The sequence below is a fragment of the Escherichia sp. MOD1-EC6842 genome (assembly GCF_002965705.1).
GTDB classification, from domain to species: domain Bacteria; phylum Pseudomonadota; class Gammaproteobacteria; order Enterobacterales; family Enterobacteriaceae; genus Escherichia; species Escherichia ruysiae.
In genome coordinates, this window is the sequence record NZ_PTRF01000021.1 from 1 (window position 1) to 52,673 (window position 52,673).

The following is a 52,673-nucleotide window of genomic DNA, read 5'->3' on the forward strand; positions in this document are numbered from 1 at the left end:
CAGTGACGAAATTGTCTATAAAATAAATGAAATTGTGGAAAGAAGACGTGCAGAAGGAGCTAAAAGTACAGATGTAAGTTTCTCAAGCATATCCACTATGCTTCTCGAATTAGGGCTTCGTGTATATGAGGCTCAGATGGAGCGTAAAGAGTCAGCGTTCAATCAGGCTGAGTTTAATAAGGTGCTTCTTGAATGTGCGGTAAAAATACAGTCAACAGTTGCTAAGATTTTAGGTATTGAGTCACTAAGCCCTCATGTTTCCGGGAATCCAAAGTTTGAATATGCGAATATGGTCGAAGATATCAGGGAGAAGGTGTCATCTGAGATGGAGAGGTTCTTTCCAGAAAATGATGAGGAATAAAAAAGAATTAAAAGTTGATTTGCTTCAAATAACAGGATTTTGATCTGGTTCAATTTGATGACAATTAACCACATAAAGAGTATATTAATTATGTGGTTAATGCCACGTTAAAAATTTAGATTAAATCGCCAATGCAGGGAGTAGCAGCTCCCTGCATTGACTGTCCATAGAATCCTTAACGGAGGCTCCTATGTGTGCACTGGATCGTAGAGAAAGGCCACGTAACAGTCAATCTGTAAATAAATATATTCTGAGTGTTCAGGATATCTATCGTAACTCACCTGTTCCTGTCTGTGTTCGAAATCAGAATCGTAAAATACTTTATGCCAATGGTGCATTTATTGAGTTATTTTCAAAAGAAGATCAGCCCCTTTCGGGGGAAAGCTATATTCGTTATCAGGTTGAGGTTTATTTATCCTCTCTGGAGTTGGAGTGTCAGTCTCTTGGGCATGGTTCAGCTTTTTGTCGTCGCTTTAATTTTCATGGCGAAATCTATCAGATAAGAATGGAAAATATTTCTTTTGACAGTAATGAGTCAGTTGTTTTGTGGCAAATAAATTTGTTTCCTGACTATCCTTTTTTTCTGCAAAATGATTGTCTGAAAAAATTTGCTGTTGCGCATGATAAATTTTGGTTGAATGAACTCTCTCCTGGCACCTTAATTGTGTTTTCGATGTATATGCTTGGTGTTGGTCATGTAACAATTGCCAGGGAGTTAGGTATTACCATTCGTGCATCAGAGGACAGAATTAAACCGATGAAACGTAAAGTTAAAACCAGATATGCTAAGTTTGATCTTTTTAGAATATCTGTAATAACAAGTAATGAATTCACAAAATTAATTGATGTGATACGTGAATATTATAGTGTTAAGTAAAAGTTAAATAAGACACGCCATTTTTGGCGTGTTTTTTTTCGTCGATTTCTGTGCAATCATCCTCTTATTAGCCATTAAGAATGAGGTGAGTCTGTGAGGAGGCGGAACGCTAAAGCCGGTACAAGCAGAACAATTTCAGTTTATCTCGATGAAGATACAAATAACCGGCTTATCAGAGCAAAAGATCGGAGCGGAAGAAGTAAAACTATCGAAGTTCAGATTCGCCTGAGAGATCATCTGAAGCGATATCCGGATTTTTATAACGAAGAGATTTTCAGGGAGGTGCACGAAGAATCTGAGTCCACATTTAAAGAGCTTTAGGTTTTATTAATCCATCTACAATAGAGGTAACTTATGAATGCTATTTTGAGTGTTCAGGGTGCTTCTGCGCCCGTCAAAAAGAAATCGTCTTTCTTCTCTAAACTTAACCTGCTTCGCCTGGTGCGTGCGGTTGTTCCTGCTGCGGTGCTGATGATGTTCTTTCCGCAACTGGCGATGGCTGCCCAGGGGGGCGGTCAGGACCTGATGGCCGGGGGTAACGCCACCGTCAAGGCCACCTTCGGTAAAGACTCCAGTGCGGTGAAATGGGTGATTCTGGCGGAAGTTCTCGTCGGGGCCATCATGTACATGATGACCAAAAACGTTAAGTTCCTCGCCGGTTTTGCCATTATCTCCGTGTTTATTACCGTGGGTATGGCCGTCGTCGGTCTCTGACAGGAAATAACGTCATGTCGGGAGACGAGAATAAACTTAAAAAATATCGTTTCCCGGAAACACTGACCAACCAGAGCCGCTGGTTTGGCCTGCCGCTGGATGAACTTGTCCCCGCCGGAATATGTCTGGGCTGGGGGCTGATGACCTCAAAACAGATTTTTGGTATTGCTGCAGCGGTTCTGGTTTATATCGGGATTAAAAAACTGAAAAAAGGGCGGGGCAGTTCCTGGTTACGTGACCTGATTTACTGGTATATGCCAACAGCCCTGTTGCGCGGTATTTTTCATAATGTTCCCGATTCGTGTTTCCGGCAGTGGATTAAATAGAACTGATACCAGGATTATTCTATGGAACACGGTGCCCGTTTAAGTACCAGTCGTGTAATGGCCATCGCTTTTATATTTATGTCGGTGCTTATTGTTCTCAGCCTCGCCGTTAACGTTATTCAGGGAATAAATAACTACCGTCTTCAGAATGAGCAACGCACCGCCGTAACCCCAATGGGATTTAATGTGCCCTTTGCCGTGTCACAGAACAGTGCCGATGCCTCTTATTTACAGCAGATGGCGCTGTCATTTATTGCCCTCCGTCTGAATGTTTCATCAGAAACCGTCGATGCCTCACATCAGGCGCTTTTGCAATATATTCGTCCGGGTGCACAGAACCAGATGAAAGTTATTCTGGCTGAGGAAGCGAAGCGTATTAAAAACGATAACGTGAACTCCGCATTTTTTCAGACCAGTGTCCGTGTCTGGCCCCAGTATGGCCGTGTGGAAATTCGTGGTGTGCTTAAAACCTGGATTGGTGATTCAAAACCTTTTACTGATATCAAACATTACATCCTTATTCTGAAGCGGGAAAACGGGGTGACCTGGCTGGATAATTTCGGGGAAACAGACGATGAGAAAAAATAATACAGCAATAATATTCGGCGGCCTGTTTTTTTCCTGCAGCGTGATGGCCGGAGCCGGTACGCTGGCCCCCACCGTGGTGCCAATGGTGAACGGTGGTCAGGCCAGTATTGCCATCAGCAATACCAGCCCGAATCTGTTTACTGTTCCCGGTGACCGGATTATCGCCGTGAACAGTCTGGATGGTGCCCTGACCAATAATGAGCAGACCGCCTCCGGCGGTGTGGTGGTGGCCACCGTCAACAAAAAGCCCTTTACGTTCATTCTGGAAACAGAACGTTGTCTGAACCTTTCCATTCAGGCCGTTCCCCGTGAAGGCGCGGGGCGTACCATTCAGCTGGTCAGTGACCTGCGCGGAACCGGAGAAGAAGCCGGTGCGTGGGAAACGTCCACGCCTTACGAATCCCTGCTTGTGGCCATCAGCCAGGCCGTCCGTGGCGGAAAATTACCTGCAGGCTGGTATCAGGTGCCTGTGACAAAAGAAACCCTGCAGGCTCCGGCGGGGTTGTCTTCAGTGGCAGATGCCGTATGGACGGGGAATCACCTGAAGATGGTCCGCTTTGCCGTGGAAAATAAAACGCTGTCTGCCCTGAATATCCGGGAAAGTGATTTCTGGCAGCCGGGAACCCGTGCCGTGATGTTCAGTCAGCCTGCCAGCCAGTTACTGGCAGGTGCGCGCATGGATGTGTATGTCATCCGTGACGGGGAGGGCAACTGATGGCCAGTATCAATACCATTGTGAAACGCAAGCAGTACCTGTGGCTGGGGATTGTGGTTGTCGGTGCAGCCTCCGCGATTGGTGGTGCACTGTATCTGTCTGATGTGGACATGACCGGTAACGGTGAAACCGTGGCTGAACAGGAGCCTGTGCCGGATATGACCGGTGTGGTGGATACGACCTTTGATGACAAGGTGCGTCAGCATGCCACCACGGAGATGCAGGTGACGGCAGCGCAGATGCAGAAGCAGTATGAGGAAATCCGTCGCGAGCTGGATGTCCTGAACAAACAGCGCGGTGATGACCAGCGTCGTATTGAAAAGCTGGGACAGGATAATGCCGCCCTGGCAGAGCAGGTAAAAGCCCTGGGTGCAAATCCCGTCACCGCGACCGGAGAGCCTGTACCGCAGGCACCAGCCTCACCGCCCGGCCCGGAAGGCGAACCTCAGCCGGGTAATGTTCCGGCGACGTTCCCGCCGCAGGGCAGCGTTGCTGTTCCACCGCCGACGGCGTTTTATCCCGGTAATGGCGTCACGCCACCACCGCAGGTGACGTACAAGTCTGTGCCGGTACCTAACCGGATACAGCGTAAAACGTTCAGCTATGACGCTGGCACAAAGAAAGGCCCCTCCCTGCCGTATATCCCATCCGGGAGCTTTGCAAAATCCGTCCTGATTGAGGGGGCAGATGCCAATGCTTCTGTCACCGGCAATGAATCCACGGTACCGATGCAGCTGCGTATCACCGGCCTGGTGGAAATGCCGAACAGCAAGACGTATGACGCAACGGGATGTTTTGTGGGGCTGGAAGCCTGGGGGGATGTGTCCAGTGAGCGTGCCATTGTACGCACCCGCAATATCAGTTGCCTGAAGAACGGCAAAACCATTGATATGCCGATTAAGGGGCATGTCAGCTTCCGGGGCAAGAACGGTATCAAGGGCGAAGTGGTGATGCGTAACGGCAAAATCCTCGGCTGGGCATGGGGCGCGGGATTTGTTGACGGTATCGGTCAGGGAATGGAGCGTGCCTCCCAGCCGGCTGTCGGACTGGGTGCCACTGCTGCTTACGGGGCCGGTGACGTCCTTAAAATGGGTATCGGTGGCGGCGCATCGAAAGCGGCACAGACGCTCAGTGACTACTACATCAAACGTGCCGAACAGTATCACCCGGTGATACCGATTGGTGCGGGCAACGAAGTGACGGTGGTGTTCCAGGACGGCTTCCAGCTGAAAACCGTGGAAGAGATGGCGCTGGAGCAGTCACAGAGTACAGCGGAAGAGGGTAACCCGGAAAGCCCGGTGCCGAATCCGCCCACGGCAGAAAGCCACCTGAACGGTTTTAACACCGACCAGATGCTGAAACAGCTGGGCAACCTGAATCCGCAGCAGTTTATGTCCAAAGACAAGAACCCGCAGGATGGAGAAGCCGGCAAGGAGGGAGGAAATGGTGGGTAATTCGCTGACATTCCGTGCTGCGTTTGTCGTTCGCTGGCTGCTGTGGGCCGTCAGGTTTGTGATTATCTGGCCGCTGGCGACAATGGCCCTGATGGCGTTATTTGTTTTATGGAAGGACAACACCACGCCGGGGAAATTACTGGTTCAGGAAATTGACTTCGCAAGACAAACAGCCCCTGCCGGGCAGTTTCCTGTAAGAGAATGTCTGCCTTCTCTGCATGATCTTCCAGGAGCAGAAGAGAAAATCTGCCGTTACCGTAATGTTGGGGGCGCAGAGTATGCCCGGGAAACTGACCGGTCACTGATGCAACTGTTCACCGCATTCTGGGCAACGCTGGCACTGATGTATATGTCGTTTGCGGCAGGCACTGGAAAATATCCGATGTGGCCCGGAAAAATGAAATGTGTCCGGGTGGCAACAGCAGATGAGCGTCTGAAGGATGTTCTTTCAGAAGACACTTCCCTGCCGGGAAAAATCAGGAAATGCCATGTTTATTTCCCTGATGACAGAACAATCAGAAATAACGGAGATAAAAATGAACATGCGTAATATTATTAAAAGCAGTCCTCAATCACTGCCGCACAATTTTAATATAGCCGCTGTCGGTGTGATGAAGAAGGGGATGTCGATGAGTTTATTTTCTTCTCCGGGGCATATTATGGTTGTCGGACAAACCTGTGCGGGGAAAGCAAATCTGACTGCAGAGTTAATTTCTGCTGTTGTAGGGAATAATAAAAAAGGAGAAGGGCAATGAAAAAGATTTCTTTATTTATTCCTCTGCTGGGGACGTTATTACTTTCCGGCTGCGCCGGAACGAACTCTGATTTTGAGTGTGATGCCACCACGTCAGATACCTGTATGACGATGGAGCAGGCCAACGAGAAGGCCAAAAAGCTGGAACAGCCTGCAGATGCAAAGCCGGCTGCGGCATCACTGCCGCGCCTGGCTGAAGGGAACTTCCGGACAACCACGGTGCGGGCCGCCAGCACGGCCAGTCCATCCGGCAGCGGGCCTGTAGTGACTGCACTTCCGGAGCAGAAACTGCTGGCACCACGCCCGCTGTTTACCGCTGCCCGGGAAGTGAAAACGGTTGTTCCGGTCAGTTCAGTTGCGCCGGTAACACCTCCCCGTCCGCTAAGAACGGGTGAGCAGACGGCAGCATTATGGATAGCGCCTTATATTGATAATCAGGATGTTTATCATCAACCATCCAGCGTGTTTTTTGTTATTAAACCGTCTGCGTGGGGAAAACCACGCATTAATTAACTGGCCCTGAAGTTGTATATCAGCCAGCAATGCCGGCGGGCTTTCTGTATTCAAAATCTGCCTGTAAAACGAGTGCCCTGTGCGTGAAAAGGGATGGGCGGTAGCGTGTCAGAACATGTCGGGAGGAATATTCCGTGAGTGATGAAGCCGATGAAGCATATTCAGTGACAGAACAACTGACCATGACAGGAATAAACCGGATACGCCAGAAAATAAATGTTCATGGTATTCCTGTTTATCTCTGTGAGGCATGCGGAAATCCTGTTCCGGAAGCCCGGCGGAAAATATTTCCCGGTGTGACGTTGTGCGTTGAATGTCAGGCGTATCAGGAAAGGCAGAGGAAACACTATGCATAAATCAGAAGCTGAAAAAATAGATTCTATTCTGGATGAACATCAACAGATATATCGCAGACAGAACCGAATATATAACATCCTGGCGTTTTGTGCGTATATTGCATGGATTCCCTGTATTATTGCTGCGTTCGGCGTTGATGGTATATATCTGAAAATCCTGTTTGCGGTCCTTGCCTGCTGTGGTGCGGTAGGGTGTTTTATTTGTTGTCTCACTCTCCTGCCGGAATCACTCATGGTTCTCAGCCGTCAGAGCCTGCTTCAGCTTATGCGTCTGACTGAAGAGGTACCGGATGCGAGACAGGAACTGCTTAACCGTCTGCTGTCCGGTAAAAAACTGACTGGTCGGGATGAAAAGGATATCCGGCGTCTCTGGCAGGAGAAAGTGGATGCAATGCAGGCGTCTGCCACCCGTCAGCGTGAACAGGATACCATCCGGAAGTTTACTAAAGAGAATAAATCCGAATGAGAATCTGCAGTGTTTTATGACCTCATAAGTTAACTGAAGGGATATTCAGTGATTAATATATAAGCGGAGGTAATAAAGAATGCATACCTTTATTTTTCTTGTGCTGATGAAAAATGTTGGCGGTGGTGGTATCTGGAATATTACACCCATGCCAAATACGGATGTATGTGTACAGATCCTTCGGAGAATAGAAGCGCGTGGAGGCAGGGGCTTAGGAAATACAGGGGAGTGTATTGAAGTTAAAACAAATGAACCTTTGAACAACGTGATGGAAACACTGAATGGTGGTGGGCAATGAGTGCTTACTACTTCGAAGGAAATAATATCGACTGGTTTATATGCTTGTGCCTCTTTCTTGTGGTTATCTGTGTTGTTAACGCACTGGCTATGTTTGTTATCCCTGAAAAATTCAGCCTGCAGGTTAGCAGAGGAAAAACATTAATTTGTAGTGTGCTTATTGGAGGTTTTTCTTTTATTACGCTTATTGTGTTCGCCAGTCAGTCATTCACGATGGATGAACTGGACGTAGGGAAATACTGGAAAAATGACTGTAAGCTTCTGGAGGTGAATATACCGACAGACACATTTACTGAACCGGTTAATAAACTGGAGTGTGCCGGAGTCATCGTTAATGTGCCAGTGGCTCAGTATGAGGAGTATATCCGACAGTGGGAATTATATAAGGCTAAAATGAAATGAAGTCGATATATTTAAAATCTGTTCTGGCTTTTATATTTGTTGGTGTTATGGCTATGTTGATATGTGGTCTTTTCTACAATGATTACCTTGAGCAACAACCTGCAACACCAGAACAACTGACAGAAATTGCTCAGGATACCCCCTGTGCAGCAGAAGCATTTAAGGAAGCTATTACGTCTGACACCTCTGATTATCAGCCTGAACCTTTAAGTCTTGGTAAGGCAAAAGAGCTTGCATCAGAATGTAGAAATGAAAACGAAATGGCAGAGGCGCGACGGGTAAGAAAAAATGAGCGCAATAAAATACGCGAAAAACAACTTCAGGCATTAAGTGATGCTGATTCAGTAAAGGAACGTTAATTGTAATCCTGGTTTCCTGTTAAAAGCCTCCATCTCTTATTTGTGCTGTGGTTTTAAGAATGGCACTGCGTGATATATCCACGGTCACAGACTGATATTTTCCTTTTTTAAACGCACTAAGGAATACTCATATGAGTAATAACCCACTTGAGGCCGTCACTCAGGCGGTTAACTCCCTCGTCACAGCACTGAAACTGCCTGACGAATCAGCAAAGGCCAATGAAATTCTTGGCGAAATGAGTTTCCCGCAGTTCAGCCGCCTGCTGCCGTACCGCGATTACAACCAGGAATCCGGTCTGTTCATGAATGACACCACGCTGGGATTTATGCTGGAAGCCACGCCCATTAACGGTGCAAATGAGACCATTGTGGAAGCCCTCGACCACATGCTGCGCACCAAACTGCCGCGCGGTATTCCGTTGTGTATCCATCTGATGTCCAGTCAGCTGGTTGGTGACAGGATTGAGTACGGGCTGCGTGAGTTCTCCTGGTCTGGCGAACAGGCCGAACGCTTTAATGCCATTACCCGTGCCTACTATATGAACGCGGCTGAGACACAGTTTCCGCTGCCGGAAGGGATTAACCTGCCGCTGACTCTGCGTCACTACCGGGTATTCTTCTCGTACTGTTCTCCTTCGAAGAAAAAAAGCCGGGCAGACATTCTGGAAATGGAAAACCTGGTGAAAATTATCCGGGCCTCACTGCAGGGGGCTCGTATCGCCACGCAGACGGTGGATGCGCAGGCCTTTATCGATATTGTCGGGGAGATGATTAACCATAATCCGGACTCCCTGTACCCGAAAAGACGTCAGCTGGACCCGTATTCTGATCTGAATTATCAGTGTGTGGAGGACAGTTTTGACCTCAAGGTCCGGGCGGATTACCTGACGCTGGGGCTGCGTGAGAACGGCAGGAACAGTACGGCCCGTATTCTGAATTTCCATCTGGCCCGTAACCCGGAAATCGCCTTCCTGTGGAACATGGCCGACAACTACAGCAACCTGCTGAACCCGGAAATGTCCATCTCCTGTCCGTTCATCCTGACGCTGACTCTGGTGGTGGAAGACCAGGTGAAAACCCACAGCGAAGCCAACCTGAAGTACATGGACCTGGAGAAAAAGTCGAAAACCTCCTATGCCAAATGGTTTCCGTCCGTGGAGAAAGAGGCGAAGGAGTGGGGGGAGCTGCGTCAGCGGCTGGGCTCCGGTCAGTCTTCTGTCGTGTCCTACTTCCTCAACATCACAGCCTTCTGCAAGGACAACAATGAAACGGCGCTGGAAGTGGAGCAGGACATTCTGAACAGCTTTCGTAAAAACGGTTTTGAGCTGATTTCACCGCGCTTTAACCACATGCGCAATTTCCTGACCTGCCTGCCCTTTATGGCCGGGAAAGGGCTGTTTAAACAGCTGAAAGAGGCCGGTGTGGTTCAGCGCGCAGAGAGCTTTAATGTTGCCAACCTGATGCCGTTAGTGGCGGATAACCCCCTGACACCGGCAGGTCTGCTGGCACCCACCTACCGTAACCAGCTGGCGTTTATCGATATCTTCTTTAAGGGGATGAATAACACCAACTATAACATGGCAGTCTGTGGCACCTCCGGGGCCGGTAAAACCGGGCTGATACAGCCCCTTATCCGCAGCGTGCTGGACTGCGGGGGCTTTGCTGTGGTGTTCGACATGGGGGATGGCTACAAGTCCCTGTGTGAGAACATGGGGGGCGTATATCTGGACGGTGAAACCCTGCGCTTTAACCCGTTTGCGAACATCACCGATATTGACCAGTCAGCGGAGCGTGTCCGTGACCAGCTGTCGGTGATGGCCAGCCCCAACGGTAACCTGGACGAAGTGCATGAAGGTCTGTTGCTGCAGGCCGTCAGGGCATCATGGCTGGCCAAAGAGAACAGGGCACGTATTGATGACGTGGTGGATTTCCTGAAAAACGCCAGTGACAGCGAGCAGTATGCCGAGTCACCGACCATCCGCAGCCGCCTGGATGAAATGATTGTGCTGCTTGACCAGTACACTGCCAACGGCACCTACGGTCGGTATTTCAACTCTGATAAGCCGTCCCTGCGGGATGATGCGAAAATGGTGGTTCTGGAGCTGGGCGGACTGGAAGACCGTCCGTCACTGCTGGTTGCGGTGATGTTCTCCCTGATTATCTATATCGAGAACAGGATGTACCGCACGCCGCGTACTCTCAAAAAACTGAACGTCATTGATGAAGGCTGGCGCCTGCTGGACTTCAAAAATCGTAAAGTCGGTGAGTTTATTCAAAAAGGCTACCGTACTGCCCGCCGTCATACCGGTGCCTATATCACCATTACACAGAACATCGTCGACTTTGACTCTGACAAGGCCTCCAGTGCGGCCCGTGCCGCATGGGGTAACTCCTCCTACAAAATAATCCTCAAACAGAGTGCGAAGGAGTTCGCGAAATATAACCAGTTATTCCCGGACCAGTTCCTGCCCCTGCAGCGCGACATGATTGGCAAGTTTGGTGCGGCCAAAGACCAGTGGTTCAGTTCCTTCCTGCTGCAGGTGGAAAACCACTCCTCCTGGCACCGTCTGTTTGTGGACCCGCTAAGCCGTGCCATGTACAGCTCTGACGGTCCGGACTTTGAATTTGTGCAGCAGAAGCGTCAGGAGGGCCTGAGCATTCACGAGGCGGTGTGGCAGCTGGCGTGGAAGAAGTCAGGCCCGGAGATGGCTTCGCTGGAAGCCTGGCTGGAAGAACATGAGAAATACAGGAGTGTTGTATGACCACAACGCAAAAAACGACTGATGTGACAGCCCGTCGACGCAGCCACTGGTGGTGGGCGGTGCCGGGATGCCTGGCAATGGTGTTACTGAACGCAGCCGTCAGTTACGGCATTGTCAGACTGAACGCACCGGTGACTGTCGCCTTCAATATGAAACAGACCGTGGATGCGTTTTTTGACAGCGCCAGTCAGAAACAACTGTCAGAAGCACAGTCAAAAGCCCTTTCAGCGCGTTTTAACACGGCACTGGAAGCCAGCCTGCAGGCGTGGCAGCAGAAGCACCACGCGGTCATTCTGGTGTCGCCCGCCGTGGTACAGGGAGCACCGGATATAACCCGGGAAATTCAGCAGGATATTGCCCGGCGCATGAGGACTGAACCGTGAAATGCCGGGGCCTGATTGCCCTGCTGATATGGGGGCAGAGTGTCGCAGCGGCTGATCTTGGCACCTGGGGCGATCTGTGGCCGGTGCAGGAGCAGGACATGCTGACGGTGATCATGCAGCGCCTGACGGCACTGGAGCAGTCCGGTGAGATGGGCCGGAAAATGGATGCGTTTAAGGAGCGGGTGATCCGTAACAGCCTGCGGCCCCCTGCCGTGCCCGGAATCGGATGCACGGAAAAATACAGCAGCCGGTTGTTTGATCCGTCTGTCAGACTGGCTGCGGATATCCGGGATAACGAAGGACGTATCTTCGCCCGCCAGGGGGAGGTGATGAACCCGCTGCAGTATGTGCCTTTCAACCAGACGCTGTATTTCATCAACGGCGATGATCCGGCGCAGGTGGCCTGGATGAAACGCCAGACGCCTCCCACACTGGAGAGCAAAATTATCCTCGTGCAGGGCAGTATTCTGGAAATGCAGAAAACGCTGGACAGCCGTGTTTACTTTGACCAGAACGGTGTGCTCTGCCAGCGCCTCGGCATCGATCAGGTCCCGGCACGGGTGAGTGCCGTTCCCGGCGCTCGCTTCCTGAAGGTGGAATTTATTCCGGCAGAGGAGAGCAGAAAATGAAGCGAAGCCTGTGGCTGCTGATGTTATTTCTTCTCGCCGGTCATGTCCCTGCGGCGTCTGCGGATTCTGCCTGTGAGGGGCGTTTTGTAAACCCGATCACGGATATCTGCTGGAGCTGTATTTTCCCGCTCTCGCTGGGCAGTATCAAAGTCAGTCAGGGTAAGGTCCCCGACACGGCGAACCCGTCGATGCCCATTCAGATTTGTCCGGCACCGCCGCCGCTGTTCAGGCGTATCGGGCTGGCCATTGGTTACTGGGAGCCGATGGCACTGACGGACGTCACCCGGTCACCGGGATGTATGGTGAACCTGGGCTTCAGCCTGCCGGCTTTTGGTAAAACGGCACAGGGAACGGCGAAAAAGGATGAGAAGCAGGTGAACGGGGCGTTCTATCACGTTCACTGGTACAAATACCCGCTGACGTACTGGCTTAACATCATCACATCGCTGGGCTGTCTGGAAGGTGGTGACCTGGATATCGCTTATCTTTCTGAAATTGACCCCACCTGGACGGACAGCAGCCTGACCACCATTCTCAATCCGGAAGCTGTCATCTTTGCCAATCCGATAGCCCAGGGGGCCTGTGCAGCAGATGCGATTGCCAGCGCCTTTAATATGCCTCTCGATGTTCTGTTCTGGTGTGCCGGTTCGCAGGGAAGTATGTACCCGTTCAATGGCTGGGTGAGTAATGAGTCCAGTCCGTTGCAGTCCTCCCTGCTGGTCAGTGAACGCATGGCATTCAAGCTGCACCGTCAGGGCATGATTATGGAAACCATCGGGAAAAATAACGCCGTCTGTAATGAATATCCGTCCCCAATCCTGCCCAAAGAACGCTGGCGTTATCAGATGGTGAATATGTATCCGGACAGCGGGCAGTGCCATCCGTTCGGGCGGAGTGTGATGCGCTGGGAGACGGGGAAAAATCCGCCCAATACAAAGAAAAACTTCGGCTACCTGATGTGGCGTAAACGTAACTGTGTATTTTTATAACCCTGACAAGAAAAGGATAAATGATGGAAAAAGAACAGAAACAATGTGGCCTGCAGCTCCCCTTGCATCAGGATGTATATCTCCCTGTACCCCGTGACACTTTCAGTATGGAGAAAAAGGTAATAACAGCAGAGCAATACAGAGACTGGCAATTAATTGCCGCCAGACTCAGAAAAAAGATAAACAGAGAAAGACGCTAATCAACAATCTTCGTTGTGTCTGGTATGGCGTCAGTTATCAATAAGAGGAGCGTTTATGAAGGTGGTGGTAATAAGAAATAAGCACGCAGAGGGCTTCAGGAAAATATGTCTTCTGTTTATCCGGTTAACGAGTAATGTATTAAAATTGTTCCCTTTTACTATGGTGATGTGCTCTGTGGTGTGGTTTTATTTTTGCCCTGAACATATTGTTAATGACTGGCACTATGCAGATACACTGGAAAAAATCGGGCTTGTCAGACTGTATCTGAAGACGGTTTTTATTCTGACAGTGGTGAGCGTTATTTTCTCGTATCTTTCGTCAGATAAGTTTATGCCTGTTAAGCGCGGGAAATGAGTCTGGCGGTTCTCATAAATATAACAGTATGTGCATGTGTACAATATAAGTGAAGGTGCCTTATGAGTTTTTTCTCATTTTTACGAAAGATAAGTAATAAAGAAAAAGGGGTTTTTATCAGTGAGGAGCGGTGGTTCGCCCTGCTGGAAAAGGTGAGTGCTTTTGATGAGGTCAGACAATGGGCTGAAAGTCATGGTGGAGCATATTATCCTCTGCTGGAGTGCCGTCGGCTTACAGACAGTGAAGATGTCAGGAAATCAGAGGATATACTGAACCGACTGGAGTTTATCGACAGAAGGTTTCAGGAGTTCATCAGTATTATGTCTGAACATATTCGCGGTAATAAATTTAAAGACAGGTGGGAGAGTGAATTGTCTGAATATCCACCGGGAAAAATATACCAGGTCCGGAGAGAGGGAGACCATCTGTCATTAAAAAATTACGGTGATGATATTACCTTGGACAGAGATACCTCCGTGGCTACGGTGCAGATTACTGTCAGCAGAAAATGCATTACTCAGGAAGAAATGGATGAGTTATATGCTTTATCTGAAAAACTGAAAGAAAAGTGCGCCGGTAATTAAATTATATCACTATGCCGGGAGATGATATGAGCCGGAAAATATTTGTACTTTTTGCCCTGACCACAGGACTGTTTATTTCTGCCCATGCTTCGGAAAACGTGAATACGCCCGAAAACCGCCAGTTCCTGAAGCAGCAGGAAACACTGAGTCAGCAGTTACGTGAAAAGCCGGACACACAGTTGCAGGCATGGGCAGAGCAGCAGGTCAGGGCGAATCCCCTTCAGCATTCCGATAACCAGTTTCTCGATGAACTGGTCCGCAGGCAGCAGGCGGCTCAGAAAGACAAACCACAGCAGGGCGCCGTGTACTTTGTGTCCTTCTCCATTCCGGAAGAGGGGCTGAAGCGGATGCTGGAGGAAACCCGGCACTACGGTATCCCGGCCACACTGCGGGGCATGGTGAACAATGACCTGAAGACCACCGCTGAAGCCGTGTTGTCGCTGGTAAAAGACGGCGCGACTGATGGTGTTCAGATCGACCCGACGCTGTTTTCACAGTACGGCATTCGCAGTGTACCGGCACTGGTGGTGTTCTGCAGTCAGGGATACGACATCATCCGGGGAAACCTGCGGGTCGGCCAGGCGCTGGAGAAAGTGGCCGCCACGGGTGACTGCCGGCAGGTGGCCCGGACGTTGCTGAATAACCCCGGAGATAAACAAAAATGACTTTACCTGCCGGGTATTATCAGATTGATCCGGAGATCCGTGCACTGGTGGCCGCGATGAACATTTACGGCTTCCGTACATATGCTTCCTGTCAGGGACATGGTTTCCCTGTTACAAAGCTGCCTCCTTATATTGCCTTTGCCTGTCCGGTAAAAATGGCTGCCCTTCTTGAGCAGCGACTGCGGCAGGATGCTGAATCAGCAATACCACGTCTGACATGGGGATGGTCGGTGAAGGGGGCTTTTAACAGTGAGTTTCAGCTCTGTTTCAGGCTTCAGCCCGATGCCCCTCATTACTGGTATAACCGGTATTGTCGTCACTCGTTATGTGCCGATTTCAGAACACTGATATCGTTACTGAAGTCGTTATCTGAGTAGTAATCCCGGTACGTCAAGAAGCCCCATGTACCATAATCCGCCAGCAATAATAATAGCCGTAATAAACAGCCCTGCAAACCACTGGTAAAAGCGATCGCTGCGCCGTTTTTTTCCAAAAGGGTCCGTTGAGCTGCAATTCCCGCACGTTGTGGCTGTTCGACTTAATGCTTTACCACAATCAACACAGTTCTGAAGTTGAGATGACATCACTTCATTCTCCAGTATGGTTCAGGTTATGAAAGAAAAGATAAATACCTTTTTCAGGTCTCTGAATTTTAATTATTCCGTAAAGTCGTGCAATCTTTGTGCAATTGTTTTTTTTCTGAGCTTTTCTGTGTTTGCTGACAGCAACAGTGATTACCGGGCTGGTTCTGATTTTGCTCACCAGATCAAAGGACAGGGAAGCAGCAGTATTCAGGGCTTTAAGCCACAGGAGAGTATCCCCGGCTATGACGCGAATCCGGACGAGACAAAATATTACGGTGGTGTGACTGCTGGCGGGGATGGCGGCCTGAAAAATGACGGCACCACGGAATGGGCGACCGGTGAAACCGGAAAAACTATCACAGAGTCATTCATGAACAAGCCGAAAGACATTCTTTCACCGGATGCGCCGTTTATCCAGACCGGCAGGGATGTGGTGAACCGGGCTGACAGCATTGTGGGAAACACCGGGCAGCAGTGCAGTGCGCAGGAGATAAACCGCAGTGAATTCACAAACTATACCTGTGAGTGGGACACGATGGTGGAGGAGTACTGCACACGGACTGCCAGTATCACCGGGGACTGGAAATACACGGATGAATATCGTGAGGTGACGATACCGCACTCACAGTTCCGGTTCAGTATGAACGGGCTGAAACTGGTGTTCAGTGTCACGGCTCCGGTAACCGGTACAGTGGAAAGTGCATCATTGTCTGTATACGCCGCTTTTTTCTTCCTGAATTCTCGTTATACCTTCATGAATTCGACGTTCAATGTTGGCCTGGTAAACGGGCAGTCGGGTACTTTCCCCTTGTCCGGGGCGACAGGTTTGCAGGTGACACAGGGGCAGGTACTGACCGGCAGTGGCTGTACTGCTAACGGTAACTGTCTTTCTGGCGGGAACGGTGACCGACAGGTTTATGAGAAACTGGCCAGCGGCGCGTCCACCTTTACGCTGAAACTCAGGATGAAGGTCCGTGATAAAGAATGGGTTCCACGGGTGGAGTGGGTGGAGAGTTGTCCGTTTAATAAAGCGGATGGCGTGCTGAAAGGCACTGAGTGTTCAGAGCCGGGGGGGACGAAAACAGGTGTGATGGAAGGTAAACCCTGGAGCATCACACAGGCGTGCTGGGCATACCGGGATAAATATGTCACACAGTCCGCAGATAATGGTACCTGTCAGAAATATGTCGATAATCCGGCCTGTACGCTGGCCTCACGTCAGTGCGCGTTTTATTCCGATGAGGGAACCTGTCTGCATGAGTATGCCACGTATTCCTGCGAGTCAAAAACATCCGGGAAAGTGATGATCTGTGGTGGTGATGTCTTCTGCCTTGATGGTGAATGTGATAAGGCACAGAGCGGAAAAAGCAGTGATTTTGGTGAGGCAGTATCACAGCTGGCTGCGCTTGCCGCCGCAGGTAAGGATGTTGCCGCCCTGAATGGTGTGGATGTCAGGGCTTTCACGGGCGAGGCGAAATTCTGCCGTAAGGCCGCAGCCGGCTTCAGTAACTGCTGTAAGGATGGTGGCTGGGGTCAGGATGTGGGGCTGGCGAAGTGCAACAGTGAAGAAAAGGCACTGGGAAAGGCAAAGGACAACAAACTGACGGTGAGTGTGGGCGAGTTCTGTTCGAAAAAGGTGCTGGGTGTCTGCCTGCAGAAAAAGCGCAGCTACTGCCAGTTTGATTCGAAGCTGGCGCAGATAGTCCAGCAGCAGGGGCGTAACGGGCAGTTGCGTATCGGGTTTGGCAGCGCCAAAAGTCCTGACTGCCGTGGAATAACCGTGGATGAACTGCAGCGTATTAAGTTCGACCAGCTGGACTTCACTAACTTCTACGAAGACCTGATGAATAACCAGAAAATCCCGGACAGTGGCGTTCTGACGGAGAAAGTGAAAGAACAGATTGCTGACCAGCTGAAACAGGCAGGACAGTAAGGTATGGAAAATAACCGGGGAAAATGATGAAGGTCATATTCACGTCGAACCGTTTTATTGATTTTCTTATCCGACTTTTGATTACAGCGATTGTCATTTCCCCGGTAATTATCTGGTCGTGGGATACGGTAAAAGAAACCACGGCAGGCGGGATGCTTGCTGCTGCTTTCGTTATCCTTTACTCCGGTGTGCTCCTGTTTATTCTGTATCTTTGTTTTTCTGCCCTGACTGACCTGCAGAAACCTGATGAAAGAAAAAATGATGAAAGGAATGAAGATGAATAAAGCATTACTGCCACTGTTACTCTGCTGCTTTATTTTTCCGGCGTCAGGGAAAGATGCGGGCTGGCAGTGGTATAACGAAAAGATGAAACAGCCGGAGCCGGAAAATAAACCCGCACCTGCAGTTCCCCGTCAGGAGCCGGATATTATGCAGAAACTGGCCGCGCTGCAGACGGCAACAAAGCGGGCGCTGTACGAAGCCATTCTGTATCCCGGCGTGGATAATTTTGTGAAATATTTCCGTCTGCAGAATTACTGGACTCAGCAGGCCGGGCTTTTCACCATGAGTGCCAAAAAGGCCATGCTGGCACATCCCGAACTGGACTATAACCTGCAGTACAGCCATTACAATGGCACGGTACGGAACCAGCTGGCTGCAGACCAGGCGCAGCAGCGACAGGCGATTGCCAGACTGGCAGAGCATTACGGCATTATGTTTTTTTACCGGGGTCAGGACCCCATCGACGGGCAGCTGGCACAGGTCATTAATGGCTTCCGGGATACGTATGGGCTGAGTGTTATTCCCGTTTCCGTGGATGGCGTGATTAATCCACTGTTGCCGGATTCCCGGACTGACCAGGGGCAGGCGCAGCGCCTCGGCGTGAAATATTTCCCGGCCATGATGCTGGTTGACCCGAAGCAGGGCCGTGTTCGCCCGTTATCATACGGCTTTATTTCGCAGGACGACCTGGCAAAACAGTTCCTGAACGTTTCTGAAGACTTTAAACCGAATTTTTAAAGAGGTCGTGTAAATGAATTTTATTTCTTTATGGCCTTTATTGCTGGCCCAGGTGACAGTCATGTCACTGACAGTGATTTTCCTTGCCGCTGACAGGCGTTTTTTTTCATGGGACTGTTTTGTTGTTTGCGCCCTGTCCATGATGATGGCAGAAGGTATTGTTATTATGAAATATGAACTGTGGTATATCCCTCCTGCCCTGCAGGGTCTGGCAGGAGTGTTGTCATGGTTGCTGCTGCTACTCCATACAGGATATTTTTCAGGCATATCAGAAGGAGTGCATAAGCGTTTGTGGCTCGCTGTTGCCGCAGTGTTTTCTGGTGCAGGAATGATTATATTCTACTGGTTGGTCCATGCATCATAAAGCATAACAAAATAACGGGATGTTAATGTGAAAAACAAACACATCCAGAGAGTGAGTATAAAAATGGATAGCTTTTTTCTGATTTTTTGTAATAGGCTAAGATAATTTATTATAGAAGTAATCACCCATAATTCAATACAAATGATTGTTAAAATGAAAACAGAGAGCGAGACCAGTGATGGTATGTCTCTGGTTGTCATATAATTTGATGAGATGTTTATAAGTAATGCTATGGCTACATTACCCAGCATTGTTTCCCTGATAATGTCTCTGATGATTTCGAGTGCTTTTTTATCAAAAAATAAACTCATCGTATTAAACCCGTGCTGATTAATATGGCTGTATATTGCTGATGAAATCAGAAATATACTGGATAATAATGGTGTTATTAATATGAGTAAATATAAATTCTCTTTACCCCGCCTTGATATTACAGGTGTATGGGTGTTCTCCCTGGGGCTCTGGTTTCATATTGTTGCCCGTCTGGTTTACAGAAAGCCCTGGATGGCTTTTTTTCTGGCAGAGCTGATTGCGGCCATTCTCGTTCTGTTCGGTGCATACCAGATACTGGATACATGGATAGCCCGCGTCAGCCGGGAAGAGCGTGAGGCACTGGAAGCCCGTCAGGCCGCCATTCTTGCTGCAGAAAAGGAGAGCAGACATGTCTCTCACTAAATCACTGCTGTTCACCCTGTTACTGTCAGCCGCTGCCGTGCAAGCCTCCACCCGGGATGAAATAGAGCGACTCTGGAATCCGCAGGGTATGGCCGCGCAGCCTGCACAACCGGCAGCAGACACATCAGCCAGGACAGAAAAGCCGGCTCCCCGCTGGTTCCGCCTCAGCAACGGCAGGCAGGTTAACCTGGCCGACTGGAAGGTGGTGCTGTTTATGCAGGGACATTGCCCTTACTGTCACCAGTTTGACCCGGTACTGAAACAGCTGGCACAGCAGTACGGCTTTTCCGTTTTTCCCTACACCCTGGATGGTCAGGGGGATACCGCCTTTCCGGAGGCATTACCGGTGCCACCGGACGTGATGCAGACCTTCTTCCCGAATATCCCGGTGGCCACACCGACCACCTTCCTGGTCAACGTCAACACGCTTGAGGCATTACCGCTTTTACAGGGGGCAACGGATGCCGCCGGTTTTATGGCGCGGATGGATACCGTTCTGCAGATGTACGGAAGGAAAAAAGGTGCGAAATAAGCAGGTGGTGTTACTCATTGCCGGAATATCCGGCATCGCGACGGGAATAATCGTCAGCCTGAATATCCCCTTTATCCGTCAGGGGCTTTTTTATCCCGCCAGCCCTGTAGAAATTGTCGTTTCGCTGTGCCTTACCTTTTCTGTTTCTGTTGTGTTTTTTGTGGGGGCAATTGTGGGATGGATTTCAGTGTCTGAAATATATTACAGCCGCATAACCGGTCTGAATGAATCATCAGAAATATAAGAGGAAACTTATGATGACAGAAAACAAAAAGAATCAGGAATTCAAAATCAGAAAAATTAAGCGGGATATTGATCGCAGTTGTAATAATGCCATAAAACACTTCTGGCTTTTTGTGGTTTTCTTTGTTGCCGGATTGCTTTTATGGCACGGTATGCATGCTATTTTCAGCGCCGGTATTGATTCATGGAAAGCAGAACCGGAATTAAATAATTTGATTTATATGTGGAACATCCTGATGTATGCCATTCCGTATACGTTATATGCGCTTGCAGCAGGGTTTCTTGTTACATATTTTCTGTCCACAATGTATGAATTAATATTCGGGAATATCATGATATTCCTGCTGAAACGCCGTATGCGCCGGGAGAACAGTTTCAGGGAGGGGAATAACGATGCCGTGCATTAAACCTCTTCTGGTTCTTTGTGCCGCTTTACTGACGGTCACACCCGCAGCGTCAGCGGATGTGAACAGCGACATGAATCAGTTCTTTAACAAGCTGGGCTTTGCGTCCAATGTCACTCAGGCGGGCGTCTGGCAGGGACAGGCTGCCGGATATGCCTATGGTGGCTCCCTCTATGCCCGCACCCAGGTCAAAAATATCCAGCTGATTTCCATGACGCTGCCGGATATCAATGCCGGATGTGGTGGCATCGACGCCTATCTCGGTTCGTTCAGTTTTATTAATGGCGAGCAGCTGCAGCGTTTTGTTAAGCAGATTATGAGCAACGCTGCCGGTTACTTCTTTGACCTTGCCCTGCAGACAACGGTGCCGGAAATTAAAACGGCAAAAGATTTCCTGCAGAAGATGGCAAGCGACATTAACAGCATGAACCTCAGCTCCTGTCAGGTGGCACAGGGGATTGTCGGAGGATTATTTCCTCAGACTCAGGTGTCACAGCAGAAGGTCTGTCAGGACATTGCCGGTGAGAGCAATATTTTTGCTGACTGGGCCGCGTCCCGTCAGGGCTGCACGGTCGGAGGACAGTCATCGTCTGTTCGTGACAAGGCCAGTGACAAAGATAAGGAACGGGTGCTGAAGAACATCAATATCATCTGGGACTCGCTGTCCAAAAACAGGATGCTTGATGGTAACAAAGAGCTGAAAGAATTCATCATGACGCTCACCGGTACGCTGATTTTTGGGGAAGACAGCGAGATTACCCCCCTGCCGGCGCGTACCACTGACCGCGATATCCTCCGGGCGATTATGGAAGGGGGGACGGCAAAAATTTACCACTGCAACGATTCGGACAAGTGTCTGAAGGTTGTGGCTGATGCAAATGTGACCATCGCCCGGGATAAAGCCCTGAAATCACAGATTACAAAACTGCTCACCAGTATTCAGAATAAAGCGGTGAGTGATACTCCACTGGATGACAGGGAAAAAGGCTTCATTTCTAGCACCACCGTCCCCGTCTTTAAATATCTTATTGACCCGCAGATGCTCGGTGTGTCCAGCAGCGTGGTTTACCAGCTGACGGACTATATCGGCTACGACATCATGCTCCAGTACATTCAGGAACTGCTTCAGCAGGCCCGGGCCATGATTGCCACCGGGAACTATCCACAGACCGTGCTGGACAGTGTGCTGGAGAATCTGAATCAGGCACAGCAACAGATTGCTGTTTTCCAGGGGCAGGTAAAGGTCCAGCAGGATGCACTGCTGGTTGTTGACCGTCAGATGAGTTACATGCGCCAGCAGCTGTCCGCCCGTATGCTCAGCCGTTACCAGAACAACTATCACTTCGGGGGAAGCACACTGTGAATGAAGTTTATGTGATTGCCGGTGGTGAGTGGTTGCGGAATAACCTGAACGCCATTGCCGCCTTTATGGGGATCCGGACGTGGGATTCCATCGAAAAAATTGCGCTCACATTATCTGTTCTCGCAGTGGCTGTGATGTGGGTACAGCGGCACAACGTGATGGATTTGCTGGGCTGGGCGGCGGTGTTTGTGCTTATCAGCCTGCTGGTTAATGTCCGCACATCGGTGCAGATTATTGATAACAGTGACCTGGTCCAGGTTCACCGGGTGGATAATGTGCCGGTCGGACTGGCGATGCCACTTTCACTGACGACCCGTATCGGACATGCGATGGTGGCCGGCTATGAGATGGTGTTCGCTCAGCCTGACAGCGCCACCTACAGCAAAACAGGCATGCTGTTCGGGGCGAACCTGATTGTGAAAAGCACCGATTTCCTGTCCCGGAATCCGGAAATCATCAATCTGTTCCAGGACTACGTCCAGAACTGCGTGCTGGGTGATATTTACCTGAATCATAAATACACGCTGGAAGACCTGATGGCCTCCGCTGACCCCTACACGCTGATTTTTTCCCGACCCAGCCCGCTACGGGGTGTTTATGACAGCAATAATAATTTCATAACCTGTAAGGATGCGTCGGTCACGCTGAAAGACAGGCTGAATCTCGATACAAAGACGGGAGGCAAGACCTGGCATTATTATGTGCAGCAGATATTTGGCGGCAGACCGGACCCGGACCTGTTATTCAGACAACTGGTGAGTGACAGTTACAGTTATTTCTACGGCTCCAGTCAGTCTGCCAGCCAGATTATGCGCCAGAACGTCACCATGAATGCCCTGAAAGAGGGTATCACCAGCAATGCGGCCCGTAACGGTGATACTGCCAGTCTGGTGAATCTGGCCACCACTTCATCAATGGAGAAACAGCGTCTGGCACATGTCTCCATTGGTCATGTGCTTATGCGAAACCTGCCGATGGTGCAGACCATTCTGGTGGGCATTACCATTGGTATCTTCCCGCTTCTGGTACTGGCAGCTGTCTTCAACAAACTGACGCTGTCTGTACTGAGAGGTTATGTGTTTGCCCTGATGTGGTTCCAGACCTGGCCGTTGCTGTATGCCATTCTGAACAGTGCCATGACATTCTATGCGAAGCAGAACGGGGCGCCGGTCGTGCTCTCTGAACTCTCTCAGATACAGCTGAAATACTCTGACCTGGCGTCCACTGCCGGATATATCTCTGCCATGATACCTCCGTTGTCATGGATGATGGTAAAAGGCCTTGGTGCCGGATTCTCCAGTGTGTACAGTCACTTTGCTTCCTCCTCCATCAGCCCGACCGCCAGTGCCGCAGGCAGTGTGGTTGACGGTAATTACTCCTACGGCAACATGCAGACGGAGAACGTGAATGGCTTCAGCTGGAGCACCAACAGCACCACGTCGTTTGGCCAGATGACCTACCAGACCGGCAGCGGTGCAACCACCACACAGACCCGTGACGGTAATATGGTGATGGATGCAAGTGGGGCGATGTCCCGGTTACCGGTCGGTATCAATGCAACGCGTCAGATTGCGGCGGCACAACAGGAAATGGCCCGGGAGGCGTCGAACAGAGCAGAAAGCGCCATGCACGGTTTCAGCAGCAGTATTGCCAGCGCCTGGAACACGCTCAGCCAGTTTGGCTCTAACCGGGGGAGCAGTGACTCTGTCACCGGTGGTGCAGACAGCACGATGAGCGCACAGGACTCCATGATGGCCAGCCGTATGCGCAGTGCAGTGGAAAGCTATGCGAAGGCGCATAATATCAGTAATGAGCAGGCGACAAGAGAACTGGCCTCGAGAAATACAAATGCGTCGCTTGGTTTGTACGCTGATGGTTATATTAAAGGACATTCAGGTATCGAAATACTGGGTAACGGTGGAGGGATTGGTTTCCAGACTGGAGCTAAGGCAAACATTGATGGTAGTGATCTTGACTCACATGAAGCCAGTAGTGGTTCACGGGCCAGCCATGATGCCCGTCATGATATTGACGCTAAAGCCAGTAAGGACTTTAAAGAGGCCAGTGATTACTTTACCAGTCGCAAAGTCAGTGAATCCGGCAGCCATACTGACAATAATGCTGATTCCCGGGTGGACCAGTTGTCTGCAGCCCTGAACTCAGCGAAACAGAGTTACGACCAGTACACGACGAATATGACCCGCAGCCATGAATATGCGGAAATGGCCTCCCGTACTGAAAGCATGAGCGGGCAGATGAGTGAAGACCTGTCGCAACAGTTTGCACAGTATGTGATGAAACGCGCACCGCAGGATGCAGAAGCTATTCTGACAAATACCAGTTCACCGGAGATTGCAGAACGCCGTCGGGCGATGGCATGGTCTTTTGTTCAGGAACAGGTACAGCCCGGTGTTGATAATGCCTGGCGTGAATCCCGTGGCGATATCGGTAAAGGAATGGAGAGCGTACCTTCGGGTGGTGGCAGCCAGGATATTATTGCTGACCATCAGGGGCATCAGTCCATTATCGAGCAAAGAACGCAGGACAGTAATATCCGTAATGATGTAAAACATCAGGTTGATAATATGGTCACAGAATATCGGGGCAATATCGGAGATACTCAGAACAGTATTCGCGGCGATGAAAATACTGTAAAAGGGCAGTATTCTGAACTGCAAAATCACCATAAAACAGAGACATTATCTCAGAATAATAAATATAATGAAGAAAAGCTGGCTCAGAAAAGAATACCTGGTGCTGATAGTCCGAAAGAGCTTTTAGAGAAAGCAAAGCGTTACCGGCATAAAGAATAATCGTAACATGTTGGGTAGGGTATGGAGAGACCATGATTACACAACAAATTATCAGTAGTGAGTTGGAAGTTTTAAAGAAACATATTGACTCAGGAGATATTAGAATTCCGTCGCTATGGCAGGGACTAAAACCCGGGCTTATCATCATGGGATGGATGATTTTTTGTCCCTTGCTAATGTCATTTCTAATAACACAAAAGACAAGTGAAACACTCACTGCTGTGTTAGCCGGAGGATGGCTTGGACTTATTATTCTGTTTATTGTGGCAAGGATTAGAATGTTATATTTCTCTCTGCCGGAAGAATTCCTAAAGACATCATCAGTCATGAGTGTTATATCATCAAAACTTAAAGTGTATTTCATTGTGTATATGGGAATTATATTTTTATGGTCTTTTTTAGGTGGAGGGATTATATACGGTTTTGGCGCAATTTTAGTGACGGTTATTATGGTGTTCTTGATTCAATTAGATATCGGTAGATATCAATTTGTTGGTGTTATTGATGCAATCAATAGTTACGTCAAAAGCAAGAAATAACCAAGAGTAAAATAAAGGATATTAGAGAGTAAATATATGATGAAAACAAAAAAATTAATGATGGTTGCACAGGTCAGTTCCACTCTGGCCCTTTCGGGGTGCGGTGCGATGAGCACAGCAATCAAGAAGCGTAACCTTGAGGTGAAGACTCAGATGAGTGAGACCATCTGGCTTGAACCTGCCAGCGAACGCACGGTATTTCTGCAGATCAAAAACACCTCTGATAAAGACATGAGTGGGCTGCAGGGCAAAATTGCCGATGCCGTGAAAGCAAAAGGGTATCAGGTGGTGACTTCTCCGGATAAAGCCTACTACTGGATTCAGGCCAATGTGCTGAAGGCCGATAAGATGGATCTGCGGGAGTCTCAGGGATGGCTGAACCGGGGCTATGAAGGGGCCGCAGTTGGTGCAGCGTTAGGTGCCGGTATTACCGGATATAATTCCAGTTCTGCAGGTGCCACGCTCGGTGTGGGTCTTGCTGCTGGTCTGGCTGGTATGGCAGCTGATGCGCTTGTTGAAGATATTAACTACACAATGATCACCGATGTGCAGATTGCAGAACGTAGTAAAGTAGCAGTCACAACGGATAACGTTGCTGCGCTGCGTCAGGGAACATCAGGTGCGAAAATTCAGACCAGTACTGAAACGGGTAACCAGCATAAATACCAGACCCGGGTGGTCTCAAATGCGAACAAGGTTAACCTGAAATTTGAAGAGGCGAAGCCTGTTCTCGAAGACCAGCTGGCCAAATCAATCGCAAATATTCTCTGATTATCTTCCGGAGGCTGGTCTGACCGGCCTCCTGACTGACGCCTCGCTTTGCTCGTTGTCCAACCCCGGAAAGAAATAAAATAAATTTTATTTCTCCCCGGCGTTTCCGAAATAAATATGAAAACACTGAGCGGTTGTGCAAATTCTTTGTGCGACCGTGAAGTGTTGCCGGCGAAGCCGGAATTTAACGGTTATTAATCTTTTCATCATTAATAATCAGTCCGACTGACTTTCTTTCTTCGGAATATCATCATGAGTTTTAACGCAAAGGATATGACCCAGGGCGGTCAGATTGCGTCCATGCGTATCCGCATGTTCAGCCAGATCGCCAATATCATGCTTTACTGCCTGTTTATTTTTTTCTGGATACTCGTTGGTCTGGTTTTATGGGTAAAAATAAGCTGGCAGACGTTTGTGAACGGCTGTATTTACTGGTGGTGTACCACACTGGAAGGCATGCGGGATTTAATCAGGTCCCAGCCGGTATATGAGATCCAGTATTACGGCAAAACCTTCCGGATGAACGCTGCTCAGGTACTGCATGAAAAATATATGATCTGGTGCGGTGAGCAGCTATGGTCTGCATTCGTTCTGGCGTCTGTCGTGGCCCTGGTTATTTGCCTGATTACCTTCTTTGTTGTCTCCTGGATTCTGGGGCGTCAGGGTAAACAGCAGAGTGAAAATGAAGTCACAGGTGGTCGTCAGCTGACGGATAACCCGAAAGACGTTGCCCGGATGCTGAAAAAAGACGGCAAGGACTCCGATATCCGGATTGGCGATCTGCCGATTATCCGGGATTCCGAAATCCAGAACTTCTGTCTGCACGGAACAGTCGGGGCCGGTAAGTCGGAAGTTATCCGTCGTCTGGCCAACTACGCCCGTCAGCGTGGTGATATGGTGGTGATTTATGACCGTTCGGGGGAATTTGTTAAAAGTTACTATGATCCCTCCATCGATAAAATCCTGAATCCGCTGGATGCCCGCTGTGCTGCCTGGGATTTGTGGAAGGAGTGCCTGACACAGCCGGATTTTGATAATACAGCAAATACTCTGATCCCGATGGGTACAAAAGAGGACCCGTTCTGGCAGGGTTCAGGACGTACCATTTTTGCGGAAGCGGCGTATCTGATGCGTAATGACCCTAACCGCAGCTACAGCAAACTGGTGGACACACTGCTTTCCATCAAAATTGAAAAACTGCGTACCTTCCTGCGTAATTCACCGGCGGCCAACCTGGTGGAAGAGAAAATCGAGAAAACGGCGATTTCCATTCGTGCCGTGCTGACCAACTACGTGAAAGCCATCCGTTACCTGCAGGGGATTGAGCATAACGGTGAGCCCTTCACCATCCGTGACTGGATGCGTGGTGTCCGGGAAGATCAGAAAAACGGCTGGCTGTTTATCTCGTCGAACGCCGACACCCATGCCTCCCTGAAGCCGGTGATCTCCATGTGGCTGTCCATTGCCATTCGAGGGCTGCTGGCAATGGGAGAAAACCGTAACCGTCGTGTGTGGTTTTTCTGTGATGAGTTACCCACGTTACACAAACTGCCGGACCTGGTGGAGATCCTGCCGGAAGCCCGTAAGTTCGGTGGCTGTTATGTGTTCGGCATCCAGTCCTATGCCCAGCTGGAAGATATTTACGGTGAGAAAGCGGCGGCCACGCTGTTTGACGTAATGAACACCCGTGCTTTTTTCCGTTCCCCGAGCCATAAGATTGCCGAGTTTGCTGCCGGTGAAATTGGTGAGAAAGAGCACCTGAAAGCCAGCGAGCAGTATTCCTACGGTGCTGATCCGGTACGTGACGGGGTATCGACCGGTAAGGATATGGAGCGTCAGACGCTGGTCAGTTATTCCGACATTCAGTCTCTGCCGGATCTGACCTGTTATGTCACCCTGCCCGGACCGTATCCGGCAGTAAAACTCTCACTGAAATATCAGGCACGTCCGAAGGTCGCTCCGGAGTTTATTCCGCGTGACATCAACCCGGAAATGGAGAACCGCCTGAGTGCCGTACTTGCCGCAAGGGAAGCAGAAGGTCGCCAGATGGCCAGCCTCTTCGAACCGGATGTGCCGGAGGTTGTTTCCGGAGAGGACGTGACTCAGGCTGAACAGCCACAACAGCCACAACAGCCACAACAGCCACAACAGCCACAACAGCCACAACAGCCGCAACAGCCGGTGTCTCCTGCCATCAACGATAAGAAGTCAGATTCAGGTGTGAATGTTCCGGCCGGGGGGATCGAGCAGGAATTGAAAATGAAACCGGAAGAAGAGATGGAACAGCAACTGCCTCCCGGGATCAGTGAATCCGGTGAAGTGGTGGATATGGCCGCTTATGAGGCATGGCAACAGGAAAATCATCCGGACATCCAGCAGCAGATGCAGCGTCGTGAAGAGGTGAATATCAACGTGCACCGGGATCGCGGGGAGGATGTTGAGCCGGGAGATGATTTCTGATGTTGAGTTTCAGCGTTGTTAAATCGGCAGGCAGTGCCGGTAACTATTATACCGATAAGGATAATTACTATGTGCTGGGCAGTATGGGAGAACGCTGGGCCGGCAGGGGGGCTGAACAGCTGGGGCTGCAGGGCAGTGTCGATAAGGATGTTTTTACCCGTCTTCTGGAGGGCAGGCTGCCGGACGGGGCGGATTTAAGCCGCATGCAGGATGGCAGTAATAAGCATCGTCCCGGCTACGACCTGACGTTCTCCGCTCCCAAAAGTGTCTCCATGATGGCCATGCTCGGGGGGGACAAACGTCTTATTGAAGCACATAACCAGGCCGTGGATTTTGCTGTCCGTCAGGTGGAGGCACTGGCCTCCACACGGGTGATGACGGACGGACAGTCAGAAACGGTGCTGACCGGTAATCTGGTGATGGCACTGTTTAATCACGACACCAGTCGCGATCAGAACCCACAGTTACACACGCATGCGGTGGTGGCTAATGTCACGCAGTATAACGGCGAATGGAAGACCCTGAGCAGTGACAAAGTGGGGAAAACCGGATTTTCCGAGAACGTACTCGCGAACCGGATTGCGTTCGGGAAAATATATCAGAGTGAGTTACGTCAGCGCGTTGAGGCACTGGGCTATGAAACGGAAGTGGTCGGTAAACACGGTATGTGGGAGATGCCGGGCGTACCGGTGGAGGCCTTTTCCGGACGCTCGCAGGCTATCCGGGAGGCTGTCGGGGAAGATGCCTCGCTGAAATCCCGGGATGTGGCGGCGCTGGATACGCGTAAATCCAAACAGCATGTCGATCCGGAGATCAAAATGGCCGAGTGGATGCAGACGCTGAAGGAAACCGGGTTCGACATCCGGGCATACCGTGAAGCGGCGGACCGGCGGGCTGAGAACAGTCTGCAGAAGTCTGAAACGGCGGTGCAGGACGGACCGGATGTGCAGCAGGCGGTGACACAGGCGATTGCCGGATTAAGTGAACGCAAAGTGCAGTTTACGTACACGGACGTGCTGGCCAGGACGGTCGGCATACTGCCGCCGGAAGCCGGTGTGATTGAGCGGGCGCGCGCCGGTATTGATGAGGCCATCAGCCGTGAGCAGCTTATCCCCCTCGATCGTGAGAAGGGGCTGTTCACGTCCGGGATTCATGTGCTCGATGAACTGTCAGTCCGGGCACTCAGTCGTGACATCATGAAACAGAACCGGGTGACCGTACATCCGGAGAAAAGTGTCCCCCGGACTGCCGGTTACAGCGATGCCGTCAGTGTTCTGGCACAGGATCGTCCGTCGCTGGCCATTGTGTCAGGTCAGGGCGGTGCAGCCGGGCAGCGTGAGCGGGTGGCTGAACTGGCAATGATGGCCCGGGAGCAGGGGCGGGAGGTGCAGATTATCGCTGCTGACCGTCGCTCACAGATGAACCTGAAGCAGGATGGACGGCTGTCCGGTGAACTGATAACCGGGCATCGTCAGTTGCTGGAAGGCATGGCCTTCACACCAGGCAGTACCGTTATCGTCGACCAGGGTGAAAAACTCTCCCTGAAAGAGACGTTAACCCTGCTGGACGGTGCCGCACGTCATAACGTACAGGTCCTGATAACCGACAGCGGACAGCGAACCGGCACAGGCAGTGCGCTGATGGCCATGAAAGATGCCGGGGTGAACACATATCGCTGGCAGGGGGGAGAACAGCGACCGGCCACCATCATCAGTGAACCTGACCGAAATGTCCGCTATGCCCGGCTGGCCGGAGATTTTGCGGTCAGCGTGAAAGCCGGAGAAGAGATCGTGGCACAGGTCAGCGGGGTACGGGAACAGGCCATACTGACACAGGCCATTCGCAGTGAGCTGAAAACACAGGGCGTGCTCGGACACCCGGAGGTAACCATGACCGCCCTTGCACCGGTCTGGCTGGACAGCCGGAGCCGTTATCTGCGGGATATGTACCGACCAGGGATGGTGATGGAGCAGTGGAACCCGGAGACACGCAGTCATGACCGCTATGTGATTGACCGGGTGACGGCGCAGAGTCACAGCCTGACCCTGCGGAATGCGCAGGGCGAAACGCAGGTGGTGCGTATTTCCTCCCTGGACAGCAGCTGGTCGTTGTTCCGGCCGGAAAAAATGCCGGTGGCAGATGGCGAGCGACTGAGGGTGACAGGGAAAATTCCCGGACTCCGCGTCTCCGGCGGTGACCGCCTGCAGGTGTCGTCCGTCAGTGAAGACGCGATGACGGTTGTTGTGCCGGGGCGGGCTGAACCGGCCTCCCTGCCTGTGAGCGACTCACCATTCACGGCACTGAAGCTGGAGAATGGCTGGGTGGAAACGCCCGGGCATTCCGTCAGCGACAGTGCGACGGTTTTTGCCTCCGTCACACAGATGGCAATGGACAATGCCACCCTGAACGGTCTGGCCCGCAGTGGTCGTGATGTCCGGCTGTATTCCTCACTGGATGAAACCCGTACTGCGGAAAAACTCTCCCGCCATCCCTCCTTTACGGTGGTTTCTGAGCAGATAAAAGCGCGGGCCGGTGAGACATTGCTGGAAACCGCTATCAGTCTGCAGAAAGCCGGGCTTCACACGCCGGCACAGCAGGCCATTCATCTGGCCCTTCCGGTGCTGGAAAGTAAAAACCTGGCCTTCAGCATGGTGGACCTGCTGACAGAGGCAAAGTCGTTTGCTGCAGAAGGAACCGGTTTTACTGAACTGGGAGGGGAAATCAATGCGCAGATAAAACGGGGTGATTTACTGTATGTGGATGTGGCAAAAGGCTATGGCACAGGCCTGCTGGTTTCCCGTGCGTCGTATGAGGCAGAAAAGAGCATCCTTCGCCATATTCTCGAAGGTAAGGAGGCGGTCACGCCGCTGATGGAGAGAGTATCTGGCGAACTCATGGAGAAACTGACATCAGGACAGCGCGCCGCCACCCGCATGATACTGGAAACGTCCGACCGTTTCACGGTGGTGCAGGGCTATGCCGGCGTGGGTAAGACCACACAGTTCCGGGCGGTGATGTCAGCCGTGAACATGCTGCCGGAGAGTGAACGTCCCCGTGTCGTGGGGCTGGGCCCCACGCACCGTGCGGTCGGGGAGATGCGCAGCGCCGGCGTGGATGCACAGACGCTGGCGTCCTTTCTGCATGACACGCAGCTGCAGCAGCGCAGCGGAGAAACGCCGGATTTCAGCAACACGCTGTTCCTGCTCGATGAGAGCTCAATGGTGGGCAATACCGACATGGCACGGGCATACGCCCTGATTGCGGCCGGTGGTGGTCGTGCCGTGGCCAGTGGTGACACGGACCAGCTGCAGGCCATCGCGCCCGGTCAGCCTTTCCGTCTCCAGCAGACGCGCAGTGCTGCCGATGTGGCCATCATGAAGGAGATTGTGCGTCAGACCCCGGAACTGCGGGAGGCGGTATACAGCCTGATTAACCGGGATGTGGAAAGGGCACTGTCCGGGCTTGAGAGTGTGAAACCGTCTCAGGTGCCACGTCTGGAGGGCGCATGGGCACCGGAGCACTCCGTGACGGAGTTCAGTCACAGCCAGGAAGCGAAACTGGCAGAAGCGCAGCAGAAGGCGATGCTGAAAGGGGAGGCTTTCCCGGATGTCCCCATGACACTGTATGAAGCCATTGTCCGCGACTATACCGGCAGGACACCGGAAGCACGGGAGCAGACGCTGATTGTCACGCACCTGAATGAGGACCGGCGCGTGCTGAACAGCATGATTCATGATGCACGGGAAAAGGCCGGAGAGCTGGGGAAAGAGCAGGTCATGGTGCCTGTTCTGAACACAGCGAATATACGCGACGGGGAGCTGCGTCGTCTCTCCACCTGGGAGAATAACCCGGATGCCCTTGCCCTGGTGGATAATGTGTATCACCGGATTGCCGGTATCAGCAAGGATGACGGGCTGATAATCCTGCAGGATGCGGAAGGTAACACGCGGCTGATTTCGCCCCGGGAGGCGGTGGCTGAAGGCGTCACACTGTACACTCCGGACACCATCCGGGTGGGAACCGGTGACCGGATGCGCTTCACGAAGAGTGACCGGGAGCGTGGTTATGTGGCCAACAGCGTCTGGACGGTGACAGCGGTTTCCGGTGACAGTGTCACGCTGTCGGACGGACAGCAGACCCGGGTGATTCGCCCCGCTCAGGAGCGGGCAGAGCAACATATTGACCTGGCCTATGCCATCACTGCGCACGGTGCGCAGGGGGCAAGTGAAACCTTTGCCATCGCGCTTGAAGGTACGGAAGGCGGCCGGAAACAGATGGCCGGCTTTGAGTCAGCCTATGTTGCCCTGTCGCGTATGAAGCAGCATGTGCAGGTGTACACCGATAACCGTCAGGGCTGGACGGATGCCATTAACAATGCCGTACAGAAAGGAACTACCCACGATGTGCTGGAGCCGAAAGCTGACCGGGAGGTCATGAATGCAGAGCGGCTGTTCAGTACGGCACGAGAGCTGCGGGACGTGGCGGCAGGGCGTGCCGTTCTCCGTCAGGCGGGACTTGCCGGGGGAGACAGTACTGCACGGTTTATTGCACCTGGGCGCAAATATCCGCAGCCGTATGTGGTACTGCCGGCGTTTGACCGTAACGGCAAGTCAGCAGGTATCTGGCTGAACCCACTGACCACGGATGACGGAAACGGGCTGCGGGGATTCGGCGGTGAAGGCCGGGTGAAAGGCAGCGGGGATGCGCAGTTCGTGGCCCTGCAGGGCAGCCGTAACGGAGAAAGCCTGCTGGCTGATAATATGCAGGATGGTGTCCGGATTGCCCGTGATAACCCCGACAGCGGTGTGGTGGTGAGAATCGCCGGTGAAGGTCGTCCGTGGAATCCCGGTGCCATCACCGGTGGTCGCGTGTGGGGGGATATCCCGGACAACAGCGTCCAGCCGGGAGCCGGAAACGGTGAACCGGTCACGGCAGAGGTACTGGCACAGCGGCAGGCAGAAGAGGCCATCCGCCGTGAAACGGAACGCCGTGCGGATGAGATTGTCAGAAAAATGGCAGAGAACAAACCTGACCTGCCTGATGATAAAACGGAGCATGCAGTGAGGGAGGTTGCCGGGCAGGAGCGTGACCGGACTGTCACTTCTGAACGGGAAGCCGCACTGCCGGAGAGCGTGCTGCGTGAACCACAACGGGAGCGGGAAGCGGTCCAGGAGGTTGCCCGGGAAAATCTGTTGCAGGAGCGACTTCAGCAGATGGAACGGGATATGGTTCGTGACCTGCAGAAAGAGAAAACGCTGGGCGGGGACTGATGCTGTTGACCCGGGCCGTTTGTGTTAACCCCATAAGGAGATTGCTGATATGGAAACTTACCCTGGCCCTGATGATATCCGGAAAAACACAGCAGACATACTGAAAGCGTTAACCGTGGACAATATTCCTGAGCGTCATGGCTTTACGGTGGAGTTGGCATCGCTGAAAAACTGCATAAACGATGATGAGTATTGCTACATGACGTTTTATGAAACGGGGTACGCTTTCCTGAAAGCCTTACTGAGAACCCGGCTGAGACTTAAAAAAACCGACCCCGCGCATCCGTTGCTGCCCCTCATCTCTTCGTCGGTGGAAGCACTCAGAACACAGCTCAAGGAAAATGAAGTTTACGTCCGCCTTTTAATCAGGATGGATGCTGTTTCCCCACGGGTTGGTGTAATGAATGTGTCTCTTCTCGGCCTTACCGCAGTGATGATACTGATTCTGGGGGGATCTGTGCTGGCACATGTATGGCTTTAAAGTTTTCTGAAGGCGTGATGATATGGAGAATATGAATAACACAGCCAGTGTGGTCATGAAAACCCGGGAGTGGCCGGAGCGCCTTCTTGTCTGGTCCCCCGGACAGCGGGATATCATCAAAACTGTGGCTCTGGTACTGATGGTGCTGGACCACATCAATCTGATATTTCAGCTGAAGCAGGAGTGGATGTTTCTGGCCGGGCGGGGTGCGTTTCCGCTGTTTGCCCTGGTGTGGGGGCTGAATCTGTCCCGCCATGCGCATATCAGGCAGTCGGCCATTAACCGGCTGTGGGGATGGGGAATTATTGCCCAGTTCGCGTATTATCTGGCAGGCTTTCCCTGGTATGAGGGGAATATCCTGTTTGCCTTTGCAGTTGCGGCACAGGTACTGACATGGTGTGAAATGCGCAGCCTGTGGCGTTCTGTGGGGACCATGTTATTGCTGGCAGTATGGTTGCCTTTGTCCGGCACCAGTTACGGCATTGCCGGGCTGCTGATGCTGGCGGTCAGCCACCGGCTGTACCGGGCGGAAGACAGAACGGAACGTCTGGCGCTGGTTGCCTGCCTGCTGGTCATGATTCCGGCGCTTAACCTTGCCTCCAGTGATGCGGCGGCGGTGGCCGGCCTTGTGATGACGGTGCTGACCGTTGGTCTGGTGTCGTGTGCAGGGGAATCATTACCCCGTTTCTGGCCCGGGGATTTTTTCCCGACTTTTTATGCCTGTCATCTGGCGGTGCTGGGCGTTCTGGCACTGTGACGGGTGTGGTATCTTTGACCGTAACAGGATGATTCGTCAGAGGCAGAACACAGTATGACAGAGCAGAAGCGACCGGTACTGACACTGAAGCGGAAAACGGAAGGGGAGACGCCTGTCCGCAGCCGGAAAACTATCATCAATGTCACCACGCCACCAAAGTGGAAGGTGAAAAAGCAGAAGCTGGCCGAGAAAGCGGCCCGGGAAGCAGAGCTGGCGGCAAAAAAAGCGCAGGCCAGACAGGCGCTGTCCATTTATTTGTCTCTGCCCACACTGGATGATGCCGTGAACACCCTGAAGCCCTGGTGGCCGGGATTATTTGACGGTGACACACCCCGGCTTCTGGCCTGCGGTATCCGGGACGTGTTACTGGAAGACGTGGCGCAGCGGAATATCCCGCTCTCTCATAAAAAACTGCGCCGTGCGCTGAAGGCCATCACCCGTTCAGAAAGCTATCTGTGTGCCATGAAAGCCGGTGCCTGCCGGTATGACACGGAAGGGTATGTGACGGAGCATATTTCTCTGGAGGAGGAAGCGTATGCGGCAGCGCGTCTGGTGAAAATCCGCCGTCAGAACCGGATAAAGGCTGAACTTCAGGCTGTGCTTGATGAGAAATAAAAAGGCCTCCCCGAAAGAGTGAGGAGGCTGAAACAATAAGGCTTAAAAGGAAATAACTTCCATACCCGAAAGGAAGTCAGTCCCTGAATTATTTAACACCATAATACTGACGGGTTAAAGGGGGAGTGATAAAGATGAATGGATTCAGAAACCGTTCACGAAACGGTCAGGTCTGGCGCTGGCGGCGTGCCGGAGGCTGGGCTGTAACTCTGGAAGTCAGGGGACGCTGGATGGAAGCTGCTGAAGCATGGCGACGGGCTGCCTGTATAGCTCCCCGGACAGACTGGCAGCAGTTTGCCCGGCAAAGGGCTGAACACTGTCGCTGCTGGAGCAGGGGGAACGAAAAAGCAGCCTCCTGCGACCAGGTGCAGGAGGCTGAAAGGAGTTCATAAATATTGATTTTCTGACTATCCGGTCGGGCAGGATGACCGGATGCTTCTGAGTAGCACAGAGTTTTTTCCGTATTAAGTCGCGATTTTATATTTTGTGATTAATTTCACAAAACAAGGTGTTATTCAATGTGGGCTGCAATATTCAGGATGCCTGAAATACGGAGGCCATTGATTTGTTATGGAGAATAATATGAGTTGGTTACCTCCATTCATGGGCTACTGCCTATTGTGACAGCGCAGGCACTGCGCTTATATGGCTCTTCAGTTGTAACTGTTCGGCGAGAGTCATCAGTCGTTGATGTTGTAGTTCTATCATCGCGCTACTCAGGTTTTGATATCCCTATAGCTCTTCACTGACGATACAGTGCCGTAGCAACAGGCTGAACTTGTCCCTGGCTTTTGTGATACAGGCAGATATTTTGTTTACTCCTTAATGGTATACTTGGTACTCCAATGTAGAAGAGGGATTATATGAAATCTGTTCTTGATGAGAATATGCACCATTTATCACAACTATCCCGCCATATTGATTTAAGGGGTAAGGAAATTTTTGAGGATGATTTTTACGGAAAAGTTTATGATGATCCTGAACATCCGGGTGAATATCATTTGAACCGTGTCGTTACAGATGTAAGGTCCCCTCTGTTGACTGTTTTTAAGCCCGAAAAAAGTAATGGCACAGGTATACTTGTCATCCCCGGGGGGGGGTATCAGGCTGTCATGTTTGACAAGGAGGGAACAGCATTAGCACCATTCTTTTTGTCTGAAGGGTATACTCTCTTTGTTCTGACTTATCGTCTTCCTTCTTCTGAAACCGAAGAAGGGAAAAACAGAGCCCTTAATGATGCAGTACAGGCATTGTCTCTTATCAAAAGAAATGCGGAACAATGGGCGCTGCAAAAAAACAGAATTGGTGTACTGGGGTTTTCAGCTGGGGGGCATATTGCTGCCAGCCTTATATCCTGTCTTGACCGGCACGGGCAAAGTGAATGTCCAGACTTTGCTGGACTTATCTACCCGGTTATATCAATGAGTGATGAAATAACCCATCAGGGCTCAAAAGAGAGACTGCTGGGTCTGGAGGCTTCAGACAGTACAGTGATGCAACACAGCATTGAAAACTGCGTGACCAGTACATTTCCTCCGGTGTTTCTTCTTCATTGTTGCGATGATCCGCTTGTTCCGGTTAATAACAGCCTCAAAATGTACCAGGCGTTATTGAAACATAATGTTCCGGTCGAGATGCATTTATTTCAGTCAGGAGGGCATGGGTTCGGTGTTCAATGGGCTCGAGAATTGCCTGTTCATATATGGCCTGAGTTGTTTGTCGCATGGTTAAAATCCCAGTTAATATAAATTTACCATATCCACACCTTAACTAAGGCGGCGCTGAAGATGAATTTCCATCAATAATTCTGCTTTATCGGCATCATGTTCTATTATTGCTTGGAGTATTTCAATGTGTTGTAAATGTGTATTTTTATTTTGTGTATATGTCATATTGTTCTTCTCCAAAGGTTTTGCCATGATTAACCATTCAGAAAATGCAGTGTGTATTGTCTGCAAAATTTTGTTTCCTGGAATTTCTGCCAGAATACGATGAAATTCAATGTCATAATGAGAATAGCATTCGGTTGTTTTCAGACAGTTGTGGTGCACAGCAAGAATATTTTTAAGTCTGTTGATATCCTCTTCAGAGGCTTTTTTTGCGGCATAACGAACAAGGTTGGTTTCAAAGAAAATGCGTAACCTCTCAAATTCAGTCACGCCATCTTCTGTAGCCAGGAAATCTTTAACAATACCGGATAAACCGTTAATAATAGTTTCTGCCGATGGGCGGGATACGCTGGCCTTCTCTCCTTTGTTATATTTTATTAATCCCTTGTGTCTTAGTGTGCTGAGAGCTTCCCTCACTGAAGGACGTCCTACACCGAAGAATTCCATCATCTCTCTTTCTGAAGGTAGGTATTCACCTTCTTTAATTTCTTCGCGACGAATCATTCCTTCGAGTTCTTCAGCTACGATTTCAGAAAGTTTTTTTGTCACAACAGGTTTTCTTTTAGCTGTCAGTCCACTTACTGTTTTTTTCTCATTATTAATCATACGGATATCTGCTGATGGATTGGAACAACGTTTTCAGATCTTGCCATATATACAAGAGATATTAAAGCAATGAAAAAAAGAATTTCTCAAGAAAAAACATCCTGTTCTTATATGTATCATATTGATAATAAAAATAATTATGAAGAATGCTCTCTTCCGGAAGAAAGAGAGGTTGATTTCTGGTATGTACTTCCTCTGGCCGGCCAGTCCAATGCAATGGCTTACGGGGAAGGATTACCTCTTCCTGATTCACTGGATCGTCCAGACCCCAGAATCAGGCAGTTAGCGCGCAGAGCATCAGTCACGCCAGGCGGAAGGAGTTGTAGCTATAACGAAATAATCCCTGCGGATCATTGTCTGCATGATGTGCAGGACATGAGTATTTTTAATCATCCCCGGGCAATACTGGAGAAAGGACAATATGGGTGTGTAGGTCAGGGTTTGCATATTGCTAAAAAGATGTTGCCTTATCTTCCTGATAATGTGGGTATTCTTTTAGTTCCCTGCAGTCGTGGCGGAGCTGCGTTCACGTCAGGAAATACAGGCTCATTCAGCCTATGCTCAGGAGCAAGCGGTGACTCCATGCGCTGGGGGATTAATATGCCTCTGTACTTTGATTTAGTCAGCAGAACGAAAGCGGCTCTTGATTTTAATCCCCGTAACAGACTTCTGGCTGTTTGCTGGATGCAGGGGGAATTTGATCTTATGTCAGAACATTATCAGGAACAGCCCCGCTTGTTTAACGATATGGTGGATGCTTTCAGGGGCGAGTTACAAGATTATTCGGAACGCTGTAACTCGGGTAATAGTTATACCGTGCCGTGGTTATGTGGCGATACCACATGGTACTGGAAAACAGAATATCCGGAATCTTATGCCTGTATATACGGAAATTACAGGAATCAATTAGAAAGGTATGTGTACTTTATTAAATTTCAGGACGAGCAAGAGAGAGGATTAACTAATGAACCGGAGGAAGACCGGGATAATTCCGAGTATGGATATTTGGGCTCTGGATGGAGAACGGAATCAAACTGGACGACACCACTAAGAAGTTCTCATTTTAGTAGCCAGGCTCGACGAGGTGTGGTGGCTGGAGGTTTTGCAAACGTGATAGTCAGATTAATGAAAGCAAATGATAACATATTGAAATAAAAATGTTTATTGAGGTGGTGAAAAATTATTCGTGAAAATGATCACATAATGCCCAGGATTTTATGGACGAATTTTGCCCTCGTTGGTGTACTAGGTATCCCATCATATCGAATAATATCATTGTGAGGTTTTATGTTGTCTTCGGGATTAAAAGGGATCATCTCTGCATTACCTACTCCATTTAATAATGCGCAGCAGATTGATACTGAAAGTCTGAAAAAACTTGTCCGCTTTAATATTGAGCAAGGCATGCATGGTATCTATGTCGGTGGTTCGACTGGGGAAGCTTTTCTTCAGGATGTCACTGAAAGAGAGAAAGTTCTTGAAACAGTGGCTGAAGAGGCTGGCGGAAAACTTACCCTGATTGCACATGTTGGAGCCATCAGTACACGTGATAGCCAGTTGCTGGCAAGAGCCGCTGTAAAATATGGTTTTGACGCTATTTCAGCAGTTACCCCCTTTTATTACCCTTTCTCATTTGAAGAACATTGTGCTCATTATCAGGCCATTATTAATGAGGCTGATGGTCTTCCGATGGTGGTATATAATATTCCGGCTTTAAGTGGAGTTAAGTTATCACTGGACCAGATTAATACACTAGTAAGGTTGCCAGGTGTTCAGGCTCTGAAACAAACATCGGGTGATTTATTTCAGATGGAGCAAATCAGAAGGCAGCATCCGGAACTGATTTTGTACAATGGTTATGATGAAATTTTTGCTTCTGGGGTGATTGCTGGAGCTGATGGAGGCATTGGAAGCACATATAATATCATGGGGTGGCGTTATAAGAATATACTTTCAGCTATTGAAAAAGGTGATATACAAACAGCCAGACAGATTCAGGCAGAATGCAATAAGGTTATTGATACTTTAATAAAAACAGGTGTGCTGGCAGGAATTAAATCGTTACTTCATTTTATGAATGTCATAAACAATCCTGCATGCCGGAAGCCATTTTTTCCTGTAAATAAAAAATACCTTCCTGAATTACAGCAATTGGCACAAAAGCTAATGGCCGAAAAAGATAATTGTTAGGATAATTCCGGATGAATAACAGTGGCTTCATCCGGATAATAACTCTGACGGGTGACTTTATGGCTACTTTAGCAATAGATATAGGTGGTACAAAGATTTCAGCGGCAATTATTGGTCAGGACAGAAAACTGACGATGATACGGCAGCTCCCTACGCCGCACAGCAAAAGTATACATGACCTGAACATTGCGTTAAGTCAGTTGCTTGCACCTTTAATCCCTTTCGCCAGCCGATACGCCGTTGCTTCGACAGGGATCATTGAGCATGGTTTTTTGACAGCACTGAATCCATCTAATCTTGGAGGGTTAGCACTCTATCCACTGGAGAAATATCTAAATGATCTTACAGGACTACCCGGTGTAGTTATTAATGATGCACAGGCGGCTACATGGGCTGAATACAGTGTTGTTCATGAAAAAATAAAAAGCATGGTTTATATCACTGTCTCAACAGGTGTTGGTGGAGGAATTATTCATGACAGAAAATTACTGTCAAGTGAAACTGGCCTTGCTGGCCATATAGGGCATCTTATTTCAGATATAAATGGTCCTTTATGCGGATGCGGTCGTAGGGGGTGTGTTGAAGCTGTCGCATCCGGAACGGCAATAATGAATTCTGCTCAGAAAGAACTGGCAGGCCACAGTACGAAAGATATTTTTTTACGTGCGGCTAAGGGGGAGCCTGAGGCATTAAAACTGAAGGAAAGATCCACACAGGCAATAGCCGGGTTGATAGCCGATCTTAAGATGATCACTGATTGTCAGCTTGTTGTTATTGGTGGCAGTGTCGGACTTGCACATGGCTATATTTCATCAGTTTCAGCACATCTATCTCAGTACCCTGAGGTTTACTATGTCCCGGTAGCTCCCGCTGTATATCGCCATAATTCGGGAATGTTGGGGGCAACGATGTTGGCTGAGGAGAGAATAAAATAAATGACATAGGAAAATAACTTCAAACAGTCATTAATTTTATAAAAAATAATTAATAATCCCGAGGTTAATTATGGATACTTGTATTCAGAATAAGCAGGTGTGGTACAAACACTTATCACCGAAGCAGTGGAAAATATTTTCAGCTGCATGGATTGGGTATTTACTTGATGGTTTTGACTTTGTTCTTATATCCCTTGTTCTTACGGAAGTCAGGCATGAATTTGGACTATCCACCATAGAAGCCGCCAGCCTTATATCTGCTGCATTTATATCGCGATGGTTTGGAGGGCTTTTTATTGGTGCCATGTCTGACAAGATGGGGCGTCGGATGGCCATGGTATTAAGTATCATTTTATTTTCGCTTGGCACTCTGGCTTGTGGTCTGGCTCCCGGATATGCAGTAATGTTTATTGCTCGCATAGTTATCGGGCTTGGAATGGCTGGAGAATATGGGTCAAGTGTGACTTATGTCATCGAAAGCTGGCCGGTAAAACTTCGTAATAAGGCATCTGGTTTTTTGATTTCTGGTTTTTCCGTGGGTGGGGGATTGGCTGCTCAGGTATACAGCTTAGTGGTTCCATTATGGGGATGGAGAGCGTTATTTTTTGTAGGTATTTTGCCTATTATTTTTGCTTTTTACTTGCGTAAAAATCTCCCGGAATCCGACGACTGGAAAAAACGCCAGGAGGAAAATCGCCCCGTCAGAACGATGGTTGATATTCTTTATAAAGAAAAAAATAAATATAAAAATATCTTTCTTTCATGTGTTGCATTTGCCTGCCTCTATATTTGCTTTTCAGGAGTCACGGCTAATGCTGTTCTGATAACAATAATGGCTTTGTGCTGTGCTGGCGTGTTCATTAGCTTCATTTATCAGGGAATGGGTAAGCGGTGGCCAACCGGTATTATGCTTATGCTGGTTGTTATGTTTTGTTTTCTGTATGGATGGCCACTTCAGGCGTTTCTGCCGACATGGTTGAAAGAAGATATGTCGTACTCACCAGAAGTCGTTGCAAATATTTTCATGCTGGCAGGTTTTGGCTCTGCAGTAGGCAGTTGCATCGGCGGCTTTATGGGGGACTGGCTTGGTACTCGTAAAGCGTATGTTATATCACTGTTGATTGGTCAGCTCGTCATTATTCCTGTTTTTATGGTTGACAGAGAACATGTCTGGTTGCTCGGATTACTGATATTTACTCAGCAGGTTTTTGGTCAGGGAATTGGTGCACTGGTGCCAAAAATTATCAGCGGGTATTTTGAAGTTGAGCAACGGGCTGCTGCCCTGGGCTTTATTTATAATGTTGGTTCACTGGGTGGGGCCTGTGCGCCAGTGCTGGGCGCGGTTGTCGCTTCTCATTTTAGCCTGGGAACAGCAATGTGTTCGCTGGCATTTGTCCTGACATTTGTTGTTCTGATTCTTATTGGTTTTGATATGCCATCCCGTGTTCAACGCTGGATTAACCCTGCAGAAGCACTTGAGTTTGATACAGTGGACGGTAAACCTTTTTTAGGTGCTAAAAGACATCATTCAGAATAATACAGGTTTAGTTATATGGAACAAGAATATACATACAGGTATGTAAGTTATGATATTCTCAGTGGTGAGGAGATCAAACTAGATAACCGGTATTTATCTGAAGAAGGTATTATGTCGGATATTAAAAAACCGATAATTACAGTCGTCTCTTCAGAACAGATAAGTGGCTCTTGCATTCTTATTATTCCAGGTGGTGGATATAGAAGAATTGTTTATGGCCGGGAAGGGATATCTGTAGCAAAATTTTTAGCATCAGCAGGATATACTACATTTATTCTTTCTTACAGGCTGCCAGAATCGATTAATGGTGGATATTATGTTCTGAATGATGCTAACAGTGCACTTAAATTTATAAAAGAATGGTCTGTTCGTAATGCTATACAGCTTAAGAGCCTGGGCGTTATTGGTTTTTCTGCTGGCGGACATGTAGCTTCATGGCTTGTTAGCAATAACTATTCTTGCAATGATTGTATTCGTCCGGATTATCTGGCTCTTCTGTATCCTGTAGTCTCTATGAAGAAAAATATCGCGCACACAGGTTGCAGAAGAAGACTGATAATCGATGAAAGCAATGAAAACATTTACAGTGTTGAGTTAAATATACCCGGAGAGATGCCTCCGGTGTTTATTGTTCATTCAACGGATGATAATGATGTTTCTGTTGAACATTCATTAAGGCTGACTAATGCGTTACTCAAAATAAAAAGCTCTGTTGATGTTCATTTTTTTGAGAAAGGAGGACACGGATTTGGAATATCAGATACAACAGGGTTGCCAGTAAAAAGCTGGACGGTTCTTTTTTTAAACTGGTTAGCGTCTCATTCTTTTCACTGTTAATAGTGGTTGCAGTTCCTGGTATTTTAAATAAACCAATCGTACAGGATATATTTATGAAGAAGTCAGGTTCTCTAATTGCTGTTTTGCTTCTGGGATTACCGTTGTGTTCTCAGGCTCTTACTCTTAATCTCAGGGGAGGCTACCGAAGTGCCAGTCATGCTTATGAAACACTGATACAGGTCAGCCAGGGCTGGAATAACGGATGGTGGGCAAGTTTTGAATCAAACAGCTGGAACACAATTCATGAGAATAGTAATGAATTTCTTGCTCTTAATTACAATAAAATAGATGTAAACCGCACATATAAACTGGATGACAAATGGGCGCTTATTCCTGGTATTCAGACGCAATGGATGTCTGCAGGAAGCCAGTATAATCCTTATCTGAAACTTTCTTATCAGGTGAGTCCTGATCTAAATCTGGCATTACGCTATCGTTATGACTGGAAGGCCTTTCGTCAGACGGACCTTGACGGAAATCGTGCCAGAAATAATCAGCATCAGATAGATGGTTATTTAACTTATCGTATAAATGATGACTGGCTTTTTGCATGGCAGACGACTGTATATACGAAGGTTAATAATTTCAGGTACGGTAATCATAAAAGAGCTGCAACAGAAAATGCCTTTGTGCTGCAATATAAACTGTCACCGACCTTTACCCCTTATGTTGAATATGATTATCTCGATAAACAGGGAGTATATAAAGGAAGAGATAATATTGCTGAAAACAGCTACCGTGTTGGCTTACTCGTTAATTTCTGAGGTGAACATATGAAAGTTAAACTGCTGACAGCTGCCATAACCGCGATGTTACTGGTATCAGCCAGTCATGCCTCAGTGCTGCCGAAACTTCCTGAGTCGTTTAAATATGGAACAGGAGTGATTTTAAACGATACTGTTTATATTGGTCTCGGAAGTATGGGGAACCACTGGTACAGCATAAATTTGGGGGACGCGACTCCGAAATGGACAGAAATTGCTGCCTGGCCGGATGTTCCCCGGGAGCAGGCAACTGCTACGGTAGTCAATGGTAAAATTTATGTCTTGGGTGGTACAGGAAAAGATAAATCTGGCGTCGTACAGCTACAGGATGATGTTTATTCCTATGATCCATTAAAAAATGAATGGAAAAATATGGGAACCCGTCCACCGATCAGCCTTGCTGGTCATGTCAGTTTTTCCTGGAAAGGGCAGATAATATCGACAGGAGGGGTTAACAAAAATATCTTTAATGGCTATTTTTCTGATATAAGCAAAGCTGGCGATAATGCTTTTCAAAAAAATAAAATAAATTATCACTATTTCAGTAAACCTGTAAGTGATTATTTTCTGAATAAACAACTGATTACCTGGGATCCAGAAACTGGACAATGGAAAAATATGGGGGAAGTACCTTTTACCGGAACGGCAGGTTCTTCTGCTATTGTGGATGGTAACACTATCTGGCTTATTGGTGGAGAACGGAAACCGGGTCTCAGAACAACAGCAGTATGGTCCGGAACATTACAAAATGAGGGTATTAAGTGGATCCGGCTCCCACCCGTTGCCTCTCCTGATGGTGTATCAGGCGCCTATGCCTCATTAGTTCATGGGCAGGTATTACTGGCTGGAGGAGCAAACTTTCCGGGGGCTGCCAGTAATTACGCAAAAGGTAAAAACTGGTCCCATGCAGGTCTGGAAAAACACTATTCTAAAGATGTTTATGTTCTTAAGAATGCTAAATGGACTAAAGCTGGAGTTTTGCCTGAAGGGCTTGCATATGGTGTTTCGCTGCCATGGAAAGATGGTATGTTACTCATTGGAGGAGAGACAACGGGAGGACGTGCCACTTCTGACATGATATTTATTTCAGAAAAAGCCAATAAATTAATTATACAGTAGAGTCTGTAAGTATTTCTGATTAGCTCAAATTGTACATTGAGAACCGAGCGTTTATTTTAAGAAAACGGGAGGGTTCTGGAAAAGCTGAGTACAGATTTTGTTTATCTGCGCTCAGGTAACTGGTATGCAGATAAGGCTGCTGGCTTGAGAGCCAGCAGCTTATGTACTTCATGAGCTGTTCTGTTGTCATATCAACTCATGGTAAATCGAATATATAAGACATAGTTATTTTATATAAAATCATTTAACTGGTTCAGCACACTATTCTTCTTCCTTGCAGAGAGGTCAAGGTTTATGACGAAATATGCCCTTATGGGGTTGCTGCCGTGTGCGCCACGGTGTTGTGTTTTTCACTGATATTCAGGTAACGGTTATGTGAGTTGAATATTCACGGGGGAAATACTAATACAGTGGTGCAGGTAACTCTGGCCTACGAAGCACGGAAGTAAGCTGCCGGGCGGGGACGGAAGTCCCCGCTTTCCGGACGTGTGAGGTATTTCAGGGGCAGACACCCGACATGCCAGAAACAGCCGATCCCGCCCGGGGTCGGCACCCGGGTTAAGGCATCTCCTGTTTTTCAGCCATTTAGCGACAAAATTCACACTAAACGACAGTAATCCCCGTTGATTTGTGCGCCAACACAGATCGTCGTCACAATTCTCAAGTCGCTGATTTCAAAAAACTGTAGTATCCTCTGCGAAACGATCCCTGTTTAAGTATTGAGGAGGGGAGATGGCACAGACAGAAAATGCAGTGACTTCCTCATCAGGTACAAAGCGAGCATACAGAAAAGGTAATCCTCTGACGCTTGCAGAACGTCAGCAGGCATCCCTGGCAAGAAAACGAGCTACACATAAAGAACTCAGAGTATTCATTCCTGCTGCGTTAAAAGCGCAATTGCAGGAGATGTGTGAAGCTGAGGGCGTTACTCAGGCTGAGATGATTGCCGAACTGATAAAGCAGAAGAGTGCTTTTAGCTAACTAAAATGTAGCGACATCACATTCTTGCCTGTTTCTGATGTGCGTGATAGATTACTGATCGTTTAAGGAATTTTGTGGCTGGCCACGCCATAAGGTGGCAGGGAACTGGTTCTGATGTGGATGTACAGGAACCAGAAAAGTGAAAACCCCGATAATCTTCGACTAGTTTGGCGACTGAGAAGATTACCGGGGCCATCTAAAAACCGTATAGCCAACAATTCAGCTATGCGGGGAGTATAGTTATATGCCCGGAAAAGTTCAAGACTTCTTTCTGTGCTCACTCCTTCTGCGCATTGTAAGTGCAGGATGGTGTGACTGATCTTCAACAAACGTATTACCGTCAGGTAAAGAACCCGAATCCGGTGTTCACACCCCGTGAAGGTGCCGGGACGCTTCCGTTTTGCGAGAAGCTGATGGAAAAGGCGGTGGGCTTCACCTCCCGTTTTGATTTCGCCATTCATGTGGCACATGCCCGTTCGAAGGGCCTGCGCCGGCGTATGCCACCGGTACTGCGTCGCCGGGCGATTGATGCGCTGCTGCAGGGGCTGTGTTTTCACTATGACCCGCTGGCCAACCGCGTCCAGTGCTCCATCACCACACTGGCTATTGAGTGCGGACTGGCGACGGAGTCTTCTACCGGAACACTCTCCATCACCCGTGCCACCCGTGCCCTGACATTCCTGTCAGAGCTGGGGCTGATTACCTACCAGACGGAATATGACCCGCTTATTGGCTGCAACATTCCGACCGATATCACGTTCACACCGGCGCTGTTTGCCGCCCTCGATGTGTCTGAGGTGGCGGTGGCTTCCGCACGCCGCAGTCGTGTGGAATGGGAAAACAGACAGCGCAAAAAGCAGGGGCTGGATACCCTGGGTATGGATGAACTGATAGCGAAAGCCTGGCGTTTTGTGCGTGAGCGTTTCCGCAGTTACCAGACAGAGCTTAAGTCCCGTGGAATAAAGCGTGCCCGTGCGCGTCGTGATGCGAACAGGGAACGTCAGGATATCGTCACCCTGGTGAAACGGCAGCTGACGCGTGAAATCGCGAAAGGGCGCTTCACTGCCAGTCGTGAGGCGGTAAAACGCGAAGTGGAGCGTCGTGTGAAGGAGCGCATGATTCTGTCACGTAACCGTAATTACAGCCGGCTGGCTACTGCTTCCCCCTGAAAGTGACCTCCTCTGAATAATCCGGCCCGCGCCGGAGGCATCCGCACGTCTGAAGCCCGCCAGTGCACAAAAAAGCAGCTCCGCATACAAAAAACAACCTCATCATCCCCCTTCAGGCGCATCCGGTTCCCCCAGTTTTTGATGCAAAACACGTCTCACAGACGGGCAATTTTGTTTATCCACATTTAACTGCAATGGACTTCCCGATAAGGTTACAACCGTTCATGTCATAAAGCGCCAGCCGCCAGCCTTACAGGGTGCAATGTATCTTTTAAACACCTGTTTATATCTCCTTTAAACTACTTTATTACATTCATTTAAAAAGAAAACATATTCACTGCCTGTCCTGTGGACAGACAGATATGCACCTCCCACCGCAAGCGGCGGGCCCCAAGCCAAGCCGCTTTAGTTACAACACTCAAATACAACCACCAGAAAAACCCCGGTCCCGCGCAGAACTGAAACCACAAAGCCCCTCCCTCATAACTGAAAAGCGGCCCCGCCCCGGCCCAAAGGGCCGGAACAGAGTCGATTTTAATTATGAATGTTGTAACTAAGAATACTCGTCGCTGTCAGTCTTCCGGCTGGATGTATTGAGTACACGCTCGTAAGCGGCCCTGACGGCCCGCTAACGCGGAGATACGCCCCGACTTCGGGAAACCCTCGTCGGAGCCACTCCGACCGCGCACAAAAACTCTATCATGGCTGAAAGTAGGTACCGCTTAGCAGGACAGGGATGGGATAGGTGATATCTATCAATCTGTACCGGCTTATGCCGGGCTTCGGCGGTTTTACTCCTGTGCCATATGCTACAACAGAGTACCGCCTTCCATGCCGCTGACGCGGCATCCGCTACGTGTCAATACATTTGTCATTACGCATGATCGTGTATAAACCGTGCTGGGCTTACTGTTGGGCTGAAAGTTATATTTTTATTAAACATTCCGCGTTAAAGTCTGGTATTTTTTATTGCGAATGTTATATTTAAATATAACTTTTATGGAGGCGTAATATGCATACCACTCGACTGAAGAAGGTTGGCGGCTCAGTAATGCTGACCGTTCCACCGGCACTGCTGAATGCTCTGTCTCTGGGTACAGATAATGAAGTCGGCATGATCATTGATAATGGTCGGCTAATTGTGGAGCCGCATAGACGTCCGCAATATTCACTGGCTGAGCTACTGGCACAGTGTGATCCGAATGCTGATATCTCGGCAGAAGAACGAGAGTGGCTGGATGCGCCGACAGCCGGTCAGGAGGAAATCTGACATGGAAAGAGGGGAAATCTGGCTTGTTTCGCTTGATCCTACCGCAGGTCATGAGCAGCAAGGAACGCGGCCGGTGCTGATTGTCACACCGGCCGCCTTTAATCGTGTGACCCGCCTGCCTGTTGTTGTACCCGTAACCAGCGGAGGCAATTTTGCCCGCACTGCCGGCTTTGCGGTGTCGCTGGATGGTGCCGGCATACATACCACTGGTGTTGTACGTTGCGATCAACCCCGGACAATCGATATGAAAGCCCGGGGTGGCAAACGACTCGAACGGGTTCCGGAAACTATCATGAACGAAGTTCTTGGCCGCCTGTCCACTATTCTGACTTGAACATGGGGTTTGAGCATCAACCGTAAGAAAACGTACGGTTTCGTGCACCAAAACCGCTGTTGTCCCGCCATTCTGGCGATTCCCAAACGCTGTTTGGCTAAAAAGTAGTCTTAACGTGGTTTATTTTTTCCGAACTCCAGGCGGCCCCGTCGTAATGACAATGAATTACTGATTCGTTGCCTCTTGTTTTTTTTACCGGAATATAATTTCTTCTGAAATACACAGGCAACTGACAGTCAGGTGTATTTATTTGTTTTTTTCATAAGCGTTATACAAAAAACAGTTAACACAAAAAAAAGAAAAATAAAACACAAAAATCATAAAAAAGAGATTTATTCCTTTTTTATTGCTGGTTTTGTTTAAGATTCTTGATTTGAGTGTATGATTTGGTTTGTTATACCTAATTTTGTTATTGTTGTGGCTGATTGTTCTGGACTTCCTGTTTTTCTCTTTTATTCTGCTCTGATATAGTCCGCGGCCTCGCGCTGGCAGGGGATATTGCAATGTCAATTACAGCCCGTATCAGGCGCGTACACTGGCAACAGTACGGTACAGAAATCAGTCTCCTGGCTGTGTAATAGCTGATAACGGCGTTGTCCTGGTTATGAGCCCGGAATTTTTATGATGTGATTGTGATGCATATAGTCGGAAAAATGTTCATGTTTCTGTGACAGACATGCTGTCTGTTTTTTCCGTTGAACCGGGAACTGTTTTTTAATGCACTGTAAGAGCATAACAATACCGGGTCGCATTTGAATAATTATCCTACACTTCATTTAATAATATTATTCTGGTGATAAAAGTATGCAGAAGCCGTTAGCAACGTTTTTTATTTCTCCTCCGGATATTCCCACTCAGCACGGCCCTGACAACATCCTGTATGACTTTAATGATGGAGCACGGGTGCTCCTTCCTGAAGGTAAATGGCATGTGCGCCTGCTGGATGCAGATTCCGGAAATATACTTTTCTGCTGTGACATCAATAATGGCTGGGTGACCAGCAGCAAGAAATATTTTGTGCGCTTCCGTATTCAGGTATTCCGTCAGGGCGAAGATACTCCCCTGCTGGATGAAACGCTGAACCTAACGGACCGTGATGTTCTGATTTCATTCCCCACCGGTACTCTGGGTGACCTGCTGGGCTGGTTCCCTTATGCCGAACGGTTTCAGTCCCTGCATCAGTGCCGGCTGGAGTGCACAATGGCGCAGGACATCATTGACCTGCTGGCACCACAATATCCGCAGATATGTTTCTCCACGCCGGAGAAACCACGCACAACTGAACCTTATGCAACATACCGTGTGGGGCTCTATTTTGGTGGTGACACAAATAACCAGCCGGTGGATTTTCGTCAGGTCGGTTTCCATCGTTCAGCTGGTTACATTCTGGGCGTTGACCCACGGGAAGCGCCTGTCCGGCTTGACCTGTCCGCCCCCCGGACTGTCCGCGAGCCTTATGTGTGCATCGCCACACAATCCACCTGCCAGGCAAAATACTGGAATAACGGCACCGGCTGGAGTGAGGTCGTTGCTCACCTGAAATCGCTGGGCTACCGGGTGCTGTGTATTGACCGGGATGCTCATTATGGTCAGGGATTTGTCTGGAATCACATTCCCTGGGGAGCTGAAGACTTTACCGGCAGGTTTTCGCTACAGGAGCGGGTTAATCTGCTGCGTCATGCCAGTTTCTTCATTGGCCTGGCCAGTGGACTGTCATGGCTGGCATGGGCAACCGGTATTCCTGTGGTGCTGATAAGTGGCTTCAGCCTGCCGAACAGTGAGTTTTATACCCCGTGGCGGGTGTTCAACTCCCATGGTTGTAACGGATGCTGGGACGATACCTCACTGAATTTTGACCATAAAGATTTTCTGTGGTGTCCGAGACATAAAAACACGGACCGGCAATTTGAATGCACCCGACTGATAACAGGCACACAGGTTAATGGCGTTATCAGCAGACTCCATGCCTCCCTGATGAAGCAGGGAGATAAAACCTGTCTTACAAAAGGAACGAACAATGAACAAGGTTTATAACACTGTCTGGAATGAATCCACCGGGATGTGGGTCGTTACCTCAGAACTGACCCGTAAAGGCGGTCGTCGCCCCCGGCAAATCAGGCGTACCGCACTGGCGGGGCTGATTGCGGGCCTGCTTCTGCCATCAACTCCTGCTCTGGCGGTGGATTATAATAATAATATCCTGGGGGACGAAGGAACGCCCTTCACCATGTTGCTGAATGCCGGTGATACGGCGACAGATACCACCATTAACTATGATGGAGGCCAGTCTGTCTCCAGTGGAGGCAGCGCCACAAATACCACTATAAACGGTGGATCCCAATTTGTTTATGGCGGTAGTGCCACAAATACAACCATTAATAATGGCGGAATTCAGAGTGTCACTGGTGGTAGTGTCACGGATACCACCATTAACGGTGGCGGGAGGCAGTGGCTCGACGACGGAGCCACTGCTACGAACACCATTATTAACAATAACGGCAGTATGAGTGTCAGGGACGGCGCTAGTGCCACAAACACTATTATTAACAATAGAGGCAGTATGGCTGTCGAAGTCGGCGGTAGTGCCACGAACACCACCATTAACAGTGGTGGAGGCCTGTCCGTCTACGGGGGCGCCAGTGCAGTTGACATTACCCAGAACAGCGGCGGGGCTATTTCTACAAACACTTCTGCCACCCTGAGTGGCACCAACACTAACGGCAGCTTTAGCATTGCCGGTGGCAGTGCCAGTAATATGTTGCTGGAGAATGGCGGATACCTGAGTGTTAATAGTGGTCATCAGGCCACAAGCACCACCATTAACAGTGGCGGTGGGCTGTCTGTCGGCGGGGGCGCCAGTGCAGTTGACATTACTCAGAACAGCGGCGGGGCTATTTCTACAAACACTTCTGCCACCCTGAGTGGCACCAACACTAATGGCAGCTTTAGCATTGCCGGTGGCAGTGCCGTTAATATGCTGCTGGAGAATGGTGGATACCTGAGTGTTAATAGTGGTCATCAGGCTACGAACACCATTATTAACAATAGCGGCAGCATGGCTGTCGAAGTCGGCGGTAGTGCCACGAACACCACCATTAACAGTGGTGGTGGCCTGTCCGTCTCCGGGGGCGCCAGTGCAGTTGACATTACTCAGAACAGCGGTGGGGCTATTTCTACAGACACCTCTGCCACTCTGAGTGGCACCAACATTAACGGCAGCTTCAGTATTGCCGGTGGCAGTGCCGTCAATATGCTGCTGGAGAACGGTGGTTCTCTGAGCGTTTATAGTGGTCATCAGGCCACGAACACCATTATTAACAATAGCGGCAGAATGAATGTCGAAGGTAGTGCAACGAACACCACCATTAACAGTGGTGGTGGCCTGTCCGTCTACGGGGGCGCCAGTGCAGTAGACATTACCCAGAACAGCGGTGGGGCTATTTCTACAGACACCTCTGCCACTCTGAGT

The 52,673-nt window shown here is 49.4% G+C and carries 58 protein-coding genes and 2 pseudogenes; 57 read left to right on the forward strand and 3 right to left on the reverse strand.

Features of this window, described 5'->3' with window-relative positions:
• From traM to A7Z29_RS19975, 42 genes and pseudogenes are all read left to right on the forward strand, one after another.
• Positions 1-361: conjugal transfer relaxosome DNA-binding protein TraM (traM, locus tag A7Z29_RS19765; protein WP_286135410.1), on the forward strand; the 361-nt coding region annotated here is incomplete at its 5' end.
• A gap of 190 nt (positions 362-551) precedes the next feature.
• On the forward strand, positions 552-1,238 hold the full coding sequence (locus A7Z29_RS19770; protein WP_105290676.1) for a PAS domain-containing protein: 687 nt from the start codon (positions 552-554) through the stop codon (positions 1,236-1,238).
• Between the two features lie 93 nt (positions 1,239-1,331).
• A complete protein-coding gene (gene traY, locus A7Z29_RS19775) occupies positions 1,332-1,559 on the forward strand; it encodes a conjugal transfer relaxosome protein TraY (RefSeq protein WP_032246093.1) in 228 nt (75 codons plus the stop codon).
• Positions 1,560-1,592: 33 nt separating this feature from the next.
• Entirely contained in the window at positions 1,593-1,952 is a 360-nt protein-coding gene (traA, locus tag A7Z29_RS19780; protein WP_073535352.1) for a type IV conjugative transfer system pilin TraA, read from the forward strand.
• A gap of 14 nt (positions 1,953-1,966) precedes the next feature.
• On the forward strand, positions 1,967-2,278 hold the full coding sequence (gene traL / locus A7Z29_RS19785) for a type IV conjugative transfer system protein TraL (protein ID WP_046201780.1): 312 nt from the start codon (positions 1,967-1,969) through the stop codon (positions 2,276-2,278).
• 21 nt (positions 2,279-2,299) lie between these two features.
• A complete protein-coding gene (gene traE / locus A7Z29_RS19790; protein WP_105290677.1) occupies positions 2,300-2,866 on the forward strand; it encodes a type IV conjugative transfer system protein TraE in 567 nt (188 codons plus the stop codon).
• Positions 2,853-3,581 (forward strand): type-F conjugative transfer system secretin TraK, encoded by a 729-nt coding sequence (traK, locus tag A7Z29_RS19795; protein WP_105290678.1) that lies wholly within the window; start codon positions 2,853-2,855, stop codon positions 3,579-3,581. The genes traE and traK overlap by 14 nt, the downstream gene beginning before the upstream one ends.
• Positions 3,581-5,032, forward strand: a pseudogene (traB, locus tag A7Z29_RS19800) (F-type conjugal transfer pilus assembly protein TraB); the annotation flags it as partial. The gene traK and the pseudogene traB, both read left to right, overlap by 1 nt.
• Positions 5,025-5,585 (forward strand): conjugal transfer pilus-stabilizing protein TraP, encoded by a 561-nt coding sequence (gene traP / locus A7Z29_RS19805; protein WP_105290680.1) that lies wholly within the window; start codon positions 5,025-5,027, stop codon positions 5,583-5,585. The pseudogene traB and the gene traP, both read left to right, overlap by 8 nt.
• Complete coding sequence (locus A7Z29_RS19810) at positions 5,524-5,790, forward strand: conjugal transfer protein TrbD (RefSeq protein ID WP_105290681.1); 267 nt, start codon at positions 5,524-5,526, stop codon at positions 5,788-5,790. The genes traP and A7Z29_RS19810 overlap by 62 nt, the downstream gene beginning before the upstream one ends.
• The gene (gene traV / locus A7Z29_RS19815; protein ID WP_105290682.1) at positions 5,787-6,302 is read left to right on the forward strand and encodes a type IV conjugative transfer system lipoprotein TraV; all 516 of its coding nucleotides are present in this window, start codon (positions 5,787-5,789) and stop codon (positions 6,300-6,302) included. Before A7Z29_RS19810 ends, traV begins: the two co-directional genes overlap by 4 nt.
• 134 nt (positions 6,303-6,436) lie before the next feature.
• Positions 6,437-6,658, forward strand: coding sequence for a conjugal transfer protein TraR (traR, locus tag A7Z29_RS19820; protein ID WP_001756934.1), 222 nt, complete (start codon positions 6,437-6,439; stop codon positions 6,656-6,658).
• Positions 6,651-7,124, forward strand: coding sequence for a hypothetical protein (locus A7Z29_RS19825; RefSeq protein WP_105290683.1), 474 nt, complete (start codon positions 6,651-6,653; stop codon positions 7,122-7,124). The genes traR and A7Z29_RS19825 overlap by 8 nt, the downstream gene beginning before the upstream one ends.
• Before the next feature lie 79 nt (positions 7,125-7,203).
• A complete protein-coding gene (locus A7Z29_RS19830) occupies positions 7,204-7,422 on the forward strand; it encodes a hypothetical protein (protein ID WP_032250498.1) in 219 nt (72 codons plus the stop codon).
• On the forward strand, positions 7,419-7,823 hold the full coding sequence (locus A7Z29_RS19835) for a hypothetical protein (RefSeq protein WP_105290684.1): 405 nt from the start codon (positions 7,419-7,421) through the stop codon (positions 7,821-7,823). Before A7Z29_RS19830 ends, A7Z29_RS19835 begins: the two co-directional genes overlap by 4 nt.
• Positions 7,820-8,182 carry a hypothetical protein gene (locus A7Z29_RS23305; RefSeq protein WP_123058425.1) on the forward strand — a complete coding sequence of 121 codons (363 nt, stop codon included), beginning with the start codon at positions 7,820-7,822 and terminating at the stop codon, positions 8,180-8,182. The genes A7Z29_RS19835 and A7Z29_RS23305 overlap by 4 nt, the downstream gene beginning before the upstream one ends.
• A 131-nt stretch (positions 8,183-8,313) precedes the next feature.
• Positions 8,314-10,944 carry a type IV secretion system protein TraC gene (gene traC, locus A7Z29_RS19845; RefSeq protein WP_105290685.1) on the forward strand — a complete coding sequence of 877 codons (2,631 nt, stop codon included), beginning with the start codon at positions 8,314-8,316 and terminating at the stop codon, positions 10,942-10,944.
• The gene (trbI, locus tag A7Z29_RS19850) at positions 10,941-11,327 is read left to right on the forward strand and encodes a type-F conjugative transfer system protein TrbI (protein ID WP_105290686.1); all 387 of its coding nucleotides are present in this window, start codon (positions 10,941-10,943) and stop codon (positions 11,325-11,327) included. The genes traC and trbI overlap by 4 nt, the downstream gene beginning before the upstream one ends.
• On the forward strand, positions 11,324-11,956 hold the full coding sequence (gene traW / locus A7Z29_RS19855) for a type-F conjugative transfer system protein TraW (RefSeq protein ID WP_105290687.1): 633 nt from the start codon (positions 11,324-11,326) through the stop codon (positions 11,954-11,956). Before trbI ends, traW begins: the two co-directional genes overlap by 4 nt.
• Positions 11,953-12,945: a conjugal transfer pilus assembly protein TraU gene (gene traU, locus A7Z29_RS19860; protein ID WP_000830838.1), complete on the forward strand. Its 993-nt coding sequence runs from the start codon at positions 11,953-11,955 to the stop codon at positions 12,943-12,945. The genes traW and traU overlap by 4 nt, the downstream gene beginning before the upstream one ends.
• A 20-nt stretch (positions 12,946-12,965) precedes the next feature.
• Positions 12,966-13,145, forward strand: coding sequence for a hypothetical protein (locus A7Z29_RS23425; RefSeq protein WP_157944807.1), 180 nt, complete (start codon positions 12,966-12,968; stop codon positions 13,143-13,145).
• Positions 13,146-13,562: 417 nt separating this feature from the next.
• Positions 13,563-14,084 carry a hypothetical protein gene (locus tag A7Z29_RS19870; protein ID WP_105290689.1) on the forward strand — a complete coding sequence of 174 codons (522 nt, stop codon included), beginning with the start codon at positions 13,563-13,565 and terminating at the stop codon, positions 14,082-14,084.
• Between the two features lie 26 nt (positions 14,085-14,110).
• Positions 14,111-14,749 carry a type-F conjugative transfer system pilin assembly protein TrbC gene (gene trbC, locus A7Z29_RS19875; protein WP_123058426.1) on the forward strand — a complete coding sequence of 213 codons (639 nt, stop codon included), beginning with the start codon at positions 14,111-14,113 and terminating at the stop codon, positions 14,747-14,749.
• Positions 14,746-15,126 carry a hypothetical protein gene (locus A7Z29_RS19880; protein ID WP_053287535.1) on the forward strand — a complete coding sequence of 127 codons (381 nt, stop codon included), beginning with the start codon at positions 14,746-14,748 and terminating at the stop codon, positions 15,124-15,126. Before trbC ends, A7Z29_RS19880 begins: the two co-directional genes overlap by 4 nt.
• Before the next feature lie 235 nt (positions 15,127-15,361).
• Complete coding sequence (traN, locus tag A7Z29_RS19885) at positions 15,362-17,266, forward strand: type-F conjugative transfer system mating-pair stabilization protein TraN (RefSeq protein ID WP_286135416.1); 1,905 nt, start codon at positions 15,362-15,364, stop codon at positions 17,264-17,266.
• A 26-nt stretch (positions 17,267-17,292) separates the two neighbouring features.
• The gene (locus tag A7Z29_RS19890; protein WP_123058427.1) at positions 17,293-17,550 is read left to right on the forward strand and encodes a conjugal transfer protein TrbE; all 258 of its coding nucleotides are present in this window, start codon (positions 17,293-17,295) and stop codon (positions 17,548-17,550) included.
• Positions 17,543-18,286: a type-F conjugative transfer system pilin assembly protein TraF gene (gene traF / locus A7Z29_RS19895; RefSeq protein ID WP_123058428.1), complete on the forward strand. Its 744-nt coding sequence runs from the start codon at positions 17,543-17,545 to the stop codon at positions 18,284-18,286. Before A7Z29_RS19890 ends, traF begins: the two co-directional genes overlap by 8 nt.
• A 13-nt stretch (positions 18,287-18,299) precedes the next feature.
• Entirely contained in the window at positions 18,300-18,650 is a 351-nt protein-coding gene (locus tag A7Z29_RS19900; RefSeq protein WP_105290693.1) for a hypothetical protein, read from the forward strand.
• A 393-nt stretch (positions 18,651-19,043) separates the two neighbouring features.
• Positions 19,044-19,325 (forward strand): type-F conjugative transfer system pilin chaperone TraQ, encoded by a 282-nt coding sequence (traQ, locus tag A7Z29_RS19910; RefSeq protein ID WP_000049684.1) that lies wholly within the window; start codon positions 19,044-19,046, stop codon positions 19,323-19,325.
• Positions 19,312-19,857: a type-F conjugative transfer system pilin assembly thiol-disulfide isomerase TrbB gene (trbB, locus tag A7Z29_RS19915; protein WP_105290695.1), complete on the forward strand. Its 546-nt coding sequence runs from the start codon at positions 19,312-19,314 to the stop codon at positions 19,855-19,857. Before traQ ends, trbB begins: the two co-directional genes overlap by 14 nt.
• On the forward strand, positions 19,787-20,101 hold the full coding sequence (trbJ, locus tag A7Z29_RS19920; RefSeq protein WP_105290696.1) for a P-type conjugative transfer protein TrbJ: 315 nt from the start codon (positions 19,787-19,789) through the stop codon (positions 20,099-20,101). The genes trbB and trbJ overlap by 71 nt, the downstream gene beginning before the upstream one ends.
• Positions 20,102-20,114: 13 nt before the next feature.
• Positions 20,115-20,507, forward strand: a complete 393-nt coding sequence (trbF, locus tag A7Z29_RS19925) for an F-type conjugal transfer protein TrbF (protein WP_286135419.1) — start codon at positions 20,115-20,117, stop codon at positions 20,505-20,507.
• Entirely contained in the window at positions 20,494-21,867 is a 1,374-nt protein-coding gene (traH, locus tag A7Z29_RS19930; RefSeq protein ID WP_105290698.1) for a conjugal transfer pilus assembly protein TraH, read from the forward strand. The genes trbF and traH overlap by 14 nt, the downstream gene beginning before the upstream one ends.
• Positions 21,864-24,680, forward strand: a complete 2,817-nt coding sequence (gene traG, locus A7Z29_RS19935; protein WP_105290699.1) for a conjugal transfer mating-pair stabilization protein TraG — start codon at positions 21,864-21,866, stop codon at positions 24,678-24,680. Before traH ends, traG begins: the two co-directional genes overlap by 4 nt.
• Before the next feature lie 32 nt (positions 24,681-24,712).
• Entirely contained in the window at positions 24,713-25,219 is a 507-nt protein-coding gene (gene traS / locus A7Z29_RS19940; RefSeq protein WP_105290700.1) for a conjugal transfer entry exclusion protein TraS, read from the forward strand.
• A 39-nt stretch (positions 25,220-25,258) separates the two neighbouring features.
• A complete protein-coding gene (traT, locus tag A7Z29_RS19945; protein WP_123058431.1) occupies positions 25,259-25,990 on the forward strand; it encodes a conjugal transfer complement resistance protein TraT in 732 nt (243 codons plus the stop codon).
• A gap of 252 nt (positions 25,991-26,242) precedes the next feature.
• A complete protein-coding gene (gene traD / locus A7Z29_RS19950) occupies positions 26,243-28,450 on the forward strand; it encodes a type IV conjugative transfer system coupling protein TraD (protein WP_105290702.1) in 2,208 nt (735 codons plus the stop codon).
• A complete protein-coding gene (gene traI / locus A7Z29_RS19955; protein WP_105290703.1) occupies positions 28,450-33,720 on the forward strand; it encodes a conjugative transfer relaxase/helicase TraI in 5,271 nt (1,756 codons plus the stop codon). Before traD ends, traI begins: the two co-directional genes overlap by 1 nt.
• A 49-nt stretch (positions 33,721-33,769) precedes the next feature.
• Positions 33,770-34,201 (forward strand): hypothetical protein, encoded by a 432-nt coding sequence (locus A7Z29_RS19960; protein WP_105290704.1) that lies wholly within the window; start codon positions 33,770-33,772, stop codon positions 34,199-34,201.
• Between the two features lie 22 nt (positions 34,202-34,223).
• Entirely contained in the window at positions 34,224-34,958 is a 735-nt protein-coding gene (gene traX, locus A7Z29_RS19965) for a conjugal transfer pilus acetylase TraX (RefSeq protein WP_105290705.1), read from the forward strand.
• Positions 34,959-35,012: 54 nt separating this feature from the next.
• Positions 35,013-35,573, forward strand: coding sequence for a fertility inhibition protein FinO (locus A7Z29_RS19970; protein WP_105290706.1), 561 nt, complete (start codon positions 35,013-35,015; stop codon positions 35,571-35,573).
• 134 nt (positions 35,574-35,707) lie between these two features.
• Positions 35,708-35,965: a hypothetical protein gene (locus A7Z29_RS19975; protein ID WP_105290707.1), complete on the forward strand. Its 258-nt coding sequence runs from the start codon at positions 35,708-35,710 to the stop codon at positions 35,963-35,965.
• 226 nt (positions 35,966-36,191) lie between these two features.
• Here the strand turns inward: A7Z29_RS19975 and A7Z29_RS19980 are convergent.
• Positions 36,192-36,281 (reverse strand): annotated as a pseudogene (locus A7Z29_RS19980) (IS21-like element ISSen3 family helper ATPase IstB); the annotation flags it as partial.
• Positions 36,282-36,436: 155 nt separating this feature from the next.
• On the opposite strand from A7Z29_RS19980, the gene A7Z29_RS19985 reads away from it, so the two are divergent.
• Positions 36,437-37,321, forward strand: coding sequence for an alpha/beta hydrolase (locus A7Z29_RS19985; RefSeq protein ID WP_088294244.1), 885 nt, complete (start codon positions 36,437-36,439; stop codon positions 37,319-37,321).
• A gap of 18 nt (positions 37,322-37,339) precedes the next feature.
• On the opposite strand, the gene nanR is transcribed toward A7Z29_RS19985, so the two are convergent.
• Positions 37,340-38,068 (reverse strand): transcriptional regulator NanR, encoded by a 729-nt coding sequence (gene nanR, locus A7Z29_RS19990; protein WP_105290708.1) that lies wholly within the window; start codon positions 38,066-38,068, stop codon positions 37,340-37,342.
• A 69-nt stretch (positions 38,069-38,137) separates the two neighbouring features.
• Here nanR and A7Z29_RS19995 point away from each other — a divergent pair, with 69 nt between their 5' ends.
• The 8 genes from A7Z29_RS19995 to A7Z29_RS20035 all read left to right on the forward strand — a co-directional run bounded on the left by A7Z29_RS19995 (position 38,138) and on the right by A7Z29_RS20035 (position 46,431).
• Positions 38,138-39,223: a sialate O-acetylesterase gene (locus tag A7Z29_RS19995; protein WP_105290709.1), complete on the forward strand. Its 1,086-nt coding sequence runs from the start codon at positions 38,138-38,140 to the stop codon at positions 39,221-39,223.
• 132 nt (positions 39,224-39,355) lie between these two features.
• Positions 39,356-40,258: an N-acetylneuraminate lyase gene (gene nanA / locus A7Z29_RS20000; RefSeq protein ID WP_459251566.1), complete on the forward strand. Its 903-nt coding sequence runs from the start codon at positions 39,356-39,358 to the stop codon at positions 40,256-40,258.
• Between the two features lie 59 nt (positions 40,259-40,317).
• Complete coding sequence (locus tag A7Z29_RS20005; protein WP_105290720.1) at positions 40,318-41,193, forward strand: N-acetylmannosamine kinase; 876 nt, start codon at positions 40,318-40,320, stop codon at positions 41,191-41,193.
• 70 nt (positions 41,194-41,263) lie between these two features.
• A complete protein-coding gene (locus tag A7Z29_RS20010) occupies positions 41,264-42,730 on the forward strand; it encodes an MFS transporter (RefSeq protein ID WP_105290710.1) in 1,467 nt (488 codons plus the stop codon).
• Between the two features lie 15 nt (positions 42,731-42,745).
• The gene (locus A7Z29_RS20015; RefSeq protein WP_105290711.1) at positions 42,746-43,567 is read left to right on the forward strand and encodes an alpha/beta hydrolase; all 822 of its coding nucleotides are present in this window, start codon (positions 42,746-42,748) and stop codon (positions 43,565-43,567) included.
• Positions 43,568-43,620: 53 nt separating this feature from the next.
• Positions 43,621-44,331, forward strand: a complete 711-nt coding sequence (locus A7Z29_RS20020) for an oligogalacturonate-specific porin KdgM family protein (protein WP_032237609.1) — start codon at positions 43,621-43,623, stop codon at positions 44,329-44,331.
• Between the two features lie 24 nt (positions 44,332-44,355).
• Positions 44,356-45,450, forward strand: coding sequence for an N-acetylneuraminate epimerase (locus A7Z29_RS20025; protein ID WP_353620299.1), 1,095 nt, complete (start codon positions 44,356-44,358; stop codon positions 45,448-45,450).
• 732 nt (positions 45,451-46,182) lie between these two features.
• A complete protein-coding gene (locus A7Z29_RS20035; RefSeq protein ID WP_034173828.1) occupies positions 46,183-46,431 on the forward strand; it encodes a replication regulatory protein RepA in 249 nt (82 codons plus the stop codon).
• A 51-nt stretch (positions 46,432-46,482) separates the two neighbouring features.
• Here the strand turns inward: A7Z29_RS20035 and A7Z29_RS23945 are convergent, their stop codons facing one another.
• Positions 46,483-46,587 carry a replication protein RepA gene (locus A7Z29_RS23945; protein ID WP_105290721.1) on the reverse strand — a complete coding sequence of 35 codons (105 nt, stop codon included), beginning with the start codon at positions 46,585-46,587 and terminating at the stop codon, positions 46,483-46,485.
• A gap of 88 nt (positions 46,588-46,675) precedes the next feature.
• On the opposite strand from A7Z29_RS23945, the gene tap reads away from it, so the two are divergent.
• From tap to A7Z29_RS20075, 6 genes are all read left to right on the forward strand, one after another.
• Positions 46,676-46,750, forward strand: a complete 75-nt coding sequence (gene tap, locus A7Z29_RS20045; RefSeq protein WP_001365705.1) for a RepA leader peptide Tap — start codon at positions 46,676-46,678, stop codon at positions 46,748-46,750.
• A complete protein-coding gene (repA, locus tag A7Z29_RS20050) occupies positions 46,743-47,600 on the forward strand; it encodes an incFII family plasmid replication initiator RepA (RefSeq protein ID WP_123058429.1) in 858 nt (285 codons plus the stop codon). Before tap ends, repA begins: the two co-directional genes overlap by 8 nt.
• A 1,012-nt stretch (positions 47,601-48,612) precedes the next feature.
• Positions 48,613-48,870 carry a type II toxin-antitoxin system antitoxin PemI gene (locus A7Z29_RS23310; RefSeq protein WP_073535337.1) on the forward strand — a complete coding sequence of 86 codons (258 nt, stop codon included), beginning with the start codon at positions 48,613-48,615 and terminating at the stop codon, positions 48,868-48,870.
• A gap of 1 nt (position 48,871) precedes the next feature.
• Positions 48,872-49,204 carry a type II toxin-antitoxin system toxin endoribonuclease PemK-mt gene (pemK-mt, locus tag A7Z29_RS20060; RefSeq protein ID WP_073535336.1) on the forward strand — a complete coding sequence of 111 codons (333 nt, stop codon included), beginning with the start codon at positions 48,872-48,874 and terminating at the stop codon, positions 49,202-49,204.
• An 804-nt stretch (positions 49,205-50,008) separates the two neighbouring features.
• Complete coding sequence (locus A7Z29_RS20070) at positions 50,009-51,238, forward strand: autotransporter strand-loop-strand O-heptosyltransferase (protein ID WP_105290715.1); 1,230 nt, start codon at positions 50,009-50,011, stop codon at positions 51,236-51,238.
• Positions 51,222-52,673: AIDA repeat-containing protein (locus tag A7Z29_RS20075; RefSeq protein ID WP_198599427.1), on the forward strand; the 1,452-nt coding region annotated here is incomplete at its 3' end. The genes A7Z29_RS20070 and A7Z29_RS20075, both read left to right, overlap by 17 nt.

Coding starts and splice junctions, on each gene's coding strand:
- A7Z29_RS19970 (WP_105290706.1), top strand. CDS start 35,013: ATGACAGAGCAGAAGCGACCGGTACTGACACTGAAGCGGAAAACGGAA.
- traV (WP_105290682.1), top strand. CDS start 5,787: ATGAAAAAGATTTCTTTATTTATTCCTCTGCTGGGGACGTTATTACTT.
- A7Z29_RS19870 (WP_105290689.1), top strand. CDS start 13,563: ATGAGTTTTTTCTCATTTTTACGAAAGATAAGTAATAAAGAAAAAGGG.
- trbB (WP_105290695.1), top strand. CDS start 19,312: ATGTCTCTCACTAAATCACTGCTGTTCACCCTGTTACTGTCAGCCGCT.
- trbC (WP_123058426.1), top strand. CDS start 14,111: ATGAGCCGGAAAATATTTGTACTTTTTGCCCTGACCACAGGACTGTTT.
- A7Z29_RS19880 (WP_053287535.1), top strand. CDS start 14,746: ATGACTTTACCTGCCGGGTATTATCAGATTGATCCGGAGATCCGTGCA.
- traE (WP_105290677.1), top strand. CDS start 2,300: ATGGAACACGGTGCCCGTTTAAGTACCAGTCGTGTAATGGCCATCGCT.
- nanA (WP_459251566.1), top strand. CDS start 39,356: ATGTTGTCTTCGGGATTAAAAGGGATCATCTCTGCATTACCTACTCCA.
- traF (WP_123058428.1), top strand. CDS start 17,543: ATGAATAAAGCATTACTGCCACTGTTACTCTGCTGCTTTATTTTTCCG.
- traI (WP_105290703.1), top strand. CDS start 28,450: ATGTTGAGTTTCAGCGTTGTTAAATCGGCAGGCAGTGCCGGTAACTAT.
- pemK-mt (WP_073535336.1), top strand. CDS start 48,872: ATGGAAAGAGGGGAAATCTGGCTTGTTTCGCTTGATCCTACCGCAGGT.
- A7Z29_RS19890 (WP_123058427.1), top strand. CDS start 17,293: ATGAAGGTCATATTCACGTCGAACCGTTTTATTGATTTTCTTATCCGA.
- traP (WP_105290680.1), top strand. CDS start 5,025: ATGGTGGGTAATTCGCTGACATTCCGTGCTGCGTTTGTCGTTCGCTGG.
- A7Z29_RS23305 (WP_123058425.1), top strand. CDS start 7,820: ATGAAGTCGATATATTTAAAATCTGTTCTGGCTTTTATATTTGTTGGT.
- A7Z29_RS20010 (WP_105290710.1), top strand. CDS start 41,264: ATGGATACTTGTATTCAGAATAAGCAGGTGTGGTACAAACACTTATCA.
- A7Z29_RS20070 (WP_105290715.1), top strand. CDS start 50,009: ATGCAGAAGCCGTTAGCAACGTTTTTTATTTCTCCTCCGGATATTCCC.
- traD (WP_105290702.1), top strand. CDS start 26,243: ATGAGTTTTAACGCAAAGGATATGACCCAGGGCGGTCAGATTGCGTCC.
- traL (WP_046201780.1), top strand. CDS start 1,967: ATGTCGGGAGACGAGAATAAACTTAAAAAATATCGTTTCCCGGAAACA.
- A7Z29_RS19835 (WP_105290684.1), top strand. CDS start 7,419: ATGAGTGCTTACTACTTCGAAGGAAATAATATCGACTGGTTTATATGC.
- traH (WP_105290698.1), top strand. CDS start 20,494: ATGCCGTGCATTAAACCTCTTCTGGTTCTTTGTGCCGCTTTACTGACG.
- trbJ (WP_105290696.1), top strand. CDS start 19,787: ATGCCGCCGGTTTTATGGCGCGGATGGATACCGTTCTGCAGATGTACG.
- traC (WP_105290685.1), top strand. CDS start 8,314: ATGAGTAATAACCCACTTGAGGCCGTCACTCAGGCGGTTAACTCCCTC.
- A7Z29_RS19770 (WP_105290676.1), top strand. CDS start 552: ATGTGTGCACTGGATCGTAGAGAAAGGCCACGTAACAGTCAATCTGTA.
- traQ (WP_000049684.1), top strand. CDS start 19,044: ATGAGTAAATATAAATTCTCTTTACCCCGCCTTGATATTACAGGTGTA.
- A7Z29_RS19830 (WP_032250498.1), top strand. CDS start 7,204: ATGCATACCTTTATTTTTCTTGTGCTGATGAAAAATGTTGGCGGTGGT.
- traK (WP_105290678.1), top strand. CDS start 2,853: ATGAGAAAAAATAATACAGCAATAATATTCGGCGGCCTGTTTTTTTCC.
- A7Z29_RS19985 (WP_088294244.1), top strand. CDS start 36,437: ATGAAATCTGTTCTTGATGAGAATATGCACCATTTATCACAACTATCC.
- A7Z29_RS20015 (WP_105290711.1), top strand. CDS start 42,746: ATGGAACAAGAATATACATACAGGTATGTAAGTTATGATATTCTCAGT.
- A7Z29_RS19900 (WP_105290693.1), top strand. CDS start 18,300: ATGAATTTTATTTCTTTATGGCCTTTATTGCTGGCCCAGGTGACAGTC.
- traS (WP_105290700.1), top strand. CDS start 24,713: ATGATTACACAACAAATTATCAGTAGTGAGTTGGAAGTTTTAAAGAAA.
- A7Z29_RS19960 (WP_105290704.1), top strand. CDS start 33,770: ATGGAAACTTACCCTGGCCCTGATGATATCCGGAAAAACACAGCAGAC.
- A7Z29_RS19995 (WP_105290709.1), top strand. CDS start 38,138: ATGAAAAAAAGAATTTCTCAAGAAAAAACATCCTGTTCTTATATGTAT.
- A7Z29_RS20035 (WP_034173828.1), top strand. CDS start 46,183: ATGGCACAGACAGAAAATGCAGTGACTTCCTCATCAGGTACAAAGCGA.
- nanR (WP_105290708.1), bottom strand. CDS start 38,068: ATGATTAATAATGAGAAAAAAACAGTAAGTGGACTGACAGCTAAAAGA.
- traU (WP_000830838.1), top strand. CDS start 11,953: ATGAAGCGAAGCCTGTGGCTGCTGATGTTATTTCTTCTCGCCGGTCAT.
- A7Z29_RS19825 (WP_105290683.1), top strand. CDS start 6,651: ATGCATAAATCAGAAGCTGAAAAAATAGATTCTATTCTGGATGAACAT.
- traN (WP_286135416.1), top strand. CDS start 15,362: ATGAAAGAAAAGATAAATACCTTTTTCAGGTCTCTGAATTTTAATTAT.
- traA (WP_073535352.1), top strand. CDS start 1,593: ATGAATGCTATTTTGAGTGTTCAGGGTGCTTCTGCGCCCGTCAAAAAG.
- traT (WP_123058431.1), top strand. CDS start 25,259: ATGAAAACAAAAAAATTAATGATGGTTGCACAGGTCAGTTCCACTCTG.
- A7Z29_RS23425 (WP_157944807.1), top strand. CDS start 12,966: ATGATGGAAAAAGAACAGAAACAATGTGGCCTGCAGCTCCCCTTGCAT.
- trbF (WP_286135419.1), top strand. CDS start 20,115: ATGACAGAAAACAAAAAGAATCAGGAATTCAAAATCAGAAAAATTAAG.
- A7Z29_RS20005 (WP_105290720.1), top strand. CDS start 40,318: ATGGCTACTTTAGCAATAGATATAGGTGGTACAAAGATTTCAGCGGCA.
- trbI (WP_105290686.1), top strand. CDS start 10,941: ATGACCACAACGCAAAAAACGACTGATGTGACAGCCCGTCGACGCAGC.
- A7Z29_RS19810 (WP_105290681.1), top strand. CDS start 5,524: ATGTTTATTTCCCTGATGACAGAACAATCAGAAATAACGGAGATAAAA.
- A7Z29_RS20020 (WP_032237609.1), top strand. CDS start 43,621: ATGAAGAAGTCAGGTTCTCTAATTGCTGTTTTGCTTCTGGGATTACCG.
- traX (WP_105290705.1), top strand. CDS start 34,224: ATGGAGAATATGAATAACACAGCCAGTGTGGTCATGAAAACCCGGGAG.
- A7Z29_RS23310 (WP_073535337.1), top strand. CDS start 48,613: ATGCATACCACTCGACTGAAGAAGGTTGGCGGCTCAGTAATGCTGACC.
- A7Z29_RS19975 (WP_105290707.1), top strand. CDS start 35,708: ATGAATGGATTCAGAAACCGTTCACGAAACGGTCAGGTCTGGCGCTGG.